Annotated in this window: 47 protein-coding genes and 3 pseudogenes (1 of these 50 running past the window's edge); 20 read left to right on the top strand and 30 right to left on the bottom strand. The window is 71.6% G+C overall.

Going from position 1 to position 55,703, the window contains the following annotated elements; translation table 11 throughout:
* The 4 genes from KRR26_RS25920 to KRR26_RS25905 form a co-directional block, all read right to left on the bottom strand.
* On the bottom strand, window positions 1–1,682 hold the 5' end (the start) of the coding sequence (locus tag KRR26_RS25920; RefSeq protein ID WP_217081120.1) for a tetratricopeptide repeat protein. Its footprint begins 2,086 nt before the window's first position; the window shows 1,682 of its 3,768 coding nt (coding positions 1–1,682); its start codon is at window positions 1,680–1,682; its stop codon lies beyond the left edge, outside the window.
* A 72-nt stretch (window positions 1,683–1,754) separates the two neighbouring features.
* Window positions 1,755–3,608, bottom strand: coding sequence for a serine/threonine-protein kinase (locus KRR26_RS25915; RefSeq protein ID WP_120210048.1), 1,854 nt, complete (start codon window positions 3,606–3,608; stop codon window positions 1,755–1,757).
* A gap of 120 nt (window positions 3,609–3,728) precedes the next feature.
* The gene (locus KRR26_RS25910) at window positions 3,729–4,322 is read right to left on the bottom strand and encodes a GAF domain-containing protein (protein ID WP_120210049.1); all 594 of its coding nucleotides are present in this window, start codon (window positions 4,320–4,322) and stop codon (window positions 3,729–3,731) included.
* Window positions 4,323–4,548: 226 nt separating this feature from the next.
* Window positions 4,549–4,785, bottom strand: coding sequence for a hypothetical protein (locus KRR26_RS25905; RefSeq protein ID WP_120210050.1), 237 nt, complete (start codon window positions 4,783–4,785; stop codon window positions 4,549–4,551).
* 317 nt (window positions 4,786–5,102) lie between these two features.
* Between KRR26_RS25905 and KRR26_RS25900 the strand changes: the two genes are divergently transcribed.
* The 7 genes and pseudogenes from KRR26_RS25900 to KRR26_RS25870 all read left to right on the top strand — a co-directional run bounded on the left by KRR26_RS25900 (window position 5,103) and on the right by KRR26_RS25870 (window position 12,869).
* The gene (locus tag KRR26_RS25900) at window positions 5,103–5,567 is read left to right on the top strand and encodes a hypothetical protein (RefSeq protein ID WP_120210051.1); all 465 of its coding nucleotides are present in this window, start codon (window positions 5,103–5,105) and stop codon (window positions 5,565–5,567) included.
* A 37-nt stretch (window positions 5,568–5,604) separates the two neighbouring features.
* Window positions 5,605–7,041 (top strand): sensor histidine kinase, encoded by a 1,437-nt coding sequence (locus KRR26_RS25895; RefSeq protein ID WP_236069198.1) that lies wholly within the window; start codon window positions 5,605–5,607, stop codon window positions 7,039–7,041.
* A complete protein-coding gene (locus KRR26_RS25890; RefSeq protein ID WP_120210053.1) occupies window positions 7,041–8,408 on the top strand; it encodes a sigma-54-dependent transcriptional regulator in 1,368 nt (455 codons plus the stop codon). The genes KRR26_RS25895 and KRR26_RS25890 overlap by 1 nt, the downstream gene beginning before the upstream one ends.
* Window positions 8,405–9,094, top strand: a pseudogene (locus tag KRR26_RS25885) (ATP-binding cassette domain-containing protein). Before KRR26_RS25890 ends, KRR26_RS25885 begins: the two are co-directional and overlap by 4 nt.
* 5 nt (window positions 9,095–9,099) lie before the next feature.
* Window positions 9,100–9,901: pseudogene (locus tag KRR26_RS37870) on the top strand (ABC transporter permease).
* A 789-nt stretch (window positions 9,902–10,690) separates the two neighbouring features.
* A complete protein-coding gene (locus tag KRR26_RS25875) occupies window positions 10,691–12,187 on the top strand; it encodes a L,D-transpeptidase family protein (RefSeq protein ID WP_233577447.1) in 1,497 nt (498 codons plus the stop codon).
* A 49-nt stretch (window positions 12,188–12,236) separates the two neighbouring features.
* Window positions 12,237–12,869, top strand: coding sequence for a LysE family translocator (locus KRR26_RS25870; protein WP_120210055.1), 633 nt, complete (start codon window positions 12,237–12,239; stop codon window positions 12,867–12,869).
* A 10-nt stretch (window positions 12,870–12,879) separates the two neighbouring features.
* Here KRR26_RS25870 and KRR26_RS25865 read toward each other — a convergent pair whose 3' ends face one another.
* The 4 genes from KRR26_RS25865 to KRR26_RS25850 all read right to left on the bottom strand — a co-directional run bounded on the left by KRR26_RS25865 (window position 12,880) and on the right by KRR26_RS25850 (window position 15,365).
* Window positions 12,880–13,296 carry a secondary thiamine-phosphate synthase enzyme YjbQ gene (locus KRR26_RS25865; protein WP_217081119.1) on the bottom strand — a complete coding sequence of 139 codons (417 nt, stop codon included), beginning with the start codon at window positions 13,294–13,296 and terminating at the stop codon, window positions 12,880–12,882.
* A gap of 26 nt (window positions 13,297–13,322) precedes the next feature.
* Window positions 13,323–14,048, bottom strand: coding sequence for an alpha/beta hydrolase (locus KRR26_RS25860; protein ID WP_199723940.1), 726 nt, complete (start codon window positions 14,046–14,048; stop codon window positions 13,323–13,325).
* A gap of 11 nt (window positions 14,049–14,059) precedes the next feature.
* Window positions 14,060–14,755: a peptidylprolyl isomerase gene (locus tag KRR26_RS25855; protein WP_217081118.1), complete on the bottom strand. Its 696-nt coding sequence runs from the start codon at window positions 14,753–14,755 to the stop codon at window positions 14,060–14,062.
* A 178-nt stretch (window positions 14,756–14,933) separates the two neighbouring features.
* A complete protein-coding gene (locus tag KRR26_RS25850; protein ID WP_158611570.1) occupies window positions 14,934–15,365 on the bottom strand; it encodes a 2,4'-dihydroxyacetophenone dioxygenase family protein in 432 nt (143 codons plus the stop codon).
* Window positions 15,366–15,704: 339 nt separating this feature from the next.
* Between KRR26_RS25850 and KRR26_RS25845 the strand changes: the two genes are divergently transcribed.
* Both KRR26_RS25845 and pdxR read left to right on the top strand, forming a co-directional pair.
* Window positions 15,705–16,172 (top strand): rhodanese-like domain-containing protein, encoded by a 468-nt coding sequence (locus tag KRR26_RS25845; RefSeq protein ID WP_217081117.1) that lies wholly within the window; start codon window positions 15,705–15,707, stop codon window positions 16,170–16,172.
* Between the two features lie 45 nt (window positions 16,173–16,217).
* Entirely contained in the window at window positions 16,218–17,693 is a 1,476-nt protein-coding gene (gene pdxR / locus KRR26_RS25840; RefSeq protein WP_217081116.1) for a MocR-like pyridoxine biosynthesis transcription factor PdxR, read from the top strand.
* Between the two features lies 1 nt (window position 17,694).
* Here pdxR and KRR26_RS25835 read toward each other — a convergent pair whose 3' ends face one another.
* The 6 genes from KRR26_RS25835 to KRR26_RS25810 all read right to left on the bottom strand — a co-directional run bounded on the left by KRR26_RS25835 (window position 17,695) and on the right by KRR26_RS25810 (window position 25,336).
* A complete protein-coding gene (locus KRR26_RS25835; RefSeq protein ID WP_120210061.1) occupies window positions 17,695–18,873 on the bottom strand; it encodes an acyl-CoA dehydrogenase family protein in 1,179 nt (392 codons plus the stop codon).
* Window positions 18,874–18,942: 69 nt separating this feature from the next.
* Entirely contained in the window at window positions 18,943–19,305 is a 363-nt protein-coding gene (locus tag KRR26_RS25830) for a hypothetical protein (protein ID WP_236069192.1), read from the bottom strand.
* A gap of 66 nt (window positions 19,306–19,371) precedes the next feature.
* Window positions 19,372–19,974, bottom strand: coding sequence for a hypothetical protein (locus tag KRR26_RS25825; RefSeq protein WP_217081115.1), 603 nt, complete (start codon window positions 19,972–19,974; stop codon window positions 19,372–19,374).
* Window positions 19,975–19,979: 5 nt separating this feature from the next.
* On the bottom strand, window positions 19,980–22,529 hold the full coding sequence (locus KRR26_RS25820) for a BamA/TamA family outer membrane protein (RefSeq protein ID WP_328707214.1): 2,550 nt from the start codon (window positions 22,527–22,529) through the stop codon (window positions 19,980–19,982).
* Between the two features lie 303 nt (window positions 22,530–22,832).
* On the bottom strand, window positions 22,833–24,188 hold the full coding sequence (locus KRR26_RS25815) for a sigma-54-dependent transcriptional regulator (protein WP_120210063.1): 1,356 nt from the start codon (window positions 24,186–24,188) through the stop codon (window positions 22,833–22,835).
* A complete protein-coding gene (locus KRR26_RS25810) occupies window positions 24,185–25,336 on the bottom strand; it encodes a sensor histidine kinase (protein ID WP_233577462.1) in 1,152 nt (383 codons plus the stop codon). Before KRR26_RS25810 ends, KRR26_RS25815 begins: the two co-directional genes overlap by 4 nt.
* Window positions 25,337–25,599: 263 nt before the next feature.
* Between KRR26_RS25810 and KRR26_RS25805 the strand changes: the two genes are divergently transcribed.
* Window positions 25,600–27,768: a bifunctional alpha,alpha-trehalose-phosphate synthase (UDP-forming)/trehalose-phosphatase gene (locus KRR26_RS25805; protein ID WP_217081114.1), complete on the top strand. Its 2,169-nt coding sequence runs from the start codon at window positions 25,600–25,602 to the stop codon at window positions 27,766–27,768.
* Window positions 27,769–27,792: 24 nt separating this feature from the next.
* Here the strand turns inward: KRR26_RS25805 and KRR26_RS25800 are convergent, their stop codons facing one another.
* The 4 genes from KRR26_RS25800 to KRR26_RS25785 form a co-directional block, all read right to left on the bottom strand.
* Entirely contained in the window at window positions 27,793–31,437 is a 3,645-nt protein-coding gene (locus KRR26_RS25800; protein ID WP_217081113.1) for a DUF3857 domain-containing protein, read from the bottom strand.
* A 168-nt stretch (window positions 31,438–31,605) separates the two neighbouring features.
* The gene (locus KRR26_RS25795; protein WP_217081112.1) at window positions 31,606–32,307 is read right to left on the bottom strand and encodes a double zinc ribbon domain-containing protein; all 702 of its coding nucleotides are present in this window, start codon (window positions 32,305–32,307) and stop codon (window positions 31,606–31,608) included.
* 37 nt (window positions 32,308–32,344) lie between these two features.
* On the bottom strand, window positions 32,345–33,886 hold the full coding sequence (gene gpmI, locus KRR26_RS25790) for a 2,3-bisphosphoglycerate-independent phosphoglycerate mutase (RefSeq protein WP_217081111.1): 1,542 nt from the start codon (window positions 33,884–33,886) through the stop codon (window positions 32,345–32,347).
* 162 nt (window positions 33,887–34,048) lie between these two features.
* Window positions 34,049–35,176: an FAD-dependent monooxygenase gene (locus KRR26_RS25785; protein WP_217081110.1), complete on the bottom strand. Its 1,128-nt coding sequence runs from the start codon at window positions 35,174–35,176 to the stop codon at window positions 34,049–34,051.
* A 144-nt stretch (window positions 35,177–35,320) separates the two neighbouring features.
* On the opposite strand from KRR26_RS25785, the gene KRR26_RS25780 reads away from it, so the two are divergent.
* Window positions 35,321–36,277, top strand: coding sequence for a TetR/AcrR family transcriptional regulator C-terminal domain-containing protein (locus tag KRR26_RS25780; RefSeq protein WP_120210147.1), 957 nt, complete (start codon window positions 35,321–35,323; stop codon window positions 36,275–36,277).
* 10 nt (window positions 36,278–36,287) lie between these two features.
* Here the strand turns inward: KRR26_RS25780 and KRR26_RS25775 are convergent, their stop codons facing one another.
* From KRR26_RS25775 to KRR26_RS25765, 3 genes are all read right to left on the bottom strand, one after another.
* Window positions 36,288–36,482, bottom strand: coding sequence for a hypothetical protein (locus KRR26_RS25775; RefSeq protein ID WP_120210070.1), 195 nt, complete (start codon window positions 36,480–36,482; stop codon window positions 36,288–36,290).
* Window positions 36,483–36,554: 72 nt separating this feature from the next.
* Complete coding sequence (locus tag KRR26_RS25770; protein ID WP_199723937.1) at window positions 36,555–37,055, bottom strand: anthrone oxygenase family protein; 501 nt, start codon at window positions 37,053–37,055, stop codon at window positions 36,555–36,557.
* A 16-nt stretch (window positions 37,056–37,071) separates the two neighbouring features.
* The gene (locus KRR26_RS25765; protein ID WP_217081109.1) at window positions 37,072–37,734 is read right to left on the bottom strand and encodes an NAD(P)-dependent oxidoreductase; all 663 of its coding nucleotides are present in this window, start codon (window positions 37,732–37,734) and stop codon (window positions 37,072–37,074) included.
* A 115-nt stretch (window positions 37,735–37,849) separates the two neighbouring features.
* Between KRR26_RS25765 and KRR26_RS25760 the strand changes: the two genes are divergently transcribed.
* The 3 genes from KRR26_RS25760 (at window position 37,850) to KRR26_RS25750 (ending at window position 41,033) form a co-directional block, all read left to right on the top strand.
* Window positions 37,850–38,899: an AraC family transcriptional regulator gene (locus KRR26_RS25760; RefSeq protein ID WP_236069191.1), complete on the top strand. Its 1,050-nt coding sequence runs from the start codon at window positions 37,850–37,852 to the stop codon at window positions 38,897–38,899.
* Between the two features lie 39 nt (window positions 38,900–38,938).
* Window positions 38,939–39,586 (top strand): HAD family hydrolase, encoded by a 648-nt coding sequence (locus KRR26_RS25755; RefSeq protein ID WP_120210149.1) that lies wholly within the window; start codon window positions 38,939–38,941, stop codon window positions 39,584–39,586.
* A gap of 97 nt (window positions 39,587–39,683) precedes the next feature.
* Entirely contained in the window at window positions 39,684–41,033 is a 1,350-nt protein-coding gene (locus KRR26_RS25750) for a CotH kinase family protein (protein WP_120210073.1), read from the top strand.
* Between the two features lie 17 nt (window positions 41,034–41,050).
* Here the strand turns inward: KRR26_RS25750 and KRR26_RS25745 are convergent, their stop codons facing one another.
* Genes KRR26_RS25745 through rsfS form a run of 3 tightly spaced genes read right to left on the bottom strand, consistent with a single transcriptional unit; the run spans window position 41,051 to window position 43,262 of the window.
* Window positions 41,051–42,208: an RNA ligase RtcB family protein gene (locus tag KRR26_RS25745; RefSeq protein ID WP_120210074.1), complete on the bottom strand. Its 1,158-nt coding sequence runs from the start codon at window positions 42,206–42,208 to the stop codon at window positions 41,051–41,053.
* Window positions 42,209–42,268: 60 nt separating this feature from the next.
* Entirely contained in the window at window positions 42,269–42,733 is a 465-nt protein-coding gene (locus KRR26_RS25740; RefSeq protein WP_120210075.1) for a 23S rRNA (pseudouridine(1915)-N(3))-methyltransferase RlmH, read from the bottom strand.
* Between the two features lies 1 nt (window position 42,734).
* Window positions 42,735–43,262 carry a ribosome silencing factor gene (gene rsfS / locus KRR26_RS25735; protein WP_217081108.1) on the bottom strand — a complete coding sequence of 176 codons (528 nt, stop codon included), beginning with the start codon at window positions 43,260–43,262 and terminating at the stop codon, window positions 42,735–42,737.
* A 62-nt stretch (window positions 43,263–43,324) separates the two neighbouring features.
* On the opposite strand from rsfS, the gene KRR26_RS25730 reads away from it, so the two are divergent.
* A complete protein-coding gene (locus KRR26_RS25730; protein WP_120210076.1) occupies window positions 43,325–43,639 on the top strand; it encodes a tetratricopeptide repeat protein in 315 nt (104 codons plus the stop codon).
* 6 nt (window positions 43,640–43,645) lie between these two features.
* On the opposite strand, the gene KRR26_RS25725 is transcribed toward KRR26_RS25730, so the two are convergent.
* Window positions 43,646–44,704: a PorT family protein gene (locus KRR26_RS25725; RefSeq protein WP_217081107.1), complete on the bottom strand. Its 1,059-nt coding sequence runs from the start codon at window positions 44,702–44,704 to the stop codon at window positions 43,646–43,648.
* A gap of 144 nt (window positions 44,705–44,848) precedes the next feature.
* Here KRR26_RS25725 and KRR26_RS25720 point away from each other — a divergent pair, with 144 nt between their 5' ends.
* Entirely contained in the window at window positions 44,849–45,388 is a 540-nt protein-coding gene (locus KRR26_RS25720) for a hypothetical protein (RefSeq protein WP_120210151.1), read from the top strand.
* Here the strand turns inward: KRR26_RS25720 and KRR26_RS25715 are convergent.
* Entirely contained in the window at window positions 45,385–46,455 is a 1,071-nt protein-coding gene (locus tag KRR26_RS25715) for a TetR family transcriptional regulator (protein ID WP_120210078.1), read from the bottom strand. The genes KRR26_RS25720 and KRR26_RS25715 overlap by 4 nt on opposite strands.
* A gap of 175 nt (window positions 46,456–46,630) precedes the next feature.
* The gene (locus KRR26_RS25710; RefSeq protein ID WP_120210079.1) at window positions 46,631–48,037 is read right to left on the bottom strand and encodes a sigma-54-dependent transcriptional regulator; all 1,407 of its coding nucleotides are present in this window, start codon (window positions 48,035–48,037) and stop codon (window positions 46,631–46,633) included.
* A 148-nt stretch (window positions 48,038–48,185) separates the two neighbouring features.
* On the opposite strand from KRR26_RS25710, the gene KRR26_RS25705 reads away from it, so the two are divergent.
* From KRR26_RS25705 to KRR26_RS25695, 3 genes are all read left to right on the top strand, one after another.
* Window positions 48,186–48,749, top strand: a complete 564-nt coding sequence (locus tag KRR26_RS25705) for an NUDIX hydrolase (protein WP_217081106.1) — start codon at window positions 48,186–48,188, stop codon at window positions 48,747–48,749.
* 200 nt (window positions 48,750–48,949) lie between these two features.
* A complete protein-coding gene (locus KRR26_RS25700; protein WP_120210081.1) occupies window positions 48,950–49,753 on the top strand; it encodes a TenA family transcriptional regulator in 804 nt (267 codons plus the stop codon).
* Window positions 49,754–49,981: 228 nt separating this feature from the next.
* The gene (locus KRR26_RS25695; protein ID WP_217081105.1) at window positions 49,982–51,832 is read left to right on the top strand and encodes a methyl-accepting chemotaxis protein; all 1,851 of its coding nucleotides are present in this window, start codon (window positions 49,982–49,984) and stop codon (window positions 51,830–51,832) included.
* On the opposite strand, the gene KRR26_RS25690 is transcribed toward KRR26_RS25695, so the two are convergent.
* The 3 genes from KRR26_RS25690 to radA all read right to left on the bottom strand — a co-directional run bounded on the left by KRR26_RS25690 (window position 51,762) and on the right by radA (window position 55,095).
* Window positions 51,762–53,264 carry a sensor histidine kinase gene (locus KRR26_RS25690; protein WP_217081104.1) on the bottom strand — a complete coding sequence of 501 codons (1,503 nt, stop codon included), beginning with the start codon at window positions 53,262–53,264 and terminating at the stop codon, window positions 51,762–51,764. The two genes, KRR26_RS25695 and KRR26_RS25690, sit on opposite strands and share 71 nt — an antisense overlap.
* 43 nt (window positions 53,265–53,307) lie before the next feature.
* Window positions 53,308–53,622 (bottom strand): hypothetical protein, encoded by a 315-nt coding sequence (locus tag KRR26_RS25685; RefSeq protein ID WP_217081103.1) that lies wholly within the window; start codon window positions 53,620–53,622, stop codon window positions 53,308–53,310.
* 111 nt (window positions 53,623–53,733) lie between these two features.
* Window positions 53,734–55,095, bottom strand: a complete 1,362-nt coding sequence (gene radA, locus KRR26_RS25680; RefSeq protein ID WP_120210085.1) for a DNA repair protein RadA — start codon at window positions 55,093–55,095, stop codon at window positions 53,734–53,736.
* Window positions 55,096–55,300: 205 nt separating this feature from the next.
* On the opposite strand from radA, the pseudogene KRR26_RS25675 reads away from it, so the two are divergent.
* Window positions 55,301–55,669: pseudogene (locus KRR26_RS25675) on the top strand (biotin synthase BioB); the annotation flags it as partial.
* Window positions 55,670–55,703 lie beyond the last annotated feature (34 nt).

The following is a 55,703-nucleotide window of genomic DNA, read 5'->3' as shown; positions in this document are numbered from 1 at the left end:
GGCTCGCCGCGGGTGCGCGCATGGTCCGCCTGTCGCGCCAGCGCGCCGGGGCAGTTCTCCTGCGCGCCCATGAGCATGTCCGCGCGCGCCACGGCGTCGCGCTTGCGGGCGAGGTTGTACTGGAGCGCCACGGCGTCGCAGAGGCCGGGCTGGGCCTCCAGGGCCGCTTCGAGCGCGACCTCCGCCTGCGGATCCACGTCCAAAGCGAGCGCCGCGCGGGCCAGCATCAGGTGCACGGCGGAGCCGGTGGGCTTCGCCGCGTCGCGCGCGGTCTTCAGCGCCTCCAGGGCCTGCGCCGCCTGGCCTTCATCCAGGAAGAGGTCCGCGCGCAACAGCTGCGCGGCCACGTTGCCCGGGTCCTTGGCGAGCACGGCCTCCAGGTCGCGCGTGGCGCGGCCACGGGCCACCTTCGCGGGGATGGTGCGGTCCTGCGAGGCCAGCTCCGCGCGCAAGGCGAGCAGCGCGGGCGAGGTGGGCTCCACCGTGGCCATCAGCCGCCGCGCGCCATCTCCATCGCGGCCCATGCCGTCGCGCACGGCGAGGAAGGTGGCGAGCGTGTCCCCGGCCTCTCCACGCAGGGCGGCCGCGAGGTCCTCCGAGGTGGCGTACTGGAGCGGGGCCTCGGCGGGGGGCACTCCTGCGCCCCATGCTGGAGCCGCGCCCGTGGCCGCGGTGTAGCGAACGGCCGAGGGCTTTCCGTCCGCCCGCAGCAGCGCGAAGGTGAACACGCCCGTGGTCTCGTCGCGCGACACGCTGGTCACGATGCGGTGCTTGCCCGGCTTCAGCGACACCGCGCGCGCCGTCACGGTGGAGGCCGCGCGCGTCCAGCGCTGGCGCTCCAGCACCGGCGTGCCATCCAGCAGCACGCGGTGCGAGGTCTGGCTCACCGAGCGCACCACGTAGTCACCCGGCTCGGTCACCTCGGCGTCGAACGCGAGCACGTACATGTCCCCGTGGCCGGGCTCCCCGCCCAGGTCCAGGCGCCCGTCTGGCGCGTGCACGGTGCGGGTGGCCAGCGGGCCGAACGCGCCGGTGAAGGGGCCCGCGAGCGAACCGTCCTTCTCCGGGGGGAGCAGGTCCCGGAAGGAGAGGATGTGGAAGGGCGAGAAGGGGCCCACCACCGTCGCCTCGCTCACGCCGCCCAGGTCCTTGAGGTCCTGCGCCTGCCGCGCGGTGTCGCCGCGGAAGGTGTGGATGGACAGGCGCGCGCCCCGGAGGAGATACGCCGCCTCACCCTGGACGCCCGCGGCCAGCGCGGCCTCGACGCCTTCGAGGATGCTGTCGTCCATCGCGGGCGAGGTGCCCACCAGGTCCAGCGCGTAGCGCGCGGCGGGCACCGCGAGCGGGTGGCGCGGCGCGCGCTTCACCAGCTCCAGCGAGGCGGTGAGCGCGGGGGCCGTGCGGCCCGCACGGCGCGCCAGCAGGGCCTGACCCTGGAGCGCGTACGGGTCGTTCGGATCCTTGGCGAGCGCCGCGTCGAAGCGCTGCTGGGCGAGCGCCGCGTCTCCCGCCATGAGGTACGCGTGGAAGCCGGCGAAGGCGAGGGTGCGCGCCTCGGGGGAGCCGCTCTGCGCGCGCTCGGCGGCGGCCTCCAGGACTCGGGGCGTGACGGTGGGCTTGGGGCAGCCGGTCAGTCCGGCGACGAGAGCGAGCGCGGCGAGGCTGCGGTGGAGGGTGCGCATAGGAGTGTCGAGGGATAGTGCAATCCCACGCACGAGGCCATATTCCCTGCGCCTTCTCCGAATGCGCGGCTGCTACCGGCGCTTGGGGGGCTTGGGGGGAGGCTGCTTGATGGGCTGGCGCTTGGGCGGGGGCGGTGGGGTGGCGACCCGCTTGGGGGGCACCACGGCCTTGGTGGGCACCGCCACGGCCACCGTGCGCGTGGGCGGCGGGGAGACGGCGACCGGTGCCTCCACCGGGAGCGGGGGCGCGCGCCGGACCGCGTAGGTGAGGCCTTCCGCGCGGCACGTCCCCTCCACGCAGCCGAACGCGGGGGTGGGGGCCCCGCCGAACTGCTCCTGCCAGCCGGGGCCCAGGTCGAGCGGCTCGGCGATGGCGCGGCGGTCCTTGCCGCTGCCGACGTAGGCCTGGAGCACGCCGTCGGCGTCCAAGGACAGCTCCAGCCGGGCCTCGCCCTCGGGAGAGGCGAGCCCGAGCATGGTGCCGCGGCGCTCGCCCAGCGCCCACTCGAGGGCCAGCGGCGCGCCCGCGCCGTTGTGCAGGAGCGCCACGTAGCGGCCCGTGCTGCCCACGAGCATCAGCGCGGCGACGGGCTCCGGGGCGGGGCCGTACAGCATGGCGCGCGCCCGGCGGCTGAAGGTGGGCGGAGGCGCGTCGGCGCGCACGCGCGCGGTCAGCTCCGCGATGTCACCCTCCAGGCCCACCACGTCCAGGCGCGCGCGGCCCACGCGCGACTGCCCGTCCACGGCGGGGAACACCAGCGCCTTCTCCTCGAACGCCACGGGGCGTCCGGCCACCAGCACGGAAGGGGCATCCGGGCCTTCGCCCAGCACCACCTTGCGCTTCTCCGCCCCCGTCTCCAGCCGGCCCGTGCCCGTGCGGGGCGAGGGCGGCCCGAGGTCCGCCATGATGGCGGCGCCCGGTGCCACCGCGGGGCGCCGCTCACCGGCGCGCAGCCACGCCACGCCCAGCACGGCCAGCGCCGCCAGCACCACCACGACGGCCGCGGCGCGCAGCGTGGCGCCCACCAACCGGCGCATCGCGTGGCGGAAGCGCTGCATGCGCGTGAGCCGCAGCGGCGCCAGCGAGGGCAGGCTCCCTGGGACCAGCGGCTCCAGGTCCGTGATGAGCGCGGTGACCGTCTGATAGCGGTCCGCGGGGTCTGGCTTGAGGCAGCGCGTGACGATGCCGTCCACCCGCGGATCCAACCCCGGCCGGCGGCGCGAGGGCAGGTCGAAGGTGCCCAGCGGCACCTCGCCGGTGAACATCTCGTAGAGGATGACGCCCAGCGAGAAGATGTCCGCGCGCGCGTCCGCGCTCTTGGCGTCCACGCGCTGCTCGGGCGCCATGTACGACACGGTGCCCATGGACACGTGCGTGGACGTCAGGGCGTAGCGCGAGGAGGCGTTCGCGTCGTCCAGGAACGAGGCCAGTCCGAAGTCGGACACCTTGGCGATGCCGCCGGCCTGCTGGTCCAGCAGGATGTTCTCCGGCTTCAGGTCCCGGTGGATGACGCCGCGGCCGTGCGCGTACTCGATGGCCCGGCAGATCTCCAACATGCGCCGCAGCAGCACGGGAGAGTCCTGCGGGGGCGTGCGCATGAGCTCGCGCAGGCTGGGCCCGTCCACGAACTCCATCACCAGGTAGTAGGTGGTGGTGGTGTTGCCCTTGTCGACGATGGAGACGACGTGGGGGTGGCTCAGCGCGGCCAGGGCCGCGGCTTCCTTCTGGAAGCGCGCGATGAAGGACGGGTCCTTGGCCAGCTCCGGGTTGAGCAGCTTCACCGCGACAGTTCGGCCGAGTGACAGCTGGGTGGCCTTGTGGACCTCGCCCATGCCTCCCGTTCCAACGAGCTTCTCGAGGCGGTAGCCGGTGATGAGATCCGGGGTGCGGTGCCGGCTGATCGCCGTGGGTTCAATCGAGGACATGGGGGGGCGTGCGCGGCCCGCAGGCTAACAGATTCGCGGCGGCGCGGCGGCGCGCTGTCTCCCCGACGATGGGCCCGGGTAGAGCCCACCCCAGCAGTCAGGCAGGCGGGCCTGACGGGCTCACGAGTCGCTGGGGGCCGTCTGCAGCACGGCGCCGCGCAGGGTGGAGCGCACCTGGTTGAGCGAGGCGCGCATCTGCGCCTGGCGCACGGACGCGCCCACGGCGCGGGCCAGCGACTTGAGGATGGAGATCTCCTCCGGCCGCCACACCCGCGCGCGCTCGCAGTCCTCGAAGCCGATGAACCCCCACCACTCGCGGGCCGGGGTGATGGGGCAGAGCAGCGAGGAGTGCACGCCCTGCTGCACCAGCAGCTCGCGCATCATCACCGGGGCCTCCGCCGTGGGGCACGCCACCGCGAGCCCGCCCTCCAGCATGTCCGCCCAGCCCGGCGCGAAGTCCCGGAAGGCGAAGGTGCGCAAGGAGGCGTTGGCCAGCGGCGAGGCGATCCCCGGCTTCGCCCACGCGTGGCGCAGGTCCGCCACGAAGCGGCCCTTGGTCGAGAAGGAGGGGGCGCGGTTCTCGAAGATGAAGGCCCGGTGAACGCCCAGCGTATGCGCCACCATGCCCAGGGCCTCGGCGCCGGTCGCGGGGACGAGCCCCTTCTCCAGCAGCAACCGCGAGGCTTCGGACACTTTGACGAAGGCTTCGACCATGGGGGTTCTCCCGATAGGTGGGATGGGGGGATCCACACCTGTCGCGAATGAGACGTCACTCGCTTAAGTCGTATTAAGCCGATTTCCCGCCGTCCTGTCAAATCACAGCAATGCTGGAAGGGTCGGAGGGCAGCCGAGTGGACGGGGAATCCCCAGAAACGCCACGAGGGCGCCCCTGTGAAAGGGCGCCCTCGGGTGACTCCGCGAACGCGCGGAGGACAGCGAACTACTTGGTGGCCGGGGCGGCCGCGTCCTTCGCGGCAGCGGCCTTCTTGCCGCCCTTCTTCGCGGCCGGCTTGGCCTCCGGCTTGGCCTCGGCGGCAGGAGCGGCCTCAGCGGCAGGAGCAGCGGCCTCCGTCTTCGCCTCGGCGGCGGCCGGCTTGGTCTCCGCGGCGGCCGGGGCCGGGGTGTTGGCAAACGCGGTGGTGGCGGCGAGGACGGCGGCGACGATCAGGGTCTTCATGGAACGCTCCGATGCGACGGTCCGGCGCGGAATTGCGTCGGCTTGCGGACAGGGGCTTGAGCACCCGCCATGCCAGGACTGCATTCACAGCAACTCCGCTGGGTTCGCGCGCTGCCCTCCCGTTGCGCCTGGGGAGAAACTCCTCAGTTGGAATGCAAACATTGGGTGCAGGCTCCCCAAGCAGGCGCGGGTTGCTTTGACGACACCCCCTCTCTTGAGCAAGCTGCGTCGGCCGTCCGCGTCAGAATCATGCGATGGCAGGCCCGGCCCGTTCTCGCTCCGCATGTCGCGGGGCCAGGGGCAGGGAGAGACGGTGTATGCGGTACCTCCTGGTCGCAACGGGCGTGGCATGGGTCGGGACGGGGTGTGCCGCGGTGGGCATCGCACCCGAGCGGCTGGAGGCCCAGGTGATCGAGGCGGACCGGTGGCAGCGCGCCTATCAACAGGAGCGCGAGCGCACCGAGGCGCTGGCGGTGCGGCTGGCCGCGACGGAGGCCGCGCTGGAGGAGCAGGCGCAGGAGCGCGCGGAAGCCGAGCAGCTCGAGCGCGCGCTGCGGGTGGACGAGCTGGGGCGCGCGGAAGTGGAGCGCCACGCCCTGGAGGAGCACAACGCGCAGCTTCAGGCGAAGCAGCGCGAGCTGGCCGCGATGCACGAGGAGCTGTCGGACGTCTGGTACGAGTCCGCGCTGGAGCGCGCGCGCCGTCGCACCTTGCCGCCGCTGCCTCATCGCCAGGGAGAGGATGGGGGCTCGGCGGGGGCTGACGACGGGACCTCTCATTGATGCGCCGAGGTCCGTGCCGGGTGGAGTCACTGGCGTGATGAGTTCCCGGACGCCGCTGCGGGGCTACCGCGCGGGCTTCTTCTTCGTGGTGGTGCTGCTGTCAGCCGTCACCGGCTTCACGCTGTGGACGGAGATGCGCACCGGGCGCCAGGTGGACGGGTTGGTGGGCGAGGCCCTCAACCGCGCGGATCTCATCGGGCGCATTCGCGTGTACGTGATGTCGCTGGAGTCCGCCATCGAGGCGCACATCCGGGCCACGGACGACGCCGAGCGCAAGGAGGCCGACGCGGTGATGGAGGAGATCCTCTCCGACATCCGGTTGGCCTCGGACGCGTACACGCGCGACATGCCGCTGGGCGAGAAGGCGGTGTGGCTGCGCTTCAACGCGGCCTGCCAGGGGCTGGCGGATCAGGTCCGCGCGGCGGCGGTGTTCTCTCGCCAACGCGAGGCGGAGCGCGCGCGCCGGCACCTGGTGGAGGGCATCCGCCCCATGGCCCTCGAGGTGGATGCGCTGGCGGGGCAGCTGGCGCAGGAGAACTCGGATGGCACGCGCGAGCTGTTGGGGCACCTGGCCACGCTGCGCGTGCGCAACACGGCCCTGGGCGCGGGGGCCACGCTGCTGGCCATCCTCGTGTCCATGTTGGTGGGCCTGCACATCATGTCCGTGCTGCGCCGCCAGGACGCCACCATCCAGGGACAGCTGGAGGAGTTGGGGCGGCACAACCAGGAGCTGGATTCGTTCACCCGGCGCGTGGCGCACGACCTGATGAGCCCGCTGGCGCCGCTGAAGGGCTACCTGACGCTGGTGCGGCGCTCGGGCGAGGTGAAGAACCCGGGCGTGCTGGAGATGCTGGCCCAGTGCGAGTCGAGCGCGGTGCGCATGGGCGAGCTCATCGAGGCGCTCCTGCGCTTCTGTCGGGCCGGGACGCGCGGCGAGCACACGGCGGGCGAGCTGGACACGGCGGTGAGCACGCTGCTGTTGGAGGTGAGCCAGACGGCCGCCGCGCAGGGCGTGGCGCTGGAGCGCGAGTTGGAGGCGGGTGTGGCGGTGGACTGCCCCGGCCAGTTGCTCCAAGTGGTGGCGCGCAACCTCTTGTCCAACGCGGTGAAGTACACGGCGGGCCGGCCGGAGCCTCGGGTGACGGTGCGGGTGGCCACCGCGGGCACGGATGCGGTGCTGGAGGTGACGGACAACGGCCTGGGCATGAGCGCCGCCACGCAGGCCTCGTTGTTCCAGCCGTTCTTCCGGGCGCCCGAGGTGCGCGGCATCCCGGGCCACGGCCTGGGACTGGCCACCACCCGGCGCGTGGTGGAGGCGCATGGCGGCACGCTGGTGGTGCACTCCGAGGAGGGGAAGGGCACCCGCATGACTGTGCGCTTCCCCAAGGTCTCCGGTTCCACGCTGACCGGAGGAGCGCCCGCGACCGTGGAGTCCGGGCAGAACCGTGCTAGTGCAGCGCGCAAGGCCCTCTGATGAGCACAGCGCGAATCCTGGTCGTGGACGATGACCCGCATGCGCGGGACCTGTTGCAGCGGTTGTTGGGCATGCTCGGGTCGGTGACGCAGGCGGCGGATCCAAAGGGCGCGGCCGAGCGCATCGGCGAGCAGCCCTTTGACCTGGTGCTCACCGACATGGCCATGCCCGAGCCCGGCGATGGGCTCAAGGTGTTGCAGGAGGTGCGCACGCACCTGCCGGACACGCCCGTCATCGTGGTGACGGCGTTCGGCAACATCGAGGGCGCGCTCGACAGCATCCAGCAGGGCGCGTTCGACTACCTGCCCAAGCCCTTCGACGTGGACGCCATCCTGCGCGTGGCGCGGCGCGCGCTGGAGCAGAAGCGGCTGGTGGAGGAGAACCGCACGCTGCGCAAGCAGGTGGAGCGCACGTCGCTGGTGGGCCGCAGCCCCGCGCTGCTGGAGGTCTACAAGCAGGTGGCTCGCGCGGCCACGAGCAACGTCCCGGTGCTCATTACCGGCGAGACGGGCACGGGCAAGGAGATGGTGGCCCGCGCGCTGCACCGGCGCTCCACCCGCGCACAGGCGGCGTTCATCCCCGTGGACTGCGGCGCCATCACCGAGTCGCTGATGGAGAGCGAGCTGTTCGGCCACGCGAAGGGCAGCTTCACGGGCGCCTCGGGCGCGCGGCGCGGTCTCTTCGAGGAGGCCCACGGCGGCACGCTGTTCCTGGACGAGATTGGCGACGTGGGGATGAAGGTGCAGTCCCAGTTGCTGCGCGTGCTCCAGGAAGGGGAGATCCGCCGCGTGGGCGAGAGCGTCCCGGTGAAGGTGGACGTGCGCGTGCTCGCGGCGACGAACAAGGACCTCAAGGCGCGCGTGGCCGAGGGTCTGTTCCGCGAGGACCTCCTGTACCGACTGGACGTGGTGCACCTGCACCTGCCCCCGCTGCGCGAGCGGCGCGAGGACATCCCCTCGCTGGTGGATCACTTCGCATCGCTGCATGCGCGGGGTGGGGCCCGTCCGGTGGTGACCACGGACGCCATGGCTCGGCTGACCGCGTATGACTGGCCGGGCAACGTGCGCCAGTTGGAGAACGTGGTGGCGCGCGCGCTCGCGCTCAACGTGACGGGCGTGCTGGGGCCGCAGGACTTCCCCGAGCCCATTGGTGACGCGCCCAAGCGACTCACGGGTGGACTGGCCGGAGACCTCCCCAGCCTGGCTGAGCTGTCGCGGCGCTACGCGGCTCACGTGCTCCAGCACGTGGGTGGCAACAAGAGCGAGGCGGCGCGGTTGCTCGCGGTGGACCGCAAGACGCTCTACAAACTGCTGGAGACGCCCGAGCAGGGCGAGCCCCCCCTTCCCTCGGGAGAGGGGCGGAGCTGAAGGCCGTACCCAAGTCAGCCGCTTCGGAAGAAGTCCCCGCGCGCCCGGTGCTCGCGGTCTCGGCGGTGCGCAGGCGCCATGGCGACGCCGTGGCGTGGACGGGCCGTCGTTCCAGGTGAAGTCTCGCGCGGACAGCATCCACGTCGAGGGCGTGAACCTCGCCACCGAGCGCTCGCGGGCGCTGGAGCGCACGGACTTCGCGGCGATGTACGCGCCGCTGCCGGGCAACCTCACCGTCGTGCAGGACCTGCGCATCTTCGGGTTGCTGTACGGGGGGCCTCGCTGGTGGCCCGCATCGAGGAGGTGCTGGCGCAGTTCGGCCTCCAGGCGTTCCTGGACGTGAAGTGCGGCGTGCTCTCTTCGGGTGCGCAGACGCGCGTGGCGTTGGCCAAGGCCCCGTTGAAACGTCCGTGGCTCTTGTTTCTCGACGAGCCCACCGCATCGCTGGACCCGGCGACGGCTCAGGACCTGCGCGCGAAGATTCGTGTGTTCGCCGCCGAGGGGCCCGGCGGGGTCCTCTGGACGTCGTACGGCCTGCACGATGTGACCGCCTGTTGTTTCTCGCGCGTGGGCGCATCCTGCTCGAAGGCAATCCGTGGACGCTGCCGCGCGAGCACGGCAAGCAGACGCTGGAAGGACTCTTCATCACCGTCGCGCGCGAGCCCCTCTCGCTGGGAAAGGCGTGAGCGCCATGCGCCTGGGTCGAGTCGCCGCCATTACGCTGCGCCAGTTCTATCTCTTGCGTGAGAGTCCCGCGCGCGTGCTGCCCCTGTTCGCGTGGGTGGCCCTCGACATGGTGCCGTGGGGGGGCATCGGCCGCTGTCTCAACCGCGTCACCGCGGCGGGCTTCAACTTCGTGCCGGTGCTGCTGGCGCGGTGCTCCTCAGCGAGTTCTTCACCCGCGTGATGCAGGAGGGGGCGATGGCCTTCTTCGAGGACGTCGGGTCGCGCAACACCCTCAACTTCTTCGCCACGCCGCTGTCCATCGCCGAGTACGTCACGGGCATGGTGACGTCGAGCATCGCGACCGGCTCCGTGGGGCTCGTCGTGACGTGGGTGTTGACGACGGCGGGCTTCGGGTTGTCCTTCTCCGCCTACGGGCTGGCGCTGTTGCCGTTCCTGCTCAGCTTGTTCTTGTCTGGCATCGCGCTCGGCGTGTTCGGAAGTGCGCGGGTGCTGCGGTTCGGGCCCGCGTCGGAGTGGTTCGTGTGGCCCAGCCCGAGCCTGCTGTCTCCGTTCGCCGGGGTGTCTCATCCGGTGTCCACGTTGCCGCACTGGACGCAGGCCATCTCGCGGGTGCTGCCGCCGTCGTATGTGTTCGAGGGCATGCGCACCATCCTCGCGGGCGAGGCGTTCCCCGCGTCGTCGCTGGTGTGGGGCACGGGGCTCGCGGTGCGGCACATCCTGCTCGCGTGTGGTTCTTCACGCGCGTCTGCCAGCACGCGGTGCGCACGAGGCTGATTGCTCGATACCGCGCGGAAAGTTTGAGCTGAGCGCGGCGTTCGGTCCGCCCGCGGGTCATGGGTCGCTGCCCGCAAGGCGACGGGAGGCCGCTGACTTTCCGTTCCTCGCGGCAAGCGCCGTTGCGGGCGCACGGGATACGCACTCCCGCCGCGTCTCGCGCAGGGGATCGCACCTGAGACGACGTTGAGACTGTCAGCGCGGATCCGTACCGTGTCTCGCAGATGACGCGTTGGCTCCCGCTCGCTCTGCCGTTGTTCATCGCCGCGTGTTCCGCTCCTGCTCCCGATGCTCCTGCCGTTTCGGGTGCTTCCTCCTCGAGAGGAGGCCCCGACTCGCGTTCTGAACGCGAGGCCGCGACGGAGGCGAGACTCCGAGAGGAGAGACCGTCCTCCGCGAACGGGGACACGGAGGCGTCTGGTGCTCCGAGCCTGAATGAACCGCATGCACCCGCTGCGGAAGAAGCCCAGGCGGTTGCAGAAGCGCATGGGCCATCGCCCTCGGATTCACCTGTCGTGGCTGGCGCATCGCCGGCCTCGGGTGGAGCGCTTCCGGCCGCGGACCCATCTGGTGTGCCACACGCGACAGAGGGGGAGGCCAACACACAGGATGCGCTGCGTGCGGGCACGGACGTGGGGGGAGCCTTCGCGGCTCCGCACACGATGGGGCACGACACGGCTGCGGCTCCTTCGCGCGGAACAGCTGCTGCTCCGAGCGGTACGGCTGGTATTGCTCCGAGCGGCACTGCTGACTTGCTGTCCACGTGGCGCCGCACGGATCCGCAGGCTGAATCCGGGCGGCCTCGGGGCGAGCCTCCTCCCGTGGTCGATCTCGCCTCCGAGCCGCAGGGCACACACGCAGGCGCGGAGGAACTGTCCCTCAGCGCGGGCCCTCACGCTTCTGGCGCGTCCCGCTCCGAGCAGGAGGAAGCCCTTCCTGGTGAGGACACCCCCGTCGTCATCACCGAGGACGATGTCCCCATCCTGCCGCTGGGCCCGGACGGCGAGCCCCTCGTGGACGCCGAGGCGCCAGTCGATTCCGAGGTCCCTGTGTTGGAGCCCGAGCCTCGCGTGACCTCAGTGGGCGCGGACGCGGGCGTGGTGGTCATCGCGTACGCCCCGGATGCAGGCTCGCTGCGGGTTCGCCGCTCCATCGCGGTTCGCTCGGAGCCTCGGCAGAGTTCGGAGCCGCTGGGCACGGTGGCTCAGGACATGCGCGTGCGTTGGAAGGGCGCCATGCGCGGACCCGACTGCGAGGCGTGGGTGGAGATTGAGCCCCAAGGCTGGGTCTGCGAGCGCTATCTGGAGCCGAACTTCCGCGAGCCCCGCGTGCGCGAGCTGCCCCGCGTCCTGGATGGTGAATTGACGCCCGGCATCTATGCGCGCGTGGTGGGCCACCGCGTGCGCGCGTACCCGAGCCTCGCGCTGGCGCGCGCGCGTCGCAAAGGCGTGCTCCTCAAGGGCTCGGTGACCGTGAAGCTGAGCGGACAGGTGAAGGTCGGACGGCGCACGTTCTGGCGCACCACCGATGGCCGCTACTTCGAGGCGCGCGCGCTGCGCGAGTATCGGCCCTCGGACTTCAGCGGGCTCGACGCGGATATGCTGTCCGAGCTGCCCAACCCGTTCGCCTGGGCCCAGTCTCGCACCACGCCTCGCGCCGCCGTGGAGGTCCGCCGGGCTCCCGATGCGCACGCTCCGCGCGCCACGGTGCTCCCGCCGCGCACGCTGGTGGCCGTCCATGAGCTGTCCGCCGATGGCCGCTGGGTGCGCATCGCCGACGGATACTGGGTGGCGCGCGATGACCTGCACGTCGCCTGGTATCTGCCGGCTCCGCCGCAAGTGGAGCCCGGCGAGCGCTGGCTGGACGTGGACCTGGATGCGCAGGTGCTCGTGGCCTACGAGGGCGAGCGGCCCGTCTACGCGACGCTCGTCTCGTCCGGAGCCCCGGGCACCGACACCCCCGAGGGCCTCTATCGCATCTGGGTCAAGTTCGCCGAGGCCGACATGCGCGGCCGCACGGGCATGGCCTCGTACACGGTGGCCACGGTGCCGTGGACCATGTTCTTCCAGGGGGACTTCGCGCTGCACACCGCCTACTGGCATGACCGCTTCGGCGAGCCGGTGAGCCACGGCTGCATCAACCTGGCGCCCAAGGACGCGCGGGCCCTCTACGCGTGGACCGCCCCGGAGGTACCCCTGGGCTGGTCCATGGTCCATGCGACGCATGACGTCCCAGGCTCGTGGGTGCGCATTCGCGGGCAGTCGCGCGTCGTGGCCCGGCCCGGCCGCAAGGTGTCCGTCGCGGTGAACACCCGCTGAGCTGGCACGGAGACGGCCCCCCATGGCTTGCTCGGATTAGAGTGAGCCCATGCCCCCCATCTCCACGCTCCTGGTGTTCCTCGCCGCGACGCTCACCCTCAACGTCACGCCGGGGCCGGACATGCTCTATGTCCTCGCGCGCTCCGCCAGCGAGGGACGCAAGGCGGGCTTCGTCTCCGCGCTCGGCATCGCGGTGGGCTGTCTGGTGCACACGTTCGCCATCGCGGCGGGCCTGTCCGGCATGTTGATGGCGGTGCCGCTCGCCTTCGAGGTCGTGAAGTACGCCGGCGCCGCGTACCTCGTGTTCCTCGGGCTCAAGGCCCTGCTGAGCAAGGCCCCCGCCACGCTCCAGGCGCCTGTCGTGGAGCGCGCGCGCATGGGCGCCATCTTCCGCCAGGGCATCGTCACCAATGTGCTGAACCCGAAGGTGGCGCTGTTCTTCCTCGCCTTCCTGCCGCAGTTCGTGGACCCGTCGCGCGGGGCGGTGACGGGGCAGTTCGTGCTGCTCGGCGTGCTGTTCAACGTGTCAGGCACGCTGGTGCTCGCGTGCGTGGCGTGGGCGGCGAGCGGGGCGGGGCGGTGGACGAAGCAGCGGCTCGGCGGCGCGCCGTGGTTCCAGCGCGCCACCGGCGCCGTGTTCGTGGGCCTGGGGCTGCGGCTCGCGCTGCTGGAGCGCAAGTAGCCGCGCGCCTTCAGCCGCCGAGCACCGACACGGTGACACGCCGCCGGTGGGGCGACGTGCGGTGCTCCCAGACGTAGACGCCCTGCCAGGTGCCCAGGTCCGCCGCGCCGTGCTTCACCGGCACGGTGAGGGAGCTGTGCGTCAGCACCGTGCGGATGTGCGCGGCCATGTCGTCCGGCCCCTCCGCGTCATGCTGGAACAGTGGATCCCCATCCCGCACGAGCCGCGAGCAGAAGGCCTCCAGGTCGCGGCGCACGTCCGGGTCCGCGTTCTCGCAGAGCACGAGCGACGCGCTGGTGTGATGCAGGAACACGGTGCACAGGCCCTGCTTCGCGCCGCTCTCGCGCACCGCCTCCTGCACGTCGCGGGTGATGTCCACGAAGTCGCGACCCCGGGTGGACACCGTCAGCTCCCTCGCGTGGTACATGCGCGCCTCCCGCGTCGGTCCGCCCGCTACAGCCGCGCCACGAGGAAGGCCGCCAGTCGCTCCATCTCCTCGGACGCAATCGTGTGGGGCCCGTCGAAAGGTAGGAACTCCACCGCCAGGCCGGACTCCACCAGCAGGTCGCGCAGCCGCTCGGCTTCCTGGAAGGGCAGCACGGGGTCGTAGCGGCCATGGGCCTGGAACACGGGGAGCCCCTTGCGCGCGGCGGCGCGAGTCCGCCACTCCGGCTCGGCGGTGAGCGTGCCGGAGAGGATGCTCAAGCCCGCGGGCGCCTCTTCCAGCCGCAGCGAGACGTCCGTCGTCACCATGGCGCCCTGGCTGAAGCCCCCCAGCACGATGCGGCCGTAGGGGAGTTTCGTCGCGGCGGACAGCGCGGACACGGTGTTCATCACGGCGCGGCGCGCGGCCGGCATGCCCGGAGGCACTTCCTGCGTGAAGCGCGTCCAGTCCCGCTGCTGCCCCATGAGCAACTCGGGCGGCAGGTGGAACCACGCGCGCCCCGCGGGCATGCCGAACTCGGCGAGCGTCAGCGGGGCGGCGGGGAACACGAAGCGGACGGACTCGGCGAGCCGAGGCGCCAGCGAGGCCAGCTCCGGCGCCAGCGCGACCAGGTCCGTCCCCGGCGCGCCGAAGCCATGACACAGGACGACGGCCAGCGAGGGCATGGCGCCCTCGGGCAGCGCATCCACCACGTGGCAGTCCAGGTCACCGAGCCGCGTCGAGACCTGCCGCATGCGCAGGTTCGTCACGGCTGCGAGTCGCTCACCTGGATGGACTGGATGACCACCGGCTCCGCGGGCTTGTCCTGCGCGTCGCGCGGCACGTTGGAGATCTTCTCCACCACCTCGTAGCCCTTCACCACCTCACCGAAGATGGTGTGGCGGCCGTTGAGGTACGCGGGCGTGGAGGTGGTGATGAAGAACTGGCTGCCGTTCGTCCGCGGGCCCGCGTTGGCCATGGCCAGGATGCCCGGCTTGTCGAACGAGTGGCTGCCCTGGAACTCGTCCTCGAACCGGTAGCCCGGGCTGCCGCGGCCGGTGCCGGTGGGGTCACCGCCCTGAATCATGAAGCCGGGGATGACGCGGTGGAAGGTGAGGCCGTTGTACAGCGGGCGCCCCTCCACGCGCTGGCCCGTGGCCGGGTCAATCCATGGCTGCTCACCGCTGGCGAGGCCCACGAAGTTGGACACCGTCTTGGGCGCGTCCTTGGAGAACAGCCGCACGACGATGGGGCCCTGATTCGTCGTCAGGGTCGCGAAGAGCTCCTGACCGTCCAGGGCCTTCTTCTGCCAGCCCTTGGCGGTGGCGGCGTCGGTGTTCAACTCCACGCTCTGCGGCGTGGTCGTCGTGGAACTCTTGCCGCCGGACTGTCCTTCCTTCTCCTTGGAGCAGGCGGTCAGTGCGAGGCAGAGGAAACCCAGGGTCAGGAGGCGAGTGCGCATGGCGCGCGCATCCTATTCCGCTTTGAGGTCGCGCGCGGCGTGGAATGCGAGGCGGCCCGTCCCTTCGTTCCCGATGGAACGAAGCGGGCGCCGCCGCGCGAGGGCCCGGGCAAAGACAGACACCGCCGGTGATAGCCAGACACCCCGAGTCACCGCGTGGGGCGCGTGACAAACCGTCTCAGGCGGCTTTCTTCATGCTCAGGTTGGGGTCCTGGGCATCCGCCTGCGCGAAGAACTCCCAGTCCAGCACCATGCCGATGCCGCCCTTGTCGTTGTAGAAGGCGATGGGGCCGTGCGCGGTGAAGAGGATGAGCGAGTCCTCGATGGCCGTGGTGGCCTCGTGCTCCACGCCAATGGGCTCGTACAGGTAGTCGCCCGTGCGCGTCAGCCCCTGCCTGTCCCGGGTGAGTCCCTGGAGCATGAAGATCTCCGCGGCGCCCAGGTGCTTGTGCGGAGCGAAGACGGCGCCTGCCTCCATCTTCAGCATCACGGTCCACACCCCCGTCTCCGCGCTCACCCTCAGCAGCCGGTACGCCGTTCCCGGGCCCAGCGGCTTCCACGGGAGCTCCGAGCTGTGCACCAGGACATCCATCATCTGCCTGTTGGCCATGACAGCCTCCTTGGTTGACCGTCGTGTTGCTACAACCATTCTAACGCCCCAAACAGAAAACCTTGCAAGTTCGGTCAACACGGAATGTGTCGGTGTTTCACGTCAGGCTTCAATCAAAGACACGGGGCAGAAGATTTCACGCACGCTGTCCGTCGCGTGATGACGCGGGTCGCATTTTCTCATGCGGTAGCAGGGGAACCCGTGGGGTGCGTGTGACTGAGCGAGCGGGCGAGCGAAAGTGGTCCTGCCTTCCGCGCGGAAGTGGACCTTTTGAGGAGACCACTTCGCCGCGATAGTGCCGCGCGTTCGTCGCTCGCCCCACGCCGTGAGGAGTCCACCATGCGCCCCGCCGCCCCGAGTCACACGCCCCACTTCTCCTTCGTGCTGGAGACCCCCGCGGCCTCGCCGGAGGCCGCGCGCGAGCACTTCCTGGCCAGGCTGTCGGTGGAGACGGACGCGGCCGACCTGAAGCTGGACCTGGAGCGCGGGTGCAAGGGCTTCGTCGTGGTGGATACCCGCTCCCCCGAGGCCTACGCGCGCCGACACATTCCGGGCGCCCTGAATCTGCCGACGCGCACGCTCTCGGCCGAGACGACGGCGGCGCTGTCCAGGGACGAGGTCATCGTCGTGTACTGCTGGAGCCCGGGGTGCAATGGCGCCACGCGGGCCGCCGTGCGTCTGACCGCGCTGGGCTTCCGCGTGAAGGAGTTGCTGGGCGGCATCGAGTATTGGGTGAAGGAGGGCTTCCCCACCGAGGGCGCGCTGCCCCGCGGCGTCCCGGTGTTCGGCATGCAGGGCGAGGTGTAGCGGCTTGCCCCGGCTCGGGCCCAGGACACGTTAGGCTCGCGAGACATGCCACGCGGCGCATCTCCCTCGTCCTTCCTTCCGTCGCTCCAGGGGTTGCGCCACGAACAGGGCCCCCTGCACCGGCAGCTCTACGAGCGGCTTCGGGAGGCCATCCTCACGGGCGGCCTTCCTCCGCGCGGACGCTTGCCCTCCACGCGCGCGCTGGCGGAGCGACTGGGGTTGTCTCGCAACACGGTGGAGCAGGCCTTCGCGCAGCTGGATGCGGAGGGACTGTTGGAGCGGCGCGTGGGCTCGGGCTCGGTGGTGGCGCTGCCCGAGCGCGCCCGTCCGCCGCATGGCGCGACTCGTGTGGCCTCGCGCCGCCCGGTGCCGCCGCCCGTGTTGAAGGGCCGGGCCCGGCGCGTGTCCGAGCTGCTGTTGCCGGAGCAGCCCGCCGACCTGCTCCCGCTGACCCCGTGCATGCCCGCGTTGGAGGCGTTCCCCTTGTCGCTCTGGCGGCGCTCGCTCCAGCGTCAGGGGCGAAGCCAGGGCGCGCGGCTGCTGGCCTATGGGGACGAGGCGGGCTGGCGTCCCTTGCGCGAGGCCGTGGCCTCGTACGTGGCGGCGTCTCGCGGGGTGCGTTGCGGATGGCGTCAGGTGCTCATCGTCTCCAGCACACAACAGGCGTTGGACCTGGTGGCGCGCCTGTTGTTGGAGGACGGCGACGCGGTGTGGCTGGAGGAGCCGGGCTATCTGGGCGCGCGCGCCGTGTTCTCATGGGCGGGCGCGCGGCTCATTCCCGTCCCGGTGGATGACGAGGGGCTGTGTGTGGAGCACGGCGTCTCGCGCGCGCCCGACGCCCGGCTGGCGTACGTGACGCCGTCCTATCAATACCCGTTGGGCCTCACGATGAGCCTGCCGCGTCGGCTGGCGCTCCTCGACTGGGCGCGGCGCGCGGGCGCGTGGGTGGTGGAGGACGACTACGACAGCGAGTTCCGCTACACGTCGCGTCCGCTCTCCGCCATGCAGGGGCTGGATGACGCGGGGCGCGTGCTGTACGTGGGCACCTTCAACAAGGTGATGTTTCCCTCGCTGCGGCTGGCGTACCTGGTGTTGCCCGAGGCGCTCGTGGAGCCCTTCCGTCGCGCGAAGGCCCTGACGGATGGACACACGGCGCCGCTCACCCAGGCGGCCATGGCGGACTTCATGGAGCGCGGCCACTTCACCGCGCATGTGCGGCGCATGCGCGGGCTCTACGCCGAGCGCCGCGAGGCCTTGCTGGAGGGGCTTCGTCGATTGGCCTCGGAGCGGCTGCGGCCGGTGGGGTCGGCCGACGCGGGGATGCATGTCTCCGTGACGCTGGCGGGGCGCGAGGACGATGTGGCGCTCGTCGCGCGCGCGGCCCGGCGTGGGTTGGATCCGCGGCCCTTGTCCATTCACTACCTCGGGCCTCGGCGGACGCGAGGCCTCGTGCTGGGCTTCTCGGGCGTGGAGACCGCCGCGCTGCGGACCGCCGTGGCCGCGCTCGCGTCGGTGCGCTGAGTCACAGGCGCGAGGTGTCCGCGGGCTGCCCCAGGAGGAGGCTCCCCAACAGCTCCATCGTGGCGGGCGCGACCATGGCGTGTTGCGTGGCCGTGTGGATGTCTCGGAAGCAGCGCTGGAGCGGGCTGGCGCGGAACACCGCGGTGCCTCCCGCGGCCTCGTACATCCGGTCCACCACGCGCGCGGCGCTCCGGGTGGCGTGCGTGAGCGAGAGTCGCAGCTCCGCGCGGGTGCGCACGGAGACCTCCTGTCGCGTGGCCTCGTCAAAGGCCGCGTGGAGGGTCTCGAGCACGAACGCGCGGGCCGCGCGCAGGGTGGCCTCCGCGTCCGCCACGGCCTCTTGCGCGGCGGGGCGCGCGGCCAGCAATCGCCGCTCGGCCAGGAGGGTCTTCCGCGACGCGAGCGCCACGAGTTCGTCGATGGCACGGCGCGCGATGCCCAGCGCGACGGCGGGGATGCCCAGCGCGAGCATTCCGAACACGGGGAAGCGGAACAGCGGGCGCTCCACGGTGGGGCGCCCGCTCATCAGCGAGAGGCCGTGGGACTCGGGCACGAAGACCTCCTTCACCGCCATGTCTCCGCTGCCCGTGCCGCACAGCCCCGAGGCGAACCAGGTGTCGTGCAGCGCCACCTGCCTGGCGGGGAAGAAGAGCAGCCGGGTCTCCGGCATGCCGTTGGCCTGCATGCGCGGCGCGCCTCCCTCCATCAGCACCACGCCGCCCACGAGCCAGTCGCTGTGTTGGCTGCCGCTCGCCCAGGTCCAATGTCCCGTGGCGCGGTAGCCGCCCTCGACGCGCTCGGCGTGGCCCAGGGGCGCGGCGACGCCGCCGACGATGACGTCCGGGGTGGCGAAGACTTCGCGCGCGGCTGGCTCGGGCAGCCAGCCTGAGGTCACCGCCGTCGCCGCGCCAATCATCCCGCACCAACCCGTGGAGCCGTCCGCGCGCGCGAGCGTCTCCAGCGCCTCGAACAGCCGCGCGGGGTGCAGCTCCAGTCCGCCATACGCCTCGGGGATGACCGCGCGGAAGAGGCCGGTGTCCGCCAGCGCGCGCACGAGATCCTTGGGCAGCGTTCGCGCCGCCTCGATTTCGTCCGAGCGCGCGGCCACGTGAGGCGCGAGGGCTTGGACATGGGACAGCAGCGTCGAGGCAGTGGGCCGCTCGCGGGCAGGGCTCGTCATGCGCGGGAGCCTAGAAGGTCGGTCCGCCGGATTGCCATGAGGCCACGGCGACACCCGACCGGAGGTGCCTCATCGCGAGATGACCTCTGCGGGGGGCTCCTGCGCGTCCACCGTGACGATGACGATGTCGCGGCGACGGATGAGCGAGACCAGCTCACCGGGCGCGGGCACCCTCGCGGCGTGCGTCTCTCCCGCGCCCTCGGGGAGGAACAGCGCCTGGCCCTCCTCCAGGTAGAGGACGGGGACGTGGGCGCCGAGCGACGCCGCATGGTCGGGCGTGAAGACGCGCACGGCCCCGCGTGAGGTGGGCGCTGGGATGTCCCGTGTCTTCACGGCTCGGCGTGCGCTGCGCGCGGGCTCACGCAGCAGGCGCGGCAGGTGCGGCTCGATGAATCCGAGGGTCAGCAGCATCAGCGGGATGAGAAGGCGCATGACGCTCCTTCGCGCCCGGCGACGGGGCCGGGCGCGTGGAAGAGGAGGGAGAGAGGGCAGGGACCGTCAGGGGACGCGGGTGACGTCACACCGGCCAGAGGCATCGCGTGCCAGGTCCTCGGCCAGGGACCGCAGCAGTGTCTTCGACATGGGCGAGCGTGCCTCACCCTCGTCCGGGTCCTGGGTGAGCCACTCGGCGACGCGGCCCAGGCTCGCGGCGGTCACCACATGGAGGCGGACGTTGATCCGCACCACCCAGCGCTCATCGGTAGCGGGGGCGGTCTCCAGAGACCAGGCCACGCGCTCCAACTCCAGTGGCTCCGTGCCCGAGGCGAGCGGTCGCCCGTCCAGGACGTAGCCGCCGCGCGTGAAGGCGAGCACCTGCGTGAGCACGGCGCCCTCCACCCGCGTGTCGAACCAGAGCGCGCGTTTGCGCAGGAGCGTGAGCTCCACCTCCAGCTTGCCGGCGAGCCCCAGTTTCACCAGGCGCTCCAGCTCCGATGACATGAACGCGAAGGCCTGTGACTTCACCAGCACGCGCCGCCCGGACACCGTCGCGACGCAGGCGACGTGAGGCTCGTCCGCGCGCGCATTGGACGCGAGCAGTCCCGTCGCGGCCACCCACGCCGCGCCGAGCCACCGCCCGGTCCGGTTGACGTGACGTCGCATGGGCCTCAGAAGGTCCGCTCGAAGAACAGGCGGGCTTCGGGTGTGGCCGAGGCCTGGTCGTCCGTGCGCCACGCGACGTCGAAGCGCACGCCCTCTCCGAAGTGGAAGCTGCCGCCCGCGCCCAGCCGCGCATCCGCCCAGCCCTCGGTGGAGTGCACCGAGCCCACGTCCGCGAAGAGGCCGAACGCGTGCCAGCGGTACTCGCAAGTGCCAAGCACCGACACGTCGCCGCGGAACTCCTTGAAGCCGTAGCCGCGCAGCGCCGTCCAGCCGCCCAGGGCCTCCTGCTTCTGGAGGGGCAGGGCATGACCGCCCGCCACGCGTGCACGCAGTTGGAGGCCCGAGTGCCATCCCGTGGGAAGCTCCGCCGTCGCGTCCGCCACGAGCTTCCAGAAGCGGGCATCCGCCCCGTCCTCGTTCGGGCCGTGGCCCACCTCCAGCGTGACGAGGCTGCGCAGCGCGAGCCGGCGGTCATCGTCCGAGTCCAACTGGAACAGCGACGTCTCCGGCGTGCGGAAGAGTGAGCCCACCTTCGTCGAGGCCTTCGCCTCGCTGGCGTACTCCAGGCGCGCCACCACGGACTCGAAGCGGCCCTCGCTGATCGGCGAGTTGGTGAAGGGCGCCGAGTCGCGACGGAACAGACTCAAGGGCGGCGCGAAGGACTGCATCGACTCGTAGCGGTCGTTGCGGTACTCGACGCCGACGAGCGCGGTGTCCGTCCAGCGGACCGTGGCGAAGGCCGCGAGGCCCTTGCGTCGGAAGTACTCTCGGTCCGGCCGGTTGATGAGGAACGAGTACAGCGCCGAGTCGATGTCGCTCATGCGCCAGCGGTCGGACGTGTCCGTGAAGTCATGCGCCTGCACGCCGAGCTCCGCCACGGCGGCCGAGGGGATCTGCGCCTTCAGTCCCGCCAACAGGTTCAGCCTGCGCTGGCGGCGCGTGCCCTCGGGATCATCCGGAATCTCCTGGTGCCGCAGGCGCAGCGGCACGAAGAGCGCCGCGTCCACCGTGGGGTTCACCCGGTTGCGCGGGTCCCAGGCGCGAAGCTGCGTCGTCACGCCGGGCGCGAAGCCCGTCACCTGCGTGTGGACCGGCAGCGGGCGGAGCCGCAGCGACACGGGGCGCGGACGCAGATAGACGACGAGCTTGCGGCCCTCCAGCGAGAGGCCCTCCGTGTCCCAGTCCCACGCGCCCTCTCCGAAGTAGCGCGTCCAGGTCCACTCGGGGTCCGGTGACTCTTGGGTGTGGCGTCGCGGCGGCTCCTCGGCGATGGCCGCGTGGTAGCGCCAGCCTCCCTCGGGGACGGGTTCCTCGGTGACTCGGACCTCGCCCTTGGGGTCCAGGCCGTCATCGCCCACGTCCTGCAGCCTGAGGAAGGGCAGCCGTGACTCCAGGCGGCGGGCCGCGCGGCGTGCGTCGCTGCGCAGGAAGACATCGCCCTTGTTCAATCCGAGGGCTTCGCGCACCTGCGCCGCGGTGTCCGCGTCCACGCCCCGCACGTCCACCTCTTCCAGCCGGCCCTCATCCACCTGCACGCGCAAGCGGCCCTGGGCATCGAGGTCCGCGGTGAGGTCCGCGAGCAGGTAGCCCTCGTCGCGCAGCTCGCGCAGCGCGTGCTCCAGGGCGCGCGGCACTCCGCCGAGCATGATGCCGGGATGGAAGACGCCGCGCTCCACGCGAGCGAGCCACGCCGCGGGAGGCTCGCTGGACGGGCACGGACGCGACACGGACAAGGTGCCCCGCGCGCCATGGACGCGAAGGGTGGCCACGAAGCCTGACGGGCGCTCCTCGTCGTTCTCGTCCTCGTCCTCGTTGTCCGTGTCTTCGTCGCGGAGGTCCGCGGTGCGGAAGAAGAGCGAGTCCATCAGCTCGCGGGCCTGCACGTCCTGAAGACCCGCGAAGGTGACGCGGGTGATGAGCGGGTTCTCCTCCAGCGTGACGTCGAGCACCGTGGGCGCGCCCTCCGCCATCTGCACGCGAGGCTCCACGCGCGCGAAGAGGCCCGTGCGAGCCAGCCGATGCAGCAGCACATCCGCCTGCCGCGCATCGACCGCGCCCTCATCGGGGATGCCCACGAGCGAGCGCACCTGGCCCGCGTCGAGGCGCTGAAGTCCATGCAGCTCGATGCGGCCGACATCATGCGCGCGGCCATCGATGCTCAGCCGCAGCGGCGCGAGGACGGAAGGGGTCCCCGTGTCGTCCGAATCGTCCCAGTCCGACTCGGGGCAGCGATGCCGGCTCGCTGAGCCACGAACGGAGAAAGACAGGGTCGCGCCCCTCTGGTCCTCGCGAGCACGCGCCGTGGAGAACTCCACTTCGGCGCGAGTGGCCGGGTCCTCCGCGCGCATGGCCGGAGCGTTTGCTGGCGTCTCGGGAGGTGCGGACGCGTCGGAGGGTTGCGCCTCGGGTCGCGGAGTGGCTTGCGCCTGGGTGTGGGGGGGCGCGGGCTGCGCGGGGGCCAGGGGGGGCGCGCTCGGCTGGGATTGCGCGGTGGCCGTGAACGAGAGGAGTGAGAGCAGCAGCGCGGTGCGTTTCATGCGCGACAGGGAGAGCACGGTCCGTTCCAACAGGAGGCTCGAGGCAAGTGCCCGAAAGGATTGGCCGCAGTTTGCCAGCGAGATGTCACGGTCACATCCGGATGTTCCAGCGCGATGTGAGTTCCACATCGGACGTCCGTGGGGAGCGGAGGTGCCTCGGTGCGTCATCATGGCCCTTTCCTCGTGCCGCCATCACACACGGGCGGCGGACAACGCCGGGATGCAGTGGATGTCCGAGCGCGCTGAGTCGAACTGCGTTGAACGCCCGGTATGGGGGCGCTCGTGGCTCGCTCATCCGACCTCGCTCCAGCGCTGGCAGGCTCAGGTGACCGGGAGCCCCAGCGCTCGGATGCGGCGATAGAGGTTTCCGCGGTCCACCTGAAGGAGCCGCGCCGCGCCCGCGATGCTTTCGCCCTCTTGGAGCGCGGCGCGGATGAGGTCGCGCTCGAAGTCCTCCACGTGCTCGCGGTAGCTCTTCTCGGAGAGCTTCGGGCTCGGTCCTCGCGCGGGTGCGGTCGGCGCGCCGAGTGAGGCCGCGCTCAAGGTGAGCGGGCCGTCGCCACGCAGGAGGTTGGCGCGCTCGACGACGTTGCGCAGCTCTCGCACGTTGCCGGGCCAGGAATAGGCGCGCAGCGCGGCCTCCGCTCCCGGCTGAAGCTCCAGGGACACATGCGGGCCCGCGAACTCCGCCGCGAAGGCACGGGCCAGCGGCAGCAAGTCCTCCAGGCGCTCTCGCAGCGGCGGAACCTGGAGCGGCAGGACGTTGAGGCGGAAGTAGAGGTCCTGTCGGAAGCGCCCTTCCTTCACGCCGCGGGACAGGTCCTGGTGCGTGGCCGCGAGGATGCGCACGTCCACCGGCACGGGCGTCGTTCCTCCCAGCCGCTCCACTTCCTTCGTCTCCAGGACACGCAAGAGCTTGGCCTGGAGCTCCAGCGGCATGTCGCCGACTTCATCGAGCAGCAGCGTGCCGCCCTGGGCCTGTTCGATGCGGCCCACGCGCCGGGACAGCGCGCCGGAGAACGCGCCCTTTTCATGGCCGAACAGCTCGCTCTCCAACAGCGTGGCGGGGATGGCCGCGCAGTTGACGGCGACCAGCCGCCCCTTGCGCCCCGAGGCGAGGTGCAGCGCGCGCGATACGCGCTCCTTGCCCGTGCCCGTCTCGCCGGTGATCAGCACCGCCGTGTCGCGAGGCCCCACGCGGGTGATGAGCTGACGCAGCGACTCCATGGCGGGGCTGTCCCCCACGAGGTGCCCGGGGCGCGCCAGTTCGCCGAGCAGCCGCTCTCGCTCCTCGCGCAGGGTGTCCAACGCGAGCGCGTTGCGAATGGCGGTGAGGAGGCGCTCGGGAGACGGGGGCTTCTCCACGAAGTCGGTGGCGCCCAGCTTCAGGGCCTGCACGGCCTCGGCGGGGGAGGCCTCACCAGACAGGACGACCACGGGCGCGGGCAAGGGCCGGGGCAGACGCGCGAGCAGCTCCAGGCCCGTCTCACCGGGCATGCGCAGGTCCAACAACATCAGCGCGGGCGGAGGCGTGGACGCATCGAGCAGGAGGCGCGAGGCCTCGGTGGCGGAGGAGGCTTCGAGGACGGTGAAGCCCTCATCCCCCAACAGCCCGCGCAGGGCCTTGAGGACGCCGGAGTCATCATCGACGACGAGAACGCGGAGGCCGGGCTTCATGCGCGGGGCGTGGGCGGAGACAGGGGGAGGTCCACCAGCGCCAGCGTACCGCCCTCGGGCGCGGGCTCCAGGCGCAGCACGCCGCCGTGCTCGTGGACGATCTTCTGCGCGATGGGCAGGCCCAGGCCGCTGCCCTCGGGCTTGGTGCTGAAGAGCCCTCGGGTGAGCGCGGGGCCCTCCACCACGTGCGGGATGCCGGGGCCTCGGTCGTGGATGACGACGCGCACGGCGCGGGCATCACGCGGTTCGATTCGCACGCGCACGGGCCCGGCGCCGGGCGGCGAGGCCTCGGCGGCGTTCTTCACGAGGTTGCCGAAGAGGCGGCGCAGGCCATCCGGGTCGGCGTGCAGCGCGATGTCCTCCGCCGAGGTCAGCTCCACCGGAACGGGCGAGGTGCCCTGATAGAGCGCGCACACCTCGGCGAGCAGCGGCTTCAGCGCCACGGGCTGGAAGCGCGCGGCCGGCAGTCGCGCGAAGGTGGAGAAGCTCTGCGTCATGCGCATGAGGAGGTCCACCTCTTCCTGGAGGAGCGCCACGGCCTCGGCGATGCGGGTGGGGTCGGGGGAGGTGCTCGCATCCGTGCGGGACAAACGCGCGAGCGACAACTTCATTGCGGTGAGCGGATTCTTCAGCTCGTGCGCGAGCGCGCGGGCCACGTCCTGCCACGCGGCGATCTGCTCGGCGGCGCGCAGCCGGTCTCTCTGGGCGAGCAGCTCCTGGCCCATGTGGTTGAAGCGCGCGAGGAGGAACTGGAGTTCGTCGCGCGGGGGCGCGGGGGTCGGCAGGCGAACGCCCAGGTCTCCGCGCGCGTAGGCCCACATGCCATCGGTGAGCGTGACGATGGGGCGGGTGAGGGCGCGGCCCAGCAGCACGGCCGCGCCCGCGAGCAACACGGCCGCGACGAGCACGAGGCCCGCGATGAACGCGGGAACCCTTCGCGCGAGGGCCCGCCGCGCGAGCTCCGCTTGCGCCAGGTTGAGCCGCGCCTCGCGCAGCGCGTCTTGCGAGAGCCCGCGCGATTCCATCTCGGAGGCGACGTCCTCCAGGACTTGCTCCACGGGCGCGATGGACACGGAGAGCACGCGCTCCAGCGCCCCCTGCGCGAGGATGCCCAACAAGATGAGGGGGACGAGCCCCGTCACGAGCATCACCGCGAGCAACCGTCGGCGGAAACGCAGCGGAGGGCGCTCGGGTCCGGGCCTGCCCGAGTCGAGGGTTGGCGTGGAGGACGCGGAGAGGGACGGAGGGCCGCGCATGGTGGGCCGTTCATACCGCACCCGCGCGCTCGTGGCCCTCGCTGGGTGACAGTCTCCTAATACTGGAGTCGGACGCTCGGGGCGGTCCAGCATCCGGCACGCCCCCACTCCCGTGGTAGCCATTCCCGACGAGAATGAATACAGGTCGAGGGACCATGTCCCGACTCCTTCTCGTCTCGAACCGACTGCCCGTCACCGTCAAGGTGGAGAAGGAGAACGTCTCCGTGGTGCGCAGCGCCGGCGGCCTCGCCACCGGGCTGAGCCGCCCGCACGAGCGCTCTCAGGGCACGTGGCTCGGATGGCCCGGCGACGTGTCTCGGCTGTCGCCACAGCAGCGCGGGCAGGTGGAGTCCCAGCTCGCCGCGCAGCGCTGCGTGCCGCTGTACCTGTCCGCCAGCGAGGTGAGCCGCTACTACGAGGGCTACTCGAACCGCGTCCTCTGGCCGCTGTGCCACTACCTGCTGGACCGCGTCCCCCGCCAGGACCGTGACTGGGACGCCTATCGCAAGGTCAACGAGCGCTTCGCGGACCTGATTGCGCGCCACTATCAGCCCGGGGACACGGTCTGGGTGCACGACTACCAGCTCATGCTGGTGCCCGGGCTGCTGCGCCAGCGGCTGCCCGAGGCGCGCATCGGTTACTTCCACCACATCCCGTTCCCGTCCTCCGAAATCTTCCGCACGCTGCCGCACCGCAAGGAGCTGCTGCGCGGCCTGCTGGGCGCGGACCTCATCGGCTTCCACACGGTGAGCTACGTGCGGCACTTCTCGGGTTCGCTGACGCGGCAGCTCGGCTTGGACACGGACATCGACTGTGTCCACTGGCAAGGGCGTCAGGTGCGGGTGGGCGCGTTCCCCATGGGCATCGACGCGGCGGCCTTCGAGGCACTGGCGAAGGACCCCGGCGTGCTCCAGGAGGTGACGGCCATCCGCAGTCGCGCGCACGGGCAGCGCATCTTGCTGGGGATTGATCGGCTCGATTACACGAAGGGCATCCCGCGACGGTTGCTCGCGGTGCAGCGCCTGTTGGAGCGCGAGCCCGCGTGGCGCTCGCGGCTGCGCTTCATCCAGGTGGCGGTGCCGAGCCGCACGCAGGTGGATGCCTACGCCGCGTATCGCGAGACGGTGGATGAACTCGTGGGGCGCATCAACGGCCTGTACGGCACCGTGGACAACGTGCCGGTGCATTACCTCTACCGCTCCGTGGGCGAGCGACAGCTCACCGGGCTCTACCGCGCCGCGGACGTCATGCTGGTGACGCCCGTGCGCGACGGCATGAACCTGGTGGCCAAGGAGTTCTGCGCCGCGCGGCCGGACGAGGACGGCGTGCTGGTGCTGAGCGAGTTCGCGGGCGCCGCCGCCGAGCTGCGCGAGGCCGTGGTCATCAATCCCTACGACGTGGAGGCCATGGCGGACGCCATCGAGCAGGCGCTGGAGATGGGCGAGGACGAGCGCCGCGCCCGCATGCGCGCCCTGCGCGAGCAGGTGAAGACCCGCGACGTGCACTGGTGGGTGAACGCCTTCCTGGAGCGCCTCCAGTCCCTGCCCGCCGTGACGGCGAGGGCGCGCCCGGAGAGCGGCGCCGAGGCGCTCGCGCGCATGCGGGCCGCGCCGCACCTGGTGCTCCTCCTGGACTACGACGGGACGCTGGTGGGCTTCGCGCCCACGCCGGAGCAGGCCTCGCCGGACGCGGAGTTGATGACCTTGCTGGAGCGGCTGGCCACGCGGCCGAACACGTCCGTGCACGTGGTGAGTGGACGGCCTCGCGAGACGCTGGAGGCATGGTTCGGTCACCTGCCCCTGGGCCTGCACGCGGAGCACGGCCTGTGGACGCGCGAGGGCCCCGGGAAGTCGTGGGCCATGCTGCCGGGCGCGGCCTTCGAGTGGAAGGACCGGGCGCGGCCCGTGCTCAAGTCCTTCGCGGAGCGGGTGCCGGGCTCGTTCGTGGAGGAGAAGACGGCGTCGCTCGCGTGGCACTACCGACTGGTGGACCCCGAGTTCGGCGCGCTCCAGTCTCGCGAGCTGCGCCTGCACCTGTACGAGGTCTTCGCGCAGGAGCCCATGGACATCCTCCCCGGCGACAAGGTGGTGGAGGTGCGCCCGCGCGGCGTGCACAAGGGCCGGGTGGTGACGTCCATCCTGGAGGGCCAACCCGACGACAGCCTGGTGGTGGCCGCGGGAGATGACCGCACGGACGAGGACCTCTTCGCCGCCGTGCCCGAGGGCGGGCTGACGATTCACGTCGGCAACAAGCCCACCCGCGCGGCGTACCGCCAGGAAGGGCCGGTCGAGCTGCGGCGCCTGCTCGCGGGGCTGCTCACGTGAGCCCCGCGAGTCGCTGATGCGACGCTAGCGCGACGCCGTCTTCACGCCCGGGCCCTGCAAGAGCACGCGGCGGCCGAAGGCGCGGTCCACGCGGCCGAGGAACTCGCGGAACTTCGGGTAGTCGTCCGCCTTGATGCGCGCCTGGGTGAGGGCCACTTCGCCCTCGGCGATGAGGGTGCCCTGCTCCACGCGATAGGAGAGCTTGAGGCGTCCGAAGGGCGTCTGCTCCTCCACGGCTTGCGGCAGCTCCGCCACCGTGTAGCCGCCCGGCAGCGTGTAGCGCAGCGCGAACGTGTTGAGCCACGGGCCCTGCATGACCAGGTCGAAGCGACGCTCGGCGAGCGCGGCGTAGGCCTGCTGATACGTGCGGCCCGTTCCGAAGGGCAGGAAGCGCAGGCTGCCGCCGGGGAGCACCTCCGCGTAGCGGGGGATGCTCATCCGGAAGTTCAGCGTGACGTCATCATCCAGCTTTGTCGTGTCGCTGAGCTTCACCTCGCGCACGGTGAGGCCGGGGAAGCTCTGCGCCCAGGCGCGCTCGAAGGTGGACTTGCGCGTGGCCTCGGGGCGGTACGCGCGGCGGTAGTCCGGCGCGGACTGGCCCGCCACCGTGCTGGTGCCCTGCACCTCGGCGCCGCCGTCCGGGCGGAGCGCCACGTCCATGGAGAGCTGCGTGGCGTTGTCCTCGGCCTTCGCCTCGGGGGTGACGAGGAAGTTGCTCTTGCCGTCCGGATCCACCACGAGGACGTTGGCCACGCGGTCCGCGCTGGGCATCTCCTTGGCGCCGTGGAACTCCGCCGTGCCGTCCAGGTACAGGTCGAACTTGGGCACGTAGGTGATGGCGTGGTTGAAGGCCGCCAGTGACGCGGGCTCCGCGTCCAGCGTGCCCAGGTTGCGCATGCGCAAGAGCACCAGCCGGCTGTCCACGCCCGCCACCTTCAGCATGGCGTGGATGAGGCTCGCCTTGTCCTTGCAGTCACCGAAGCGGCGCGCCAGCACGCGGTCCACGCGGTAGGGCTTGAAGCCGTGGATGCCGAACTCCAGCGCCACGTAGCGCGTGTTCGTCACCACGAAGGAGTAGATGGCGCGCACCACCGCCAGCTCGTCCTTGCGGTCCACGCCCTGGAGCACCTGCTCCACCGTCGCCTTCAGCTCCGCGTTCGGCTGGAGTTGGTCACGCACCAGGCCCCACCAGTAGCGGCCCACCTGGTCCCACGTCTTGTACGTGGAGACGTGGAGGTTCTGCGCCACCTCGGACCAGCCGGGCATGCCGGGCTCGGGCACCACCTTGGAGACGCTGCGCGCGTTGAAGCGGTACAGCACGCGGCCCGCGTCCACCGTCTCCTGCGCCTGCTGCACGCCCGCCAGCCGGCTCTTGTTCCAGTACAGGGGCCGCTCCTTCGGCATGTCCACCAGGTACTGGAAGCGCACCTTCGGGTAGACGCCCTGCACGCTCTCCACGTCGCCCCAGTAGTCCGACAGCAGGTTGTCCTGCGCGGTGTCGTCCAGCCGGTACGTCAGCTCCAGCGTGTCGCCGGCGGCCAGGGACGGGAAGGAGATGACCTTGGCGCGGGCGTCGTAATACATGCCCGTCCACGGCTCGTTGATGTTGCGGTCGTTGTCGCCGTAGCTCTCCACCACCGAGCCATCCGGCTTGGTGACGCGGGCGCGCAGCACGCGCACCTCCTGCCGGTCCGGCGAGTACGTGACCGGCAGGCTGCGGAACGAGTCCACGCCGCGCTGGTTCAGCACCTTCACCACCATCTGCTGGAGGCGGCTGGACAGGCCGCTCTTCTGGACGCGGACGTAGGTGTTGTCGACCAGGTAGACCGCGTCCTCGTTGGCGTAGGCCTCCGCCTCCTTCTGGAGCGGGCGCGCGTCCACCAGGTACTGCGTGCCCGCGGCCTCGGCCTCGCCCTTGAGCGTGCGCAGGGCCTCCTTCAGGCCCGGGTTCTGCGGACGCAGCGCCAGGGAGCGCTCGAAGGCGGCCAGCGCCAGCTCGCGCTTGCCGCCGGCGAGCAGCGCGCGGCCTTCGCGCTCATGCACCTCGGGCTCGTCGGGCGAGAGGGCCTTGGCCTCGGCGAAGAGGGCCGTGGCCTCGTCCACCTGACCGTTGGAGGCCTTCAGCTCGGCGAGCCGCACGCGCGCGCCGTTGTCGAAGGGGTTGAGCACCAGGAGCTGCGCGTACTCGCGCTCGGAGGCCTCGATCTGTCCCGCGTCCGCGAGCAGCGCGGCGAGCTGGCGGCGGGTGCCGGTGTCATCGAAGCGCAGCGCGAGCACCACGCGCATGCGGTCCATGGCCTCCTTCGAGCGGCCGAGCTGGCGGGACACCTGCGCCGCGGCGCGCACCACGCTGGGAATGCGGGGGAACTGGCGGAACGTCTCCTCCACCAACTGCTGCGCCCGGGGGCGCTCGCCGAGCGTCTCGTACGCGCGGGCCAGCAGCAGGCGCGCATCCGCCGAGTCCAGGTTGTTCTCCAGCAGCGCCAGCACGCGCTCGGGGTGGCCGCGGTCCAGCTCGTGCTCGGCCAGCGCCACGCGGGCATCCATGTACGCGGGGTCCGCCTTCACGGCGGCCTCGAGGAAGCGGCGGCGGTCGTTCAGGTCATCGCGCTGGGTCTCGCTGGCGAGGTACTGCAGGCGCGCGTCCTGCGGCGCGGCCTCGGCGGCGAGCGCGGCCTCGGTGGTGGCGGTGTGCTCGCGCTCGTCATAGGCGCGGAAGTACGCCAGCACCTGGGCGTAGTCGCCGCGCAGCGCGGCGTCCTTCGGGCTGCGCTCCACCAGGGTGCGCAGCGACGAGGTGAGCGTGGGCAGCGCCTGGGGCGCGGGCGCGGCGTTGCGCTCCAGCGCGGGCGCCTTCGCGGGCAGGTTGGCGCGCGCGGAGGTGGACTCGGAGCGCAGGTAGAAGCCCAGGGGACCGGACTCCTGGCACACCTTGAGGAGCACGCGGTTGAGGCCCTTCTTGAGCTTCACCGACACGCGCGCCTGGTCGGGGCGGGGCAGGTTGTAGCGGTCCTCCTTCGCGGCCTGCTGGCCGTTCACCCACAGCCGGAAGGCGCCGGAGGTCCCCAGTCCCAGCGTGACGCGCGCGTCCTGCGGCATGTCCAGCCAGGTGAGGGCGTAGGCCACCGACTCGCGATTGGGCCGCACCGCCGCGGACAGGTCGACGTAGCCGTCCGCCGGGCTGACGGACAGCTTGCGCCACGCGGCCTCGTGGCCCTTGGCCGCGGGGTAGCGCGCGCCCAGGTCCAGCGCGGCCGCCTCGGGGCCGAAGTCCGTGTCGCAGCCGGCCTTGCCTTCGTTCTCGAAGCCACCGACGACGTAGTAGTCCCCGATGAAGCCCAGCCACTGGCGGACCTCATTGGCGCGGATGAGGCGACCGCGCGAGCGCTCCACGTCCATCAGCAGCATCTGCGCGGTGGCGCGCGTGCCGGGGTCCGCGCTGCGCTTCGAGGCCAGCGACTGGTAGGTGCTCACCAGCGGGGTGAGGTCCTCCACGTCGTCAATGAGGCCATGGACTCGCAGAAGGGCGGCCGCGCCGCGGGGCGAGGAGGCCAGGCGCTGGGCCTCGGCCATGTAGCCCTTGGCCGTCTCATCCGCGCTCGGCTTCGCTTGCACCAGGAACGGGCAGGTGAGCACGAAGACTGCGGACAGCCATTTGAAGCGCGACATCCGTTCTCCTCGGTAGGGACTCCAGCGCGGGTGGTCCCGCGTGGGCCTGGGGCGACGACGGCGGTGAACAGGCGGCCCCCCCTGGGCCTTCCCCTGCCATGTAACGCCGAGCGGCGAGCAGCCAACCTAGAACGGATGGCGGTGTGGGAGAAGTGGGGAGGCGGGGGCTCAGGTGAGCGTGAACGCGCGGGCCAGGGTGAGCACGTCCACGCGCACCGCGCCCGCCGCGAGCAGGGCCGAGGCCGCGGCCCGCGCGGTGGCGCCGGTGGTGAACACGTCATCCAGCAGGACGAGCGAGCGACCCGCGACCTCCGGGGGCGCACGGAAGGCGGTGGCCACGTTGGCGGCGCGCTCGGCTTCGCTGAGGCCCACCTGTCGGCGCGTGTCGCGGGTGCGCTCGAGCCAGCCCGCCGGGGCCTCTCGCCCCGACGCCTTCGCCAGCGCGCCCGCCAGCAGCTGCGCCTGGTCATACTGGCGCTGACGGAAGCGGTGGGTGTGCAGTGGCAGCGCCACCACCGGGCCCGTCGCGTCCGTGAGGAAGCGCCGTGCCTCACCCGCGAGCAGCGCTCCGAGCGGCGCGGCCAGCTCGGGGTGGTCCTCGTACTTGAACCGATGGATGGCGCGGGCGATGGGCCCCTCGTGCGCGAACGGCGCCCACGCGCGGGTGAAGGGCGGTGGGGCGGCGCGGCAGCGGGGACAGGTGTCGGCCGGGAAGGTTCCGGGCTCGGCGCAGGTGCGGCAGCACGCGGGAGGCAGGCGCTCCAGCGCGGTGTCGCAGGACTCGCAGAACGCGGAGCCTGGGCCGGACAGCACCCGGGCGCACGCGATGCAAGCCGGTGGGTACAACAGGTCCAGGAGCGCCGTCAGCACGTGCTACGGCGCCTCCCGAGGCGGCGGGCCCGAGTCCTCACGGCAGCAGGCCCTGGCGATTCATCTCCGGCGACGTGGGCAGGCCCATGACCTTGCACAGCGTGGGCGCGATGTCCGCGAGGATGCCGGGGCGCAGCTTCTGTCCGCGGAAGTCCGGGTGGATGAGGTGGAAGGGCACGGGGTTCAGCGTGTGCGCGGTGTGCGGCTCGCCCGTGACGGGGTCGGTCATCTGCTCGCAGTTGCCGTGGTCTGCGGAGATGGCCATCACCCAGCCGTTGCGCTCGCACGCCTTGCCCAGAATGCCCAGGCACTCATCCACCACGCGCACGGCCTGCATCGCCGCGTCCAGCCGGCCGCTGTGGCCCACCATGTCCGGGTTGGCGAAGTTCACCAGCGCGAAGTCGTACTTGCCCGAGTCGAGCCGCTTCACCAGCTCCGCCGTCAGCTCGCGCGCGGACATCTCCGGCTTCAGGTCATACGTCTTCACGTCGCGCGGGCTGGGCACCAGATGGCGGTCCTCGCCCGGGTAGACGACCTCGCGCCCGCCGTTGAAGAAGAACGTGACGTGCGCGTACTTCTCCGTCTCGGCGGTGCGCAGCTGGCGCAGCCCCTGGCGCGACAGCAGCTCCGGGAAGATGTCTTGCGGCTGGTCCGGCCCGAAGGCCACGGGCAGGTCGAAGTTCTCGTCGTACTGGGTCATGCAGACGTAGCGCCCCAGTCGCAGCCCGCCCCGGTCGAAGTCCTTGAAGCTCGGATCCGCGAGCGCGCGCGTCATCTCCCGAGCGCGGTCCGCGCGGAAGTTGAAGAAGAGGACGACGTCGCCATCCTGGATGCGGCCCACCGGTGAGCCGTCGCCGTGGGTGATGACGGTGGGCTTCACGAACTCGTCCGTCACCTTCTCCGCGTACGAGGCGCGGATGGCGGCGAGCGCGTCCGGAGCCTTGGGGCCCGCGCCGTGCACCATCGACTCGTAGGCGAGCTGCACGCGGTCCCAGCGCTTGTCGCGGTCCATGGCGTAGTAGCGCCCGCTCACGGTGGCGATGCGCGCGGCCTTGGTGTCCTTGAGGAATCGCTCCAACTCCTCCACGTAGCCCAGCGCGCTCTGCGGCGGCGTGTCGCGGCCGTCGAGGAAGGCGTGCACGTAGACCTGCGGCAGCGCCCGCTCGCGCGTGGCGCGCAGCAGCGCATACAGGTGCTCCATGGACGAGTGCACGCCGCCCGGAGACACGAGCCCCAGGAGGTGCAGCGCCTTGCCGTCCGCCTTGGCCTGGTCCATCGCGGCGCGCAGCACCGGGTTCTGGGCCAGCTCGCCCGAGGCCGCGGCGCGATTGATGCGCACCAGGTCCTGGTAGACGATTCGCCCCGCGCCGATGTTGGTGTGCCCCACCTCTGAGTTGCCCATCTGGCCATCGGGCAGGCCCACCGCGAGGCCGGCGGTCTGAAGCTCGGTGGAGGGGTAGGGATGGGTCAGCCGGTCGAGGTGCGGCGTGCCAGCGAGCAGGATGGCGTTGGCGTCGCGCTCGGCGCGGATGCCCCAGCCATCCAGGATGCAGAGCAGGACCTTGTGGGCGGGTGTCATGCCCGAACCCTAATCACGCGAGCGCCAGGGCGGAGAGCACAAAAGTCGCGCGGCGGGCTTTCCAGAGGGCCGGCCGGCCTCTCATGGCGCGCGTCGCCGTCGTGACGCGTCGGTGGGGTCATGGGGTCGATGGGCCGTCCGCTGGCTCGCCCTCGGGACGCCTCACCGGGACGCGGGCGCCGGGGCGTCCAGACAGATGGCGTGGCTGGCCCGAGCGATGGACGCCTCCGAGGGCCGTCCGCCCGGGTTCTCCGTGGCCAGGGCCTGATTGAGCGCGATGAAGGGGCGCAGGCGCTCCTCATAGCGACGGAACGCCCCGGTGTAGTCCCCCTGGGCGCGAGCCAGCTCCTCGGCCAGGACGTAGGCGCCCACCAGGGCCATGCTGGTGCCCTGGCCCGACAGCGGTGAGGCGCACCACGCGGCGTCACCGAGCAGCGCCACGCGCCCCGAGGACCAGCGCTCCAGGTGCACCTGGGCCATCGCGTCGAAGTAGAAGTCAGGGGCGTCCCACATGGCGCGCAGGATGCGAGGCGTCTCCCAGCGCAGGTGCGCGAGCCGCTCGGCCACGAGTCGCTTCTGCGCCTCGGGGTCGCGCGAGTGCGTGTCCTGGGGCGCGCCGCCGAAGCCGACGGTGATGCGCAGCTCGGTGTTGTCGCGCACGGGGTAGATGCCGAAGCCCGCGTCGCCATCCCGCATCCACACCTGCCAGTGGTCCAGGTTGAGGAAGTTCTCCGCGCGGAAGATGGCGAGCTGCGTCCCCAGCGGGCGCACGCAGTCCGACTCAGGACCGAAGGCATGGCGCCGCACGTTCGAGTGCAGCCCGTCCGCGCCCACCACGAGGTCGAAGTCGCGCGGCGGGCCGTGCTTGAACGCGACGTGCACGCCTCGCGCGTCCTGCGCGAGCGCGGTGATGGAGTCGCCGAAGCGGTACTCCACTTGCGGCCGGGTCGAGTCGAGGAGCATGCGCGTGAGGTCCTCGCGCAGCAGCTCCAGGTCATCACTGTCCAGCGGTCCTGCGCTGAAGGTCATCTCGGTGGTGCGCATCACCTCGTTCCCGTCCGGGTCCAACACGGACATGCCCTTCATGCGCGTGCGGACCCGCTGCGCCTCGGCGAGGAACCCCATGCGCTCGATGACCTGGAGCGCGGTGCCGCGGATGTCGATGGCCTGTCCACCCATCCGAGGCGCGGGCGCCTGCTCGACCACGGTGGGCGCGAATCCATGGTGACGGAGCCACCACGCCAGCGCAGGCCCCGCGATGCTCGCTCCGGAAATCAGGACGGTCTTCATGGCGTCTCCCTGTACGATGTACACGGTGATGTGTACGCCGTACGCGGAGGGGTGCCAATTGGCCGGAGCGCGAATCTACCCTAGGACAGCGCAGCGCTGGGGACGACGTGCACAGGGCTGTCCTAGGACAGCGGCGAGGTGCCCGTGAGCACGCCCACGCCTGCTCCCTACCTGCGCATCGCCGGAGAGCTTCGGCGGCGCATCGCCTCCGGAGCCCTCGCGCCGGGCGCGCGTCTGCCTTCGACTCGGCAGATCGCTCGCAAGTGGCGCGTGGCGCTCGCGACGGCGACGAAGGCGCTCAACGTCCTGCAGCAGGAAGGCCTGGTGCGCGGCGAGCCCCGCGTGGGAATCGTGGTGCTCCCGCGCGGAGCGTCCACGCCGCCAGCGCCGCCTCCGCAGCCCGAGGACCCCGAGCGAGGGCTGACGCGCGAGCGCATCGTGCGCGTCGCCATCGAGATGGCCGATGCCGAGGGACTCTCGGCGCTGTCCATGCGCGGTGTCGCGTCACGGCTCGAGGTGTCGACCATGTCGTCGTACCGCCACGTGCGCGACAAGGAGGAACTCGTCCTGCTCATGGCCGACGCCGCGTTCGGAGCGTACGTCTACCCCCAGGTTCCTCCCGAGGGATGGCGCGCGCAGTTGGAGCTGGCGGGCCGCGCGCTGTGGTCGCTGTTCCGCCGTCACCCGTGGCTGGCCCAGCTCAGCCCGCTCTCCAGGCCGCTGCCACTGCCCGGACTGCTGGCCCATGCGGAGTGGTCTCTGCGCGCGTTGAAGGCGCTGCGTCTCGAAGGCGCGGCGTTGTTGGATGCGCATGTGCTGCTCTTCAGTCACATGCAGGGGCTCGCCTCCAACCTGGAGCGAGAGGCCCAGGCCGAGGCGGCCACGGGCCTGTCGGACGACCAGTGGGGCGCGGCCCACGAGCCCGCGTTGAAGTCCGTCGCGGAGTCGGGGCGCTTCCCTGTCTTCGCTGCCCTCCTGCGGGAGCTGCCCGCGGAGGGCTACACGTTGAACCTCGATGCGCTGTTCGAGCAGGGGATGAAGGCCCTGCTGGATGGCTTTGCGCACTCCTTCGCGCGACGGAAGAGGCGCGCCGCGAAGTAGTCAGGGGCCGCTACGGCATGCAGCCACACCAGCACTTGCCCTCGTAGTCGCAGATGCCACAGCGCGGTGCCCCGCAACCACGGTCACACTGAGAATTCATGGTGCACACCCAGCCCGCGGACGCGGGCTCCTGCTGGGCTCCCGCGACGAAGCCCAACCCCAGACCCAGCATCAGCGAGGCGCCCACCAGCAGTTGCTTCAGCATGACGACCGCTCCTCCAGAAGCGCGCGACCTATTCGCGCTACATCTGCATATCATGTAATTCGTGCGAGCTGTTCAGCCGCGCAGCGAGAGGGAGAAGGCCAGGGCGGACGCGAGACAGGCGACGGTGCGCACGGTGTTCCACAGCGTCCACCGCACCTGGTAGTCCGCCCAGAGCCGAGTGCCCTCGCTGCTCGTGGGGTCCACCACCGCGAGCGCCTCGTTGAGCGGCACATTGCCCAGTCCCGTCACCCCGATGTGACCCACGAGATAGAGCACGCCGCCCGCGAGCAGGAGGAGGGCATGGGGCTCCTGGCGACCTCGCGTCAGGGCGTAGATGATCAACGCCACGCACAACACGGCGGTGCCGGCGAAGGGCGTGGCGAACGCTGGGTGCAGACGCCCCCCGCTCACGATGGTGGCGTTGATGGACTGCATCGCCGCCAGTCCCTGCGCGGGCGGCAACCGCGTCAGTGCCCGCATGAGGAACGTGGAGAAGGGCAGGTAGACGCCGGCCATGAGGCCGCAGCCGAGTGCGGCCAAGAGCTTCGCGATGAAGACGGAGCGGTCGAGCATGGGGGACCTCATGAGCTCAGGCCGCGGCGCCGGAGACGGCCACGGACCGACCAATGAACGCCGCGCTCTGGGCCGCATGCGCGAGGAAGCGTCCCACGCTGTTTCGCGAGACCTTCATGCGCTCGGTGTCGCCGTCCGTGGAGAGCGCCGGCATGGGCTGCTCGGGTGCGTCGGTCAGGTGCACGGGCTGGGCAATCACCCAGTCGAGCCCGCTCTCGCGGACCACCTGCTCCTGCTTCTCCGTGTCGGCGATCTGCGGCTTGAGCAGGAGTTTGAAGAACAGGGCGTCCACGGTACCCAGGCGATGGCGCGTCACGCCCACGCCGTAGCTGGTCTGCACCACCAGCTTGCGCACCCCGTGGCGCTGCATCGCGGCGACCACATTCCGTGTCCCCGCCGAGCGCACGTCCATGGGCGTGTGCGCCGCGCCCAAGACGCGCACGCGCAGAGGGTTCTCGCGAATGCCCAACGTGATGATGACGGCGTCCTGCCCCTTCACGGCGCGCTCCACATCCTCCAGGTTCATCACGTCCCCCACGAAGGTGTGCAGGCGCTCCCGCCCGTTTCCCATGGGCTCGGCGCGCCGCGTGAACGCCGTGACCTCATGCCCCGCGGACAGCAACTGCTCCACCGCCGCACGACCCGAACCACCCGTGGCACCCAGAACGAGGACCTTCATCTGCGACTCCATGGCAGGGGGGAGAAGCGCCGCGAAGTCGCGGTGGGCTCGCCCTGCATGCCATCCAAGATGCGTTTTTGTAGCTGGCTTCTCAATGCCTGGGAGTCGCTGGTTCATGCTCATTCGTCCGGAACGCCTGGACGAGCGATGCGGCAACGCCGATGCTCGGGCCATGAAGAATCCCTGGACGCGGGTGGACCCGGTGGGCGAGGCGCTGCACCTGCTGCGGATGAGCGGCACGTTCTATTGCCGCTCCGAGTTCACCGCGCCGTGGGGGCTGGCGCTGCCACCCATGGACGACTGCCTGATGTTCCATGTGGTGACGTCGGGGCGGTGCTGGCTGGAGCTGGAGGGGCTGGAGCCGCGGTTGTTGCAGCCCGGGGACTTCGCGCTCGTGCCGCATGGAACGGGGCACACGCTCACGAGCGAGCCGGGTGTCCCCACCGCGAACCTGTTCGACCTGCCGCGCGAGCTGCTCAGCGAGCGCTACGAAGTGCTGCGACACGGGCAGGGTGGCGCCCCCGCGAACCTCATCTGTGGCGCGGTGCGCTTCGACCATCCGGCGGCGCGCCACCTCGTCAAGCTCCTGCCGCGCGTCATGTGCGTGGATGCCTCGAACGAGTCGCAGGCGGAGTGGCTGGGGGGCACGCTGCGCTTCATGGCCGCGGAGGCGCGCGGGCTGCGTCCCGGCGGCGAGGCCGTCATCACGCGGCTGGCGGACATCCTGGTCATCCAAGCCATCCGCGCGTGGTTGGAGCAGGACCCCGCGGCGCGGACCGGGTGGCTGGGGGCCTTGCAGGATCCGCAGATTGGCCGCGCGCTGGCGCTCATCCATCGCGAGCCGGCGCGGCCCTGGTCGGTCGAGTCGCTGGCCGCGGAGGTCGCCATGTCGCGCTCGGCGTTCGCGGCGCGCTTCACCGAACTCGTGGGCGAGCCCGCGATGCACTACGTGGGGCGCTGGCGCATGCACGTCGCGCACACGTGGCTCCAAGAAGAGGACGGTGTCTCGCTGGGGGAGCTCGCCAACCGGATGGGCTATCAGTCCGAGGCGGCCTTCAGCCGGGCCTTCAAGCGCTTCCTCGGGATATCGCCGGGGGCCGCGCGCAAGGGCGGGGGACGAGGCGCCTCGGGTGCGCTCCCTGTTCCTCCCGGCCTGGATGCGTGAAGCTGCCCAGCCGCACCGGATTAGCGTATGCACGTCCGCGTGAGCGCCTCCGACCCCCGTGGAATCCTCTTCGACCTCGACGGCACGCTGGTGGACTCGCTGCCGGACATCATCGACAGCTTCCTCCACTCCTTCACGCACCTGGGCTTGCAGTCGCCCTCCCATGCAGAGGTGCGCGCGCTCATCGGGCATCCGCTCGATGCGATGTACGCGCGCTTCGCGCCCGCCGACCGCGTGGACGCGCTGTGCGTCACCTACCGCGAGCACTATCCACGCAACTTCCACCGCCGCTCGCGCCCCTTCGCGGGCGTGACGGAGGTGCTCCAGGTGCTGCGCGAGCGCGGCTATCTGTTGTCGGTCGCGACCACCAAGCGCAGCGACATGGCCCACCGCTTCGTGGAGGCCATGGGACTGTCGCCGCTCCTGCACCACGTGCAGGGCACGGATGGCTTTCCGCACAAGCCCGCCCCGGACGTGATTCACCGCGCGCTCGCCGCGCTGGGCACCGGCGGCTTGTGGATGGTGGGTGACACCTCGCTCGACCTGGGGGCGGGGCGCGCGGCGGGGCTGCGCACCTACGCCGTGACGTGGGGCACGCACTCCGTGGAGGAGCTCACCGCCGCGGGGCCGGATGAGTTGCAGCCCAACCTGCTGCGACTGCTGGAGCTGCTGCCTCCGCTGCGCTGACCCGTCCTCGCGGGTGTTGTCCGGATGGCCCCGGCCTGGAGTGCCGCTGCCGCGTCCAAGGGGGCGTGCGTAGGTTCGCGCCTTGCGAGGAGCCAGCATGGGGCGAACTGCGACGGGCATCGAAGGCGTGGTGTGGGGCATGGCCTGCATGACACTGGCCGCGTGTGCACCGGGAGACGGTTCCGCCCCCTGGCCCGATGGATGTCCCGGCGCGGGACCGCGCGAGGCTCCGACCGCGGTGGCCCTCCCGTGGGAGGTGGTCAGCGGTGGCTCGCGAGGGGTGACCGCCTATGACGCGCGGCCCGCCGTGAATCCCGCCGTGGACCAGCAGGAGGATGGGCTCCCCGTCTTCCACCTCTTCGTTCCGGATTCCTTGCCGGACGACGATGACGAACACCCCGCGCGCCTCTACCACCTGGGGCGCTGCTACGCGCTGTCCCTGAAGGCGCATGGCAGCACGTCGCGGGCCTTCCCCAAGCGCAGCTACACGCTGGAGTTCGAGGGGGACACGTTCGATGCCGCGCGCCACAAGGTGACCCTCGTCAGTCCCTTCAACGACAACTCCTACCTGCGCACGCGCCTGGCCTTCACGCTGTGGAACCTGATGTCGCCCGAGCACGCGCAGGTGCAGACCTCCAGCGCCGTCGTCTACGTGAATGGTCGCTACGAGGGGCTCTACACCGTGGTGGACCACATCAACCGGCACTTCCTGGCGCAGCAAGGGTGGGACGCGCAGGGCGAGCTGTTCAAGGCGGTGGACTGGGACGCCAACTTCTCGCGGCTCGATGAGAACGGGAAGCCCAAGCGCGCGCTGAATCAAGGCTTCGAGAAGAAGGACGGGGAACCCAAGAAGGGTCGCGAGGCCTTCGCCAACATCGAGGCGTTCACCGCGTTCGTCGCGGATGCGTCACCCGAGGACTTCGTCGCGCACCGCGAGGAGTGGCTGATGTCCCGCGACTATGAGGACTGGTGGGTGTTCAGCACGCTCATCCAGACGCGCGACGCGGTGGCCAAGAACGCGTACCACTTCCGCGACTCCGGGCCGGAGGGGAAGTGGCGCTTCGTGCCGTGGGACCTGGACGCGAGCTTCGGCCAGGAATGGGACACGCGCCGCGTGGACGCGGAGGCGTGGGACGACTTCGCCGCGCCCAATCAGCTCTTCGCGCGCATGCTCGCGGCCCCGGACATCGCCGGTCCTCTGCGTGCGCGCTACCGCGCCCTGCTGCACGGCAGCCTGCGGATGGAGAACGTCCTGGGGCTCGTGGATGTCGCCGCCAGCGAGGTGGCGGAGGCGGCGCGCAAGGACGAGCGCAAGTGGGGCGCGGCCTACGCCACGTTCCCGCGCTGGAGCGGCCGGCCGGACCTCGTGGGCCATGACGACGAGGTGCGGAACCTGCGCGAGTGGGTGCAGCGGCACTGGGCGTCGGTGGATCAACAGCTCCGCTGACGCGCCTCGCGCCGGGCTCACTCCGCGGTGTGCGCGCGCGTCTTGTAGGTGAGGACGGGGGCCAGGGTGGCCACCACGCGGCAGAGGCCCGCTTCGACGAGGTCCGTCACCACGCGGTCGATGGCCTTGTACGCGGGCGGCGCCTCTTCGTAGAGCAGGTCGCGGTCCTCGCAGATGACGTGGCTCTTGAACGTCGTGCGGGTGAGCGACTCGGCGGTGAAGCGCTCCCGGATGCGCTCGCGCGCGGCGGTGCGGGTCCACTTTCGCCCCGCGCCGTGCGCCAGGCTGTGTGCGCTGAGCACGCCGCTCCCGGTGGGTATCACCAGGTAGCTGAGCGCTCCGCGACTGCCGGGAATCACCACCGGCCCGGCGTCCGAGGGCGCCGCGCCCTTGCGGTGCAGCCACGTCACCCGGTCCGGTTCGCTCAGGCGGGTGATGCTGTTGTGACAGACATCCAACACGCGCCGGCCGCCCGCCCCGATTCCATTCAGCATGCGCGTGGCCACCACCGCGCGGTTGGCCCGGCCCCACTCCACCGCGGCGTCGTGGCGCGTGAGGTAGCCGCGCGCCTCGTCCGAGTCCGCCGCCAGTCCCCCTGCCGCGTGCCGGTCCACGTGCGAGCGGAGGATGGATTCGCCCAGGCCGCGTGAGCCCGAGTGCACGAGCAGGAGCAAGCGGTCCGCGGCGAGGCCCAACGCCTCGAAGACGCGGGCGTCGTGCACCGCCTCCACGCGCTGCACCTCGGCGAAGTGATTGCCGCCACCCACGGTGCCCAGCGCGGCCTCGAAGCCCGTGGGCTTCACGCCGTGTTCGGCGAGGGCGGCCTCCGCGTCACCCGCCCAGGGGGCCTCCAGGTCGAGCTTGGCGGCCCAGCGCTCCGCCTTCGCCTTGCGCACCGGCAGGTCCGTGTCCCACAGGCCCATGCCACAGCCGATGTCGCCGCCGACGAGATAGGGATAGATGCAGCCCTCGGACACGAACGCGGCGCCCACCGGCGCGCCCTTGCCGGGGTGCAGGTCCGGGAGGCCCACGGCCTGACGCATGCCGGGCCAGCGCGCCACGGCCTCCAGTTGTCGCACCGCCTCGCCCTCCACCCACGATTGGGGCGACGCGATGACGCGGACGAGGGGCTCGGAGGAGGCAGCGGAAGGACGGGAAGGGTCGGGCAGCAACATGGCCGGCTCCGACGGGGGCTTCGCGGAGCGCCTGACGGTCCGCCCCGCGGGGGCGCCGGCCTACTTGTGGTAGGGCTCACCCTTGAGGAGGGTGAACGCGCGGTAGAGCTGTTCGACGAGCACCATGCGCGCCATCCGGTGGGGCAGGGTCATCTTCGAGAGCGACAGCACCCGGTCCGAGGCCGCGCGCACGCGGTCATCCAGGCCCTCGTCCCCGCCGATGACGAACAGCAGGTCCTTGGCGCCTGTCTGCGCCTTGCCCACGTAGCGGCTCAGCTCCACGGAGTCGAGGAGCTGGCCGCGCTCGTCCAGTGACACGAGCCAGTCCTGGGGCTTGCGCCTGGCGAGGATGGCGTCGGCCTCGGCGGACTTCGCCTCACCGGCCTTGAGCTTCTTCCCGCTGGCTTCGGACAGCTCCACCAGCTCGAAGCGCGTGTAGTGCCCGAGCCGGCGCGCGTACTCCTGGACCGCGGGCTCGAACAGGCCCGAGCGGTCCTTGCCAATGGAGAGCAGGCGGACCTTCACGTCAGGACAGCTTCTCCCGGGGGGCATCCGCCCACAGGCCGTCCAGGTCGTAGAAGGCGCGCACGTCGCCGAGGAACAGGTGCGCCACCACTTCGTCGTAGTCCAGCAGCACCCACTGGCCCGTCTCCATGCCCTCGGTGCTGAGCGCGCGGACCGCGTCCGAGCCCTGCTTGAGCTGGATCTGCACGTGCTCCGCCATGGCGCTCACCTGGCGGTCCGCCTCGCCGGACGCGATGACGATGTAGTCCGCGTACGAGGTCATCCCGCGCATGTCGAGGATGACGACGTCCTGGGCCTTCTTGTCGAGCAGGAGCTGGCCGATGCGGTGGGCCAGCGCCTTCGCATGGGCGTTCTCGGCGGGGGGCGGCGGCGGCGCGACGACGCGGGCCTTCTTCTTGGCCGGCGCCTTCTTGCGCGCGGGAGCCCGGGGGGCCGCGGACTTGGACTTGGGCTTGGCCGCCGTCTTCTTGCGCGCGGGGGCCCGCGTGCCGGTCTTCTTGGGGGTGCTCGTCTTCTTCTTCGTAGCCATGTGGAACGGCACCCTACCGCACCCTTGGCAACCCGCCAGCGGTCCTCTATCTGCTTCCGTCCATGAGCGACGCCCGCCTCGAACAGTTCAAGAAGATGGTGGCCCAGTTCCCCGCCGCCCCCATGGCCTGGTTCTCCCTGGGCAAGCTGCACCTGGAGCGCCGGGAGTACGCCGAGGCCATCCAGGCCCTGGAGTCCGCGGTCCGGCTGGACCCGAACTATGCCGCCGCCCTGGTGTCCCTGGGGGATGCCCATGCCGCGGCGGGCCAGACGGAGCAGGCGCGCGAGGTGTTCGGCCGGGCCCGCGCCCACGCGCTCTCCCAGAACCACCCGGGGCTCGCCGAGGAGATCGACGCGCGGCTCGAGGACCTCGGCTGAGCGGGACTACGGGGCATCCCGCCAGGTGATGCCCACGCCCATGAGCTGACGCGAATACGACAGACCGTTGTGGGGCAGGCGCGTACTCCACAGGCCCCAGGACACTTCCAGGTCCACGTGGTCGCTCACCGGCCGCGTCAGCTTGAGGGACAGCGAGTCCTGTCCCTCGTCCTCCTCCACGAGGATGATTTCGGGCGACAGGTAGATGCCGTCCGGGTAGCGCGACAGCCCGAGCGAGCCCTGCGCGAACAGCGACAGCCGCCACGGCAGGCGCACCCCCGCGTTGGCCGTCACGCGGTGGCGCAGCATGGTCTCCCCGAAGCTGTTGGAGTCCGTCTCCTGGTACGTGTACGTGAGCCCCAGGGCCACCGGGCCTCGGTAGGCGTAGCCCGCGCCCACCTGGAGGGAGCCGTCGCGGCGGCGGGTGAACGTCTGGGGGACCCCGTCCGTGGCGAGCCGGGCCTCGGTGCCGTACCCGCGTGAGCCCCAGCTCCCGAAGACGTTCAGGCTGTGGCGCCGGTTGAAGCGATAGCGGGCGAGCCCGCCAACCTCCAAGCCGCCGAAGTTCGCCGCGGCGTTGGGGCGGTAGACGAACCGCCGAGGTCCCAGGTTGAGGCGCAGCGCGAGCCGCACGTCCGGGGCGTACTCCGCGAACAGGCTGGCCCCCAGGTCCGAGTAGGCGCGCGAGCCACCGCGTCGGTCCTTGGCGTGGCCCTCCACGCCCAGGCCCCACTCGGTCCCCAGCGCGAGCGAGCCCTCCACCGCGCCAGATTGGATGAGGGTGTCCTCGCCGGGGAAGGCGCTGTACTTGCGCGCGCCCAGCTCGTAGCGGCCGAGCAGCTGGGTGCGCTCGCCCGTCCGTCGTGCTTCGGCGGCGCCCAGCACGCTGAGCGCGATGTCCGCGGTGGACGGTGCGCCCGGCCCGGACGCGTAGTCTCGCGGGGCGTTGCTGTCCACCAGCAGGCGGGCGGTGCCCTTCAGCGCGGTCTGCCAGCCCTCGGCGCGCGCACCTCCCCCGAGCGCGGCGACCAGGACGATGAGCAGCGAGCGGAGGCGGTGAGCCAAAGCGCGCGCACCATATCCCGGCCCCCGCTCGCATGCCCCAGCCTCGGGGGAGCGGGCCCCCGTGGCCTCGCCGGGGCCTCAGGTGGACGCGGCGGGGCGGCCTCTCCGGTGACGGGCCGCCCGGGCACCCGATACATTGCGCCCATGCGCTTCATGTCCGTCCTCGCGGCGGTGGCCTGCCCCTGGCTCGTCGCCTGCTCGTCCTCGTCCTTCATCACGGAGGTGAAAGGCGAGACGACCGTGCCCGCGAGTCCCCCGGGGGTCGAGACGCCCCTCAATGCCTTCCCCGCCATCAGCAGCTTCGCGGCGCTGGACTTCGACCAGAACCAGGACTTCAAGAACCAGGGCATCTCCAAGTCCGACGTGAAGGGCGTCCAGGTGCGCTCCGTCACCTTGAAGATGCTGGGACCGAATGATCAGGACCTGCGCTTCCTGGACGCGCTGGAGTTCTTCGCGCGCGCGGGAGACCGGCAGTCGCGGCTCGCGCACCGCGAGGGCATCGCGGAGGTGCAGCTGTCCCTGCCCAACCCCGAGCTGCCGCTGCGCACCGAGGACGTGGACCTGCGCGACTTCGTCGCCGCCCCCACCATGGGCATCATCGTGCGCGGCAGTGGCCGATTGCCGGAGAAGGAAGTGCGCCTGCAGGCCACCGTGGTGCTGGACGTGGCCGTGAGCCTTCTCTAGGGCGCTGGCACCGGAGCGATCAGCTCCTTCGCGCGGCGCTCCAACGCGGTGGCGCGGCCATCCAGGTCGCGCACCAGCGACTCCAGCCGCGAGGCCTCCGCCTCCAGCTCGCCCAGGTCCTCGGGCGCCCCCGAGGCCAGCGCCTGCGCGCGCGGGGCCACCCCGTCCGTGCGGCGGTCCGTCGCCCGGTAGGTGTTGAACGTCAGAGGGGGACTCGTGGGCCCCCCCTTGCCGGGCTCCTCGCCGGGCGACGTCGTCGGTCCGGGCGAGTCCCCCGCGTTCACCATGGGCGGCGCATCCGCCAGGGAGCCGCCTCCGCGCCGCTGGGTCGTCTCCACCTCGAACCCCCGGCTCGCGCTCGTCCGCAGGCGCAGGTGCCGGTCGTGCTCGTCGAACATCGACTCCTCGCCGAGGAAGTCGTTCATCCGGCGATCCAGGTCGCGCTCCTCGCGCACCTCGGTGATGCGGGCACGCAGGGCGCCGAGCCGCAGCCGCGCCTTGTCCTGGCTGTCGCGCAGCGTGTCCGCGCGCGCGAGCAGGTCCTCTGGGTCATCCCCTCCCGCCGGTGCCTCGTTCAGCGCGGGCACGCGCGAGGCGGGCAGGGCGGCGCGCACGGCTTCGCGCTCCATCCGGACCGTGCGCATCTGCTCCAGCAACTGGGTCCGCTGCGTCCGCTCCGAGGTGCGGTCCCAGGCCGCGCGCAGCCGGGACAGCTCGTCGGACAGCTCGGTGTGCAGCGTGAGGTGGGCGCGCTCCACCTCGGTCTCGGCGCCTGACACCGACTGGGCCAGCCCGGTCAGCGTCCCGCTCAGCTCCTGCGAGCGGCGCAGCGCGGTCTCCAGCTCCGAGCCTGGGGCCAGCCGCCCCTGGTGTTCGGCTTTGAGCGTCTCGATGCGCGAGGCCAGCCCGTTCAGCTCCTCCCGCAGGGCCTGTTGCCGGGTGCGCAGCGAGCGGGCCTCCGCGCGCGCTTCCTGGGCCCGCGTGCGCGCCACGTCCAGCCCCGAGGCCGCCCCAGCGGGGGCCCCGAACGCGAGACAGGCCAGCATGACGAGGGCGCGCAGCTTCATCTCCAGGGGTCCTTCAGCAAGGCGGATGCCAGCTCGCCCGTGTCCTATCCAATCCCCCCGGGTGGACGAAAGCCCCGGCGCTCCAAGCACTTGGCGCGCCCGAGGGTGGGCGAGGGTGGGCGAGGGGCTGGTGGAAAGTCATGGTGCCAGGGCGGAAGTGATGGATTTTCGAGGCTCACCCCTCCTCGGGGCGCTCTCCCTTGGGGAGGAAGCCGTACTTCTCCAGCTTGTAGTACAGCGCCGAGGTCTTGATGCCCAGCAGGCGAGCCGTCTCGGTCTTCACGCCGCCCGCCTTGTCGTAGGCGCGGGCGATGAGCTGCCGCTCCAGGTCTTCCAGGATGTCCGGAAGCGGGCGATCTCCGTGTGGCACGGGCAGCCCCGCGTCCAGTCGGGCCGCGCCGCCGGTGAGGTGCGAGGGGAGGTCCGCCTCGGTGAGCACGTCGCCCTCGGCGAAGACGAGCGCCTGCTCGATGCAGTTCTCCAACTCGCGCACGTTGCCCGGCCAGGCGTGGCGGGTGAGGGCTCGCAGCGCGCCGTCATCCATCCCCGTCACGCGGCGGTTCACCCGCGGGCCGTGCTTGGCCACGAAGTGGCGCGCGAGCAGGGGCAGGTCCTCGGGGCGCTCGCGCAGGGGCGGCAGTTGGAGCGGGACGATGTGCAGGCGGTAGTAGAGGTCCTCGCGGAAGCGGCCCGCCTTCACCTCGGCCTGGAGGTCGCGGTGGGTGGCGCTCACCACGCGCACGTCCACCTTGAGCGTCTCTTCTCCGCCCACGCGCTGCAGCTCGCGCTCCTGGAGCACGCGCAGCAGCTTGGTCTGCACGGAGGCGGGAATCTCGCCCACCTCGTCCAGGAAGAGGGTGCCGCCGTCGGCCAGCTCGAAGCGGCCCAGCTTGCGCTTCACCGCGCCGGTGAAGGCGCCGCGCTCGTGGCCGAACAGCTCGCTCTCCAGCAGCGTCTCGGCGAGCGCCGCGCAGTGCACCACGACGAAGGGGCCGTCCTTGCGCGGCGACTCCTGGTGGAGCATGCGCGCCACCAGCTCCTTGCCGGTGCCGCTCTCGCCGCGCACCAGCACCGTGGCGTCCGTGGCGGCGGCCTTGCGCGCCTGGGCCAGCAGCTTGCGCACCGGCTCGCTGTCTCCCACGAGGCTGCCATGGGTGAGCGCCGCGTCCGCGTCGTGCGCGGCGGTGCGCGCGGTCAGCTTCTCCACCTGACGCCGCGTGGCGGACAGCTCCAGGCCCTTGTCCACCTTGGCGCGCAGCACGTCCGGGGCGAAGGGCTTGGTGATGAAGTCGGAGGCGCCTTCCTGCATGGCCTGCACGGCGGTCTCGATGGTGCCAAACGCCGTCACCACCAGCACCACGGCGTTGGCGTCCGCCTGCTTGAGCGCGCGCGTCACCGCGATGCCGTCCATGCCGTCCATCTTCAGGTCCGTGACGACCAGCTCGAACGGGGACTTCTTGTAGGCCGCCAGGCCCTCGGCGCCGCTGCGCGCCGCGGAGACCGCGTGGCCCGCGCGCGTGAGGGTGACGGTCATGCCCTCGCGCAGGGTGTCGTGGTCGTCGATGACGAGGATGCGGGCCATGGGTGCTCGGGCCTCCGGGGCAAGAAATATCGCGGACGCGGGTCCTGGGCGCGCGCCCGGCGTGGCACCCTACACCGGGCGCGGTCGCCCGCACGCTCGGCATGCGAAGGCGCTGGCGCCGCGCGCGGGAGTGGTGTCTATCCGCCGCATGTCCGACGCCTCTGTGTCCCCGCTCCAGGAGCTGCTCGCGCGCCACGTCCCCGAGGACGACAAGGAGCGCGAGGACCTGGAGCGCATGCGCCACTTCGCCGCCGTGTTGCCCCAGCCGTTCTCGCGCGCGCAGGCCCCCGCGCACTTCACCGGAAGCGCCGTGGTGGTGGACCCCAAAGGGCAGCGCCTCGTGATGTTGCTCCACGCCAAGGTGAAGCGTTGGCTCCAGCCCGGAGGCCACGCCGAGCCCGCCGACGGCGGACGCATGGAGGCCACCGCGCTGCGCGAGGCGCGCGAGGAGACGGGCTGCCGCGTGAGGCTGCATCCCGCCGCGCCCGTGCCGCTGGACGTGGACGTGCACGCCATTCCCGCGCGCAAGGACGAGCCCGGCCACGAGCACCTCGACGTGCGCTTCCTCTTCGTGGCGGACAACCCTGAAGCCCTCGCGCATGACCCCGCGGAGTCATTCGGTGCGCAGTGGCTCACGTGGGACGAGGCGCTCGCCCGGGCCGACGAGGCCCCGCTGCGCCGCTTGCTGGAGAAGGCCCGCCGCATCGCGTGACGGCACTCCGGGGACGGGCCGGCGGTCCCCGCTGAACACCCGCGGCCTTCCGCGGGGCCACATCCGGCGCGCTTCGTGCGAGGCCGGGCCCTGGGGGTATGGCCGAAGCGGAAAGTTGTATCCACCCTAGGAGGGGTCGGGTTGGGCGAGGGCCGAAGGGAAGGCCCATTGCTCCCCGGGAGACCGGGAGGGGGAGTTCCATGTCGTTCACAGGGCAAGGGGGCGCGCATCCGGCGCCAGGCCGGGTTGCCGTGGCGTCGCGGGCGGGCGCGGAGGGTGGGCGCTACGCCCCCGCCGAGTTGAGGGCCACGCCGCATCCCGAGTGGTTGCGGACCGTGCTGGCGCGGCTGGAGCCCGAGTGGCGCGCGGCCTGTTGGCCCGCGCTGTTCGCGGAGACGGCGCGCGGCGAGCATCCCCCGCTGCGGTGCTGGCGCCGGGTCCTGAGCCAGTTCTTCGTCATCGTCGAGGCCTTCCCCAAATACATGGCGCTGTCGCTGGTGAAGACGACGTACGGCAAGCGCGAGGGCGACGCGAGCGCGCGGCGGTGGCTGTTGCGCAACCTGGCCGTCGAGGCGCGGCACGCCGAGTGGTACATCGACTGGGTGCGCGCCATCGGCGTGGAGCCGGCCGCGCTCTTCCAGCAAGAGCCGCTGCCGGAGGTCGCCGCGCTGCATGACTACCTCGTGGAGGTGTGCGCGCGCGGCACGTTGGCCGAGGGCGTGGCCGCGTCCAACTGGGCCATCGAGGGCATCACCGGCGTGTGGACCCGCGAGGTGGAGCAGCCCTTTCGAGCCTACGCGGACGATGGGGCGCGCATCGACGCGACGTCGATGATGTGGCTCAAGGCGCACGCGCGCTACGACGACGCGCATCCGGACGAGGCGCTGGAGCTCATCAAGCTCGCCACCGACGACACCACCGACGAGCCCGCGCGCGTGGAGGTCGCGGCGCGCACGGTGCTGCGGCTGTACGCCACGGCCATCGCCGCGTGCGTCTCCGATTGACGGACGGCGACGCACACCCTGCGACTCGGACTCCGGACCGCGGAGGCGCGGCGCGTGTCCGCTGGCTCGCGTCCCCGCGAAGAATCGTGTCGGCCAGCCGGCAGCGCGCCGGACTTTCGTCGCGATGCGCTGCGGAGGTCGGCCACGAGGGCCAGTGTTGAGGCCGGGCCGAGCGCCGCGCGCCTCCACTGACGCGACGCGGAGGGCCCACGAGGGGGCGCCGCGTCCATGCGTGAGGAAGAAGAGAATGACATCCGGGTGCATTCCCGGCGTGCGCTCGGTGTCTTCACGGCCTGGGTGCTGCCGGTGGCTCCCGTGGCCGCGTACCTGAACGGGATGACCATGGGCGTGTCGGGCCGCGACGGCGTGCTCGCGGTCGCCGTGGTGCTGCCGCCCATCGTCGTCTTGCTGGGCCTCCTCTATCCCTACGTCACCCTGCGCGGGTTGCTCGCGCATGCCCTGCGCACGCGCGTCGCGGATGCGCCGGGCGCGAGGCTGGAGCGCATCCTGCGGCTGCCGTGGCGCGCGGCGCTGGCGTCATCGTGCGTGGCGTGGACGCTGGGCGGGTTCTTCTTCAGCCTGCCCGTGTGCCTGTGGTTCCAGAAGGACCTGTTCCGCGTGGGCGTGGGCACGCTCATCGGGCTGGCGTGTGGCGTGGTGCTCGGCTTTCCCATCTGCATCACGCTGGAGCGGGCCCTCCTGCCGCTGGCCCTGGCCGAGCAGCGCCGTCAGCCGGAGGTGGTGCTGGCGGGGAGGGGGCTGTCCTGGCCCCGGCTCGCGTGGTTCCTGCCCTTCACCTTCGTGGGCTCCACGCTCTCCACGCTCATGCTCAGTGGGTGCGTGGTGGTGATGAAGCTCCTGCACCTGCGGGACACGCTGATGGCGCAGATGGTGGCGGATGGGGCGCACCGCTCGGCGGCCCGGGTGATGGCGCTGGGGGACGCGCTCGCGTCCGAGCTGGGCTGGGCCCTGGCGTGGGTGGGCGGCATCCTCCTGCTCCTGCCCACGGCCACCACGTGGCTGCTGGCGCGGCGGCAGGCGAGCGCGGCGGGCGCGGTGCGCACGGCCATCGAGTCCCTGGCGGCGGGCCGCGCGCAGGCCCCCGCGTGGGTGTCCACCGACGAGATTGGCGACCTGGCCGCGGGCATGAACGCCGTGCTCGCGAAGCTGCGGCGCCTGCCTCGGGCCTTGCAGGCCTCCGCGTCCCAGTTGAGCGAGGCCGGCGGCCACTTGAGCACCGCCAACGACGAGCAGCGCGAGAGCATCACCCGGCAGGCGGCCGCCCTGCGCGAGGCGCAGGTGACGAGCGAGGAGATCAAGCGCACCTCGGTCGCGGCGGCGCAGCGCGCGGAGTCCGTGCTCCTGGTGGCCGCGCGCGCCGAGGAGCTGGGCCGCACCGGCGAAGAGGCCGTGGCGCAGAGCCTCAAGGGCCTCACCGCCATCCGCGGCGCCGTGGACGGCATCCAGCAGCGGCTGTCGCGGCTCGCGGACAGCACCACGCAGATTGGCGAAATCACCGAGGCGGTGAAGGACCTGGCGGACCAGTCCCACCTCCTGGCGGTGAACGCGGCCATCGAGGCGGCGCGCTCGGGCGAGGCGGGGCGGGGCTTCGCGGTGGTGGCGCAGGAGATGCGCGGACTGTCCAACCAGTCCATCCAGGCCACGCGGCGCATCCACGCCATCCTCCTGGAGATCAGCCGCGGCATCGGCGACGCGGCCCGCATGGGCATGGTGGGCGAGGCCCAGGTGTCCGAGGGGCTGGAGCAGATGCGCGCCTCGGGGGACTCGCTGCGCGCGCTGTCGCGCATCTCGCAGGAGAGCTCCACCGCCGCGCGCCAGATTGCCTCCGCCGTCACGGCGCAGAACGCGGGCTTCACCCAGGTGTTCACCGCCATCGGTGAGCTGTCCCAAATCATGGGCGCCACGCTCACGCGCCTGGAGTCCACCCGCGAGGCCACCCGCGCGCTCCAGTCCGTGTCACACGAAGTGGCGCGGATGGCGGAGCAGTTCAACGTCCACGAGGACGAGGACGCGGTGGCGCTGAGTCCGGAGGCTCCTGGGGCGCCAGCGGCAGGGTGAGCAGGAACGTGGTGGCGCCGGGCTGAGACGTCAGCGCCAGCTCGCCGCCATGCGCGCGGGCAATCTTGCGCGCCAGCGGCAGGCCCAGGCCGGTGCCCTGCTCGCGGGTGGTGAAGAAGGGTTCGAAGATGCGCTCGCGCTGGGCCTCCGGGACGCCGGGCCCCTGGTCTCGCACGTGGATGGTGTAGCGCCCGTCCTGGGCCTGGCCCGTCACGCGCACGGGCGCTCCGGACGGCGAGGCCTGCACCGCGTTCTTCACCAGGTTCACCAGCGCGGCCGTGAGCAGGCTCCCATCCGCCTCCAGGCGCGCGGGCGCGGCCTCCACCTCCAGCACCACGCCTCGGGCCGCGGCCTCCATCGAGAGCAGCTCACACGCGCCGTCCACGAGCGCGGGCGCCTCCACGGGCTCGCGCGCCAGGGGTTGCTCGCGCGCGAAGGCGAGGAAGTCCTCGACGATGCGCTGCAGGTACGCCACCTCGCGTTGGATGCGCGCGACGTGCGCCCCGGCCTCCGCGTGCGAGCCCGCCTGGAGGTCCTCCTCCAGAAGGCCGCTGAACAGCGCGATGCCGCCCAGCGGGTTGCGCACTTCGTGGGCCACGCCGGCGAGCATGAGCTTGAGTTGCCGGTCTCGCCCCTCCAGCGCGCGGCGCATCTCCTCCAGCTCGCGCGCGAGCACGCCAATCTCGCGCGTGGGCTCGGGGGGCACGGGCGTCGTCAGGTCGCCTCGGCCAATGCGCAGCGCCGAGTCCATCAGCCGGCCCAGCGGCCGCGCGAACCCGCGCGCGGTGAGCACCGCGATGAGCGCCAGCACCAGGAGCGCCACCGCGCTCGCCACCGCGAAGGCGCGCCCCAGCCGGCGCAGCGGGACGAAGTATGCGGCGCTGCCCTCCACGCCCACCGCGCCCACCACCTGTCCATCCTGGAGGATGGGCGCGTAGCCCGTCTTGTAGAGCAGCCCGTCCGAGCCCGTGAAGAGCACCTGGCTGGCCGCGCGTTTGCCCGCGAAGACGCGCGACAGCTCCAGGCGGTCCCTCGCGAGTTCGGGCACCTCGGCGCCCACGGGCAGGCTGCCGGCGGAGTCCGCGCGCACGCGGCCCGCCGTGTCCACCGCGTAGATGCGCCGCACGCCGCTGGCCGTGCGCACGCCGTCCAGGAGCCGCGCGAGCGCGCGCCACGTACGCGTCCCCCCCTGGTCGTCTCCCGGCTCGATGGTGAGCATGCGCTCGCCATTCACCTGACTGGCCGTGGCCGCGGCCAGCGCGGACAGGCTGGCGCCCAGCTCGTCCTCCAGGCTCGCGCGCGCCAGCGCGTACACCGTGACGCCCGCGAGCGTGAGGAAGAGCAGGGTGGGCACGAGGAACGCGACGAGGAGCCGCGCCGACAGCGAGCCGAGCGCCTCCCACGGGCGCGAGGATGCAAAGGGACGCCTCATCCGCGCGGAGCCTTCCGGCCCTCCTCGTTGCCCCCACCGGGGCTCAGTTCAGCTCACAGGGCGTCACGCAGACCGCCTTGATGAGCTTCCAGCCGGTGCAGCCACCGGAGCCGCAGCACGCCTCATAGTAGGCGCCCTTGGACCCCGCGGCGCCTCCCTGGGTACACGTCCCGCAGGTGCCCGTCACCTCCGTCTTGCCCTGCAACGTCTGCCCGGATGTGCACAGCGGCGACGTGCCGATGCCCTGCTCCACCTGGGCCGGCGCCTCGTCCACGGGCTCCACGCTCCCCACGTCGCCACATGCCCCGAGGATGAAGGCCGCCAGCCCCACTGCTGCCCACGTCATCCAGCGCTTCATGGTCGCTCCCTGTCGCGGACCGGGCGCCTCGTCTGGCGCATGCCGGGAGCCTCATCGCATCGTGAAATGAAATTCACTTCAAGTGAATGGCGCCAGCGGGAAGGGGGGCGTTCAGTCGAACATGGCGGTCAGCGCCTCGCCGAGCGTCTCCACGCCGACGAGCTGGAGCCGCGAGCCCTCCACGCGGCGCGCGCTCCCCAGCGGCAGCACCGCGCGCTGGAAGCCCATCTTCGCGGCCTCGGCGAGTCGAGGCTCCACCTGGCCCACCGCGCGCACCTCCCCGGCGAGCCCCACCTCGCCCAGCACCAACGTCTTGCCGTCGAGGGGGCGGTTCTGGAGGCTGCTGACCAGCGCCGCGCACACGGCGAGGTCGCACGCGGGCTCGCTCAACTGCATGCCGCCGGCGACGTTGACGAAGAGGTCGCAGCCCACGAGCGGAATCTCCTCCTTCTTCTCCAGCACGGCGGCCAAGAGCGCCACGCGGTTGCCGTCCACGCCGATGGCCGTTCGCCGCGCGGTGCCGTAGCCCGTGGGCGCCACCAGCGCCTGCACCTCCACGAGCAGGGGCCGGGTGCCGTTGAGCGTGCTCGTCACCACGCTGCCGGACTTGCCCGTGGGCCGCTCGGACAGGAAGAGGGCGGAGGGGTCCGGCACCTCCATCAGCCCCGCGCCCTTCATCTCGAAGACGCCAATCTCGTTGGTGGAGCCGAAGCGGTTCTTGTGCGCGCGCAGGATGCGGAACGGGTGGCCGCGCTCGCCCTCGAAGTAGAGGACGGTGTCCACCATGTGCTCGAGCACGCGCGGGCCCGCGATGGAACCCTCCTTCGTGACGTGGCCCACGATGAAGGTGGGCACGCCGCTGCGCTTGGCGAAGGCCATCAGCCGCCCGGCCACCTCGCGCACCTGGGTGATGCTGCCCGGGGCGTTGCCCAGGTCCGGCAGGTACATGGTCTGGATGGAGTCCACGACCAGCGCCTGGGGCTTGAGCGCCTCGGCCGCGTTCAGGATGCGCTCCGCGTCCGTCTCCGCGAACAGGTGGATGGCGGGGCTCTCCACGCGCAGGCGCTCGGCGCGCATCTTCGTCTGGCGGAGGCTCTCTTCACCCGAGACGTAGAGCACCGGGCCGTGGCGCGCCAACCGGTCCAGCGCCGCGAGCAGCAGCGTGGACTTGCCGATGCCGGGGTCTCCGCCCAGGAGCACGAGCGAGCCGGACACCACGCCGCCGCCCAGCACCCGGTCGAACTCGGCGATACCCGTCTGGCGCCGCGCCTCCGTCTCCCCCGTCACGTCCTGGAGCAGCACCGGCTTCGCCGCACCGCCCGAGGCGCCCCAGGCCGGGCGCTTGTCCTCCGCCTTCGCCTCGGACTCCTCCACCAAGGAGCTCCACGCGCCACAGTCCGGGCACTTCCCGAGCCACTTCGCCGACTGATACCCGCACGCCTGGCAGGTGTAGTGCGTCTTCGCCTTCGCCATGGGTTGGGTGTCTACCCCAGACCCCCGACGTTTCTCTGACTCGTTGCCTCCGGGCCGCCCGCTCGGCGGCCGAGCGGGTGTCAAGGCGAGACGGACGGAGGCCAACGCTTCGCCCGGAAGTCGTCAACCTGTTCTCGCGACAGCGTTGACAATGCCCGGCGCACCGCGCAGGGTCGCGCCCCTCACCCGCCTGCTCGAGGAGCCCATGTCCGAGTCCGCCAGCGAGTCCTTCCACGGCCACGCCCACCACGTCGCCGCGCCGCCTCCGGGCGTGAGCGTGCGGCACGACTGGTCGCTCGCCGAGGTTCGCGCGCTCTATAAGCTGCCGCTGCTGGAGCTGGTGTACCGGGCGCAGACGGTGCACCGGGCCGTGTTCCAGGAGAACAAGGTCCAGCTCTGCTCGCTCCTGTCCATCAAGACGGGCGGGTGCCCGGAGGACTGCGCGTACTGCCCGCAGGCGGCGCGCTACAAGACGGGGGTCCAGGCGGAGAAGCTGATGTCGGTGCCGGAGGTGCTCAAGTCCGCGTCGCAGGCGCGCGCGGCCGGTGCCACCCGCTTCTGCATGGGCGCGGCCTAACACAAAATAAAAAACAACCCACAATTCAACA

The sequence above is a fragment of the Citreicoccus inhibens genome (assembly GCF_019039035.1).
GTDB lineage: Bacteria > Myxococcota > Myxococcia > Myxococcales > Myxococcaceae > Citreicoccus > Citreicoccus inhibens.
Note: the sequence above shows the minus strand (reverse complement) of the source record. Positions and strands in the feature narration are given on the sequence as shown.

What these genes read in the sequence shown, in the direction of transcription:
- KRR26_RS25915 (WP_120210048.1), bottom strand. Translation starts at nt 3,608, where the DNA reads ATGTCCTCGATTGAACCCACGGCGATCAGCCGGCACCGCACCCCGGAT.
- KRR26_RS25910 (WP_120210049.1), bottom strand. Translation starts at nt 4,322, where the DNA reads ATGGTCGAAGCCTTCGTCAAAGTGTCCGAAGCCTCGCGGTTGCTGCTG.
- KRR26_RS25905 (WP_120210050.1), bottom strand. Translation starts at nt 4,785, where the DNA reads ATGAAGACCCTGATCGTCGCCGCCGTCCTCGCCGCCACCACCGCGTTT.
- KRR26_RS25900 (WP_120210051.1), top strand. Translation starts at nt 5,103, where the DNA reads ATGCGGTACCTCCTGGTCGCAACGGGCGTGGCATGGGTCGGGACGGGG.
- KRR26_RS25895 (WP_236069198.1), top strand. Translation starts at nt 5,605, where the DNA reads ATGAGTTCCCGGACGCCGCTGCGGGGCTACCGCGCGGGCTTCTTCTTC.
- KRR26_RS25890 (WP_120210053.1), top strand. Translation starts at nt 7,041, where the DNA reads ATGAGCACAGCGCGAATCCTGGTCGTGGACGATGACCCGCATGCGCGG.
- KRR26_RS25870 (WP_120210055.1), top strand. Translation starts at nt 12,237, where the DNA reads ATGCCCCCCATCTCCACGCTCCTGGTGTTCCTCGCCGCGACGCTCACC.
- KRR26_RS25865 (WP_217081119.1), bottom strand. Translation starts at nt 13,296, where the DNA reads ATGTACCACGCGAGGGAGCTGACGGTGTCCACCCGGGGTCGCGACTTC.
- KRR26_RS25860 (WP_199723940.1), bottom strand. Translation starts at nt 14,048, where the DNA reads ATGCGGCAGGTCTCGACGCGGCTCGGTGACCTGGACTGCCACGTGGTG.
- KRR26_RS25855 (WP_217081118.1), bottom strand. Translation starts at nt 14,755, where the DNA reads ATGCGCACTCGCCTCCTGACCCTGGGTTTCCTCTGCCTCGCACTGACC.
- KRR26_RS25850 (WP_158611570.1), bottom strand. Translation starts at nt 15,365, where the DNA reads ATGGCCAACAGGCAGATGATGGATGTCCTGGTGCACAGCTCGGAGCTC.
- KRR26_RS25845 (WP_217081117.1), top strand. Translation starts at nt 15,705, where the DNA reads ATGCGCCCCGCCGCCCCGAGTCACACGCCCCACTTCTCCTTCGTGCTG.
- pdxR (WP_217081116.1), top strand. Translation starts at nt 16,218, where the DNA reads ATGCCACGCGGCGCATCTCCCTCGTCCTTCCTTCCGTCGCTCCAGGGG.
- KRR26_RS25835 (WP_120210061.1), bottom strand. Translation starts at nt 18,873, where the DNA reads ATGACGAGCCCTGCCCGCGAGCGGCCCACTGCCTCGACGCTGCTGTCC.
- KRR26_RS25830 (WP_236069192.1), bottom strand. Translation starts at nt 19,305, where the DNA reads ATGCGCCTTCTCATCCCGCTGATGCTGCTGACCCTCGGATTCATCGAG.
- KRR26_RS25825 (WP_217081115.1), bottom strand. Translation starts at nt 19,974, where the DNA reads ATGCGACGTCACGTCAACCGGACCGGGCGGTGGCTCGGCGCGGCGTGG.
- KRR26_RS25815 (WP_120210063.1), bottom strand. Translation starts at nt 24,188, where the DNA reads ATGAAGCCCGGCCTCCGCGTTCTCGTCGTCGATGATGACTCCGGCGTC.
- KRR26_RS25810 (WP_233577462.1), bottom strand. Translation starts at nt 25,336, where the DNA reads ATGCTCGTGACGGGGCTCGTCCCCCTCATCTTGTTGGGCATCCTCGCG.
- KRR26_RS25805 (WP_217081114.1), top strand. Translation starts at nt 25,600, where the DNA reads ATGTCCCGACTCCTTCTCGTCTCGAACCGACTGCCCGTCACCGTCAAG.
- KRR26_RS25800 (WP_217081113.1), bottom strand. Translation starts at nt 31,437, where the DNA reads ATGTCGCGCTTCAAATGGCTGTCCGCAGTCTTCGTGCTCACCTGCCCG.
- gpmI (WP_217081111.1), bottom strand. Translation starts at nt 33,886, where the DNA reads ATGACACCCGCCCACAAGGTCCTGCTCTGCATCCTGGATGGCTGGGGC.
- KRR26_RS25785 (WP_217081110.1), bottom strand. Translation starts at nt 35,176, where the DNA reads ATGAAGACCGTCCTGATTTCCGGAGCGAGCATCGCGGGGCCTGCGCTG.
- KRR26_RS25775 (WP_120210070.1), bottom strand. Translation starts at nt 36,482, where the DNA reads ATGCTGAAGCAACTGCTGGTGGGCGCCTCGCTGATGCTGGGTCTGGGG.
- KRR26_RS25770 (WP_199723937.1), bottom strand. Translation starts at nt 37,055, where the DNA reads ATGCTCGACCGCTCCGTCTTCATCGCGAAGCTCTTGGCCGCACTCGGC.
- KRR26_RS25765 (WP_217081109.1), bottom strand. Translation starts at nt 37,734, where the DNA reads ATGAAGGTCCTCGTTCTGGGTGCCACGGGTGGTTCGGGTCGTGCGGCG.
- KRR26_RS25760 (WP_236069191.1), top strand. Translation starts at nt 37,850, where the DNA reads ATGCTCATTCGTCCGGAACGCCTGGACGAGCGATGCGGCAACGCCGAT.
- KRR26_RS25750 (WP_120210073.1), top strand. Translation starts at nt 39,684, where the DNA reads ATGGGGCGAACTGCGACGGGCATCGAAGGCGTGGTGTGGGGCATGGCC.
- KRR26_RS25745 (WP_120210074.1), bottom strand. Translation starts at nt 42,208, where the DNA reads ATGTTGCTGCCCGACCCTTCCCGTCCTTCCGCTGCCTCCTCCGAGCCC.
- rsfS (WP_217081108.1), bottom strand. Translation starts at nt 43,262, where the DNA reads ATGGCTACGAAGAAGAAGACGAGCACCCCCAAGAAGACCGGCACGCGG.
- KRR26_RS25730 (WP_120210076.1), top strand. Translation starts at nt 43,325, where the DNA reads ATGAGCGACGCCCGCCTCGAACAGTTCAAGAAGATGGTGGCCCAGTTC.
- KRR26_RS25720 (WP_120210151.1), top strand. Translation starts at nt 44,849, where the DNA reads ATGCGCTTCATGTCCGTCCTCGCGGCGGTGGCCTGCCCCTGGCTCGTC.
- KRR26_RS25715 (WP_120210078.1), bottom strand. Translation starts at nt 46,455, where the DNA reads ATGAAGCTGCGCGCCCTCGTCATGCTGGCCTGTCTCGCGTTCGGGGCC.
- KRR26_RS25710 (WP_120210079.1), bottom strand. Translation starts at nt 48,037, where the DNA reads ATGGCCCGCATCCTCGTCATCGACGACCACGACACCCTGCGCGAGGGC.
- KRR26_RS25705 (WP_217081106.1), top strand. Translation starts at nt 48,186, where the DNA reads ATGTCCGACGCCTCTGTGTCCCCGCTCCAGGAGCTGCTCGCGCGCCAC.
- KRR26_RS25700 (WP_120210081.1), top strand. Translation starts at nt 48,950, where the DNA reads ATGTCGTTCACAGGGCAAGGGGGCGCGCATCCGGCGCCAGGCCGGGTT.
- KRR26_RS25695 (WP_217081105.1), top strand. Translation starts at nt 49,982, where the DNA reads ATGCGTGAGGAAGAAGAGAATGACATCCGGGTGCATTCCCGGCGTGCG.
- KRR26_RS25690 (WP_217081104.1), bottom strand. Translation starts at nt 53,264, where the DNA reads ATGAGGCGTCCCTTTGCATCCTCGCGCCCGTGGGAGGCGCTCGGCTCG.
- KRR26_RS25685 (WP_217081103.1), bottom strand. Translation starts at nt 53,622, where the DNA reads ATGAAGCGCTGGATGACGTGGGCAGCAGTGGGGCTGGCGGCCTTCATC.
- radA (WP_120210085.1), bottom strand. Translation starts at nt 55,095, where the DNA reads ATGGCGAAGGCGAAGACGCACTACACCTGCCAGGCGTGCGGGTATCAG.